Raw genomic sequence first — 57671 nt, forward strand, 5'->3', positions numbered from 1 at the left:
GGCTCGGTGACGCCATGGAAGGCCCGACGCCGGTGTCGGCGTTGATCCACGCGGCGACGATGGTGACCGCCGGGGTGTATCTGATCGTCCGATCCGGACCCGTCTTCGAAGCAGCCCCCGCCGCGCAGACCGCGGTGATCGTCGTCGGTGCCGTGACACTGCTGTTCGGGGCCGTCATCGGTTGCGCGAAGGACGACATCAAGAAAGCGCTGGCCGCGTCGACGATGAGCCAGATCGGCTACATGGTTCTCGCTGCCGGCCTCGGTCCGTCCGGCTACGCATTCGCGATCATGCTGCTTCTCGCCCACGGATTCTTCAAGGCCGGACTCTTTCTCGGTGCCGGTTCGGTGATGCACGGCATGAACGACGAAGTGAACATGCGCAAGTTCGGCGGCTTGAGAACCGTCATGCCCGTCACGTTCGTCACCTTCGGTCTGGGTTACCTCGCGATCATCGGTGTTCCCCCGTTCTCGGGTTTCTTCGCCAAGGACAAGATCATCGAAGTCGCGTTCGGTGCCGGTGGAGTACAGGGCGCCGTGCTCGGAATCGTCACGCTCCTCGGTGCAGGCCTGACCGCGTTCTACATGACCCGAGTCATGGTGATGACCTTCTTCGGCCAGAAGCGCTGGGAGCCCGGCGCGCACCCACACGAGTCGCCGTCGACCATGACCGTGCCGATGATCGTTCTGGCGGTGGGTTCGGTTGCGGCTGGGGCCCTGTTCACCGTCGGTGGCGCGCTGACGCACTGGCTGGAACCGGTCGTCGGCGAGGCCCAGGAAGCGCACGTCGTACCCGCGTGGCTGGTGACCGTGATGGCACTGACGGTCGTGGCCGTCGGCGTCGGGCTCGCGTATCGCCGCTACGCGAGAACTCCCGTACCGCCGATCGCGCCGACACCCGTCACCGCGCTGACGGCTGCCGCACGAGTCGACCTGTACGGAGACGCCGTCAACGAAGCGTTTCTGATGCGACCGGGTCTGAAGCTGGCCGAGGCCGCGCAGCGTTTCGACGACGTCGCCGTCGAGGGCGGAACCCGCACTCTTGCGGGCGGGCTGACGTCGCTGTCCGCTCGCATTCGTGGCACGCAGACCGGGTACGTGCGCTCGTACGCTCTGACGATGCTGGCCGGTACGGCGGTAGTCCTCGCGATGATGGTGGCGGTGATGGTGTGGTGACTACTCTTCCGTGGCTGACCGTGTTGTGGCTGCTTCCGGTGGCAGGTGCTGTCCTGACCCTGATTTTGCCTCGTACGAGGCCACAGCTCGCGAAGGTGTGCGCGCTCGCGACCTCGCTGCTGACTCTGGCGGTCGCAGTGGTGTTGTTCGTCGGCTTCGATCCGTCCGGTGACGAATTCCAGTTCGTCGAATCCCACTGGTGGATCGAGTCGTTCGGAGCTCGATACGAGCTGGGAATCGACGGCATCGCTCTGGTGCTCGTCCTGCTGACCACGGTCCTGCTTCCGATCCTGCTGGTAGCCGGATGGAACGACCCGCGCGTCGGGCAGTCCACGCACGTCTATGTCGCATCGATTCTGATCGTCGAGTCGATGGTCCTGATGTCCTTCTGCGCCCTCGACGTGTTGCTGTTCTACGTCTTCTTCGAGGCCATGTTGATCCCGATGTACTTCCTCATCGGAGGATTCGGCGGACCGGGACGCGCCGCCGCGGCCGTGAAATTCCTGTTGTACAACCTCGTCGGCGGTCTGGTGATGCTGGCTGCGGTCATCGGACTGTACGTCGTGGCGGGAACCTTCTCGTTCCGTGAGATCGCCGACACCGCTGCTCTCGGCGACCTCGGCGTCACCCCCGGAGTTCTGAACGCGTTGTTCCTCGGGTTCATGTTCGCTTTCGCCGTCAAGGCACCCCTGTGGCCGTTCCACTCGTGGCTACCCGATGCCGCCGTCGAATCCACCCCTGCCACAGCCGTTCTGATGATGGCCGTCGTGGACAAGGTGGGCACGTTCGCGATGCTTCGGTATTGTTTGCAACTCTTCCCCGAGTCGTCGTCGTACTTCGCGCCGGTCATCGTCACTCTCGCGGTCGTGGGCATCGTCTACGGCGCCGTACTGGCGATCGCGCAGACCGACGTGATGCGTTTGATCGCGTACACGTCGATCTCGCACTTCGGCTTCATCATTCTGGGAATCTTCGCCATGACCAGCCAAGGCCAGGCCGGTTCCGCGTTGTACATGGTCAATCACGGAATCTCCACGGCAGCACTGTTTCTCGTTGCCGGTTTCCTGGTTTCGCGTCGCGGCACCCGCGTCATCTCGCACTACGGTGGCGTCCAGAAGGTCGCACCGGTGCTGGCCGGCACCTTCCTCGTCGCCGGTCTGGCCACTCTGTCGCTTCCGGGGCTCGCACCGTTCGTCAGCGAATTCCTGGTACTGATCGGCACGTTCGCGAAGTATCACGTCGCTGCCGTCGTGGCATCGATCGCGCTCGTGCTGTCCGCGATCTACATCCTGTGGCTGTACCAACGGGTCATGACGGGACCACGCCGCGCTGAGAACGACGGAATGAAGGATCTCGTACCGCGTGAACTCGCCGTGATGGGCCCGCTCATCGTGCTGCTCGTCGTACTGGGCGTGTACCCGAAGCCCCTGCTGGACATCGTTTCTCCTGCTGTGCAGTCGACAGTGACCACCGTGCAAGGCATCGACAACGTGGCCGAAGTGCCGGAGGGACCCCGATGAACGACTCCGTCCTGACCGCGCCGAGCATCGAGTACAGCGTTCTGTCACCGATGCTGATCGTCTTCGCCGCAGCTGTTCTCGGCGTACTCGTCGAGGCGTTCGCACCGAGTGCCGCCCGTCGCCGCATCCAGACGACCCTCGCCCTGACTGCGACGACGGGGTCGCTGGTAGCGGTCGTCGTCCTGGCCGTGTCCGGCTCCAGCTCACCCGGCACCCGGGCCGTGATGGGCTCGGTCGTGGTCGACGGACCCTCACTGTTCCTCCAGGGCACCCTCCTGCTCGTAGCCGTGCCCTCGTTGCTCATGGTCGGGGAACGCTCACTCGAACGCACCCGGGTGGACTCCTTCGCCCCGCAGGCCTCCACCGTTCCCGGAAGTCTGTCCGAACGCCAGGCAGGCCAGGCAGGCGCGGCGCAGACGGAGGTGTTCCCGCTGACGATGTTCGCGATCGGCGGCCTTCTGCTGTTTCCCGCGTCGAACGATCTGCTCACGATGTTCGTTGCCCTCGAGGTGTTCTCGCTACCGCTGTACCTGATGTGCGGGTTGGCCCGTCGGCGCAGGCTCCTGTCGCAGGAAGCCGCGATGAAGTACTTCTTGCTCGGCGCGTTCTCTTCGGCGTTCTTCCTGTTCGGTACCGCGATGCTGTACGGGTACGCAGGCTCGCTCGAGCTCGGCCCCATCGGTGCTGCCATTGCTCTCGGCGACGGCAACGACGTGCTGGCCGTGCTCGGTACTGCACTCGTCGGTGTCGGCTTACTGTTCAAAGTCGGTGCGATTCCGTTTCATTCGTGGATTCCCGACGTGTATCAGGGTGCACCGACTCCGATCACCGCCTTCATGGCCGCCGCGACGAAGATCGCCGCGTTCGGTGCCATGCTCCGCCTGTTCTACATCGCACTGCCGGACCTGCGCGACGACTGGCGACCGGCGCTGTGGGCCGTCGCGATCGTCACGATGCTGGTGGGCGCTCTGCTCGCGGTCACTCAGACCGACATCAAACGGATGCTCGCGTACTCGTCGATCACCCACACCGGCTTCATTCTCACGGGCGTCGTCGCTCTGGACGCCGACGGGTTGTCCGCGACGATGTTCTATCTGTTCGTCTACGGGTTCAGCACTGTCTCGGCATTCGCCGTCGTCACCGTCGTGCGCGACGGCAACGGCGAGGTGACCGAACTGGCGCGATGGGCCGGCATCGGTCGTCGCTCCCCCGCGATCGCCGCCGTCTTCGCGTTGCTGCTGTTGTCGTTCGCGGGGATCCCGCTGACGGCTGGATTCGTCGGTAAGTTCGCAGTTTTCCAGGCTGCGGCCGGCAGCGGCGCGACCGCCCTCGTCGTCGTCGGGGTGCTCAGTAGTGCCATCGCCGCGATCTTCTACGTCCGCGTCATCGTTCTCATGTTCTTCGCCGAGCCCGTGGCCCCCACGAACGACAGTGACGACGGTGGGAGTCCCACCGTCGTCACTCCGGGTGTCGCAACAGCCGTGGCCATCGGCTTCGGCGTCGTCACGACTGTCGTTTTCGGTGTGTTTCCACAACCGCTGCTGGATCTCGCCGCAGGCGCGGCGGTCTGGTGAGTCCTACGGCGCCTTGACCGCCAGGACCGAGACCGGCGAGGTCAGCAGCAGACGCTGACTGACACTGCCGAGCAGGGCCTTTCCGACCCGGCTGCGCTTCCTTATTCCGATCACCAGACGCGTGACATCGGGAAACACTTCCAACTCGTCGAGAACGGCGGCGACAGGGTCGCGGTCCTCACGCCCCTCACGTTCGACGACGGTGACCTTGCAGTCTTCCGGAAGCACGGAGAGGTCGAGCTTTCCCAGCGTCAGGTTGACCGCGATCAGATCGGTGCCGAGAAGCGCCGCCTCGTCCGCCGCGGCGGACAGCGAATGGATGCCCTCGGGGCTGTCGGTCACTGCAACCAGAACTGACATGAAATTACCTCTCTCGGTGTAGCGAACCTCTAGGAGTATTCCTTGCGGAACCGGTCTTCCAGTTCTTCCAGCGACTGACCGCGTGTCTCGGGGACCTGCGTGTGGATGAACACCAGCGCCAGGAGGCCGAGTACCACGAAGATGAAGAACGTCGGTGCGATCCCGAGGGCATCGACGACAGGCGGGAACAGGAGCGCCACAGCGGCATTCGCGATCCATAGCGCGAAAACACAGACACCGATCGCGAAGCTGCGGATCTTCAGCGGGAAGATCTCCGCCAGCATGAGCCAGACCAGAGGTCCGATGGTGCCCTGCATGCAGAAGACGAACAGCACGACGAAGACCAGGATGAAGTACGCCTTGACCGTGCCGTCGGGAAGCAGCAGTGCAGAGAGTCCGACCAAGAGATGGAACGTGGTGGTCAGAGCGAAACCACCGAGCAGCATCTTGCGACGATCCACCTTGTTCATCAGGTACAGGCCGACGGAGATACCGAGAACGCTGAACAGTCCGTTCAGGATGTTCGCGACGATGGCCGCGTTGGCGGAGAATCCGGCGTCACCGAGCAGCTGGGTACCGTAGTACATCACCGAGTTGATGCCGGTGAACTGCTGGAAGACACCGAGCCCGACGCCGATGTAGATCAGACGACGAATCCAGCGGACGGAAAGGTCGGTTGCACCGCCGGTCTTGGACAGCTTCTCTTCCTCCGCGAGCCGGTGGACCTCAGCCATTTCGGCTTCGGCGCGTTCGGGAGAGCGCACCTGCTTCAGGACCTCGAGTGCCTCGTCGTCGCGACCCTGCAGCACGAGCCAGCGCGGACTCTCGGGCATACGGAGCATTCCGACGAAGAGAACGATCGCGGGTGCAACGGCGACGAGGAGCATGAAGCGCCATACCGAGTCGTGTTCGCCCCAGACGTTGAAGATGATCGCGTTGATGATGAAGGCTGCGAACTGTCCGCTGACGATCATGACTTCGTTGCGGGTCACGACGCTGCCGCGCCGTTCGGCGGGCGAGATCTCGGAGAGGTAGACCGGCACCGTGGCCGACGCACCACCCACGGCCAAGCCGAGGATGAAGCGGAACAGCGCGAGAACCTCCCACGTGGGGGCGAGCACACAGCCGAGCGTTCCCACCATGAACACGATCGCGAGGAGGAGGATGTTGTGGCGACGTCCGAACTTGTCCGAGAGTCGGCCTCCGACGAGAGCGCCGATGGAGGCACCGAAGATCAGAATGCTGACGACGAAGCCCTCGGTGAACGTGCTGAGACCGAGGTCCTCCTTCAGGGGCTCGAGCGCTCCGTTGATCACTCCGGTGTCGTATCCGAAGAGCAATCCGCCGAAGGTCGCGATCACCGCGATGATGCCTAGCCGATGACTGTGTGTTCCTGCTGTGTCCGGTGGGAGAACTGCACCGGTCGATCCGTCACTACGGGTCATCTCGATCCAATCTTGTGTGCGTCCGAAGGAGTGTTCCTGCGACCGCATCCGATTCCTTGTACGTATGTCTTTACATATTTCTAGTCTGCTGAGAACTGGATCACAAGTTCCTCCTTCGAGGCAACTACTCACTGAATCGATCCGACCTGGGCCGACAGTATCGACTTTTGCCTGCGGTTACGCTGCGAATGTGCAACACGAAACGGCGAATTCCGCGCCGCCCACGCGTCGTCCTCGAGGTCGGCGAGTGGCCGCGGCCATCGTTGCCGCCTGCTGCGTACTGATCGGTGCGACGGGCGTCGTCGCCTACTTCACCGACACGCAGAACAGGTACGTAGTGGGGCTGGCGTCGTTCGCGCCGATCCTCATGGCGTTCTCCTTGCTCGGTATCGCCGCTGCCGCGGTGTCCCGACGCTGGATCCTGGCAACGGCATCGACCGCCGTGGCGGTGACGGCGTCGGCGCTGCTCGCACCGGTGTACATCGCAAGCGACCGAGCGGAGGCCGACACATCCGGCCAGGGGCAGGACATCGACGTTCTGCAAGCCAACCTGATGCTCGGGCTGGCCGATGCGGGCAACGTGCTGGACCTCGTCCGGTCACACGACATCGACGTCTTCACCGCACAAGAACTGACGTTCGACGCAGAGAGCGCGCTCGACGCCGCCGGAATCGCCGAGCTGCTGCCGTACCGCTACACCAGGCCGACACCGGGCGGCGGCGGAGGTACCGGCATCTTCAGTCGATTCCCGACCTCCGGAGAGCGCGAGCTCCCGGTGTTCACTCTGTCCAACCTGGCGGTCGATCTGGACGTCGGTACCGACGACCCCGTCCGTGTCTACTCGGTCCATCCGGTACCGCCCTACCCGTCGCCGACCCCACTGTGGGCATCGGAGATGGACATGCTGCGATCCGAGGTGTCGACGGCAACGTCGATGTCCACCGTGATCGTCAGCGGCGACTTCAATTCCACCAGATCTCACAGCAAGTTCAGGCACATCCTCGACGCCGGGTACGAGGACGCAGCGGACACCACGGGTAGCGGCTTGATACCGACGTACCCCACCGACAAGTCGTATCCACCTGTCGTCGGGATCGACCACGTCCTGACCCGTGGCGCACACGCCACCACACTGGAACGAGTGGCGATCGTCGGGTCGGATCATCACGGATTGATCGCCCGGATCCACGCACGATGATCGTGTTCGATCGCCGTTTCCAACCGATCAGTATCGTCGCCTGATTAGATAAACTGTCAACTATCTGCGGGTCGGTCATGTACGGGATGTAGAGGTCCTTGGAATGAGTTCGCTGCACGAGTGGTGGTCGCAACGGACCGACTACGTGTGGAACGTCGCCTACTCGCAGAGCCACCCGATCCTCCGCCAGAGTCGCGTCGCAATCGGATTGTGCTGTTGGTTCTACGGGCTGATCTGTCTGCTCGCGATCGCCACGCCGATCGTCTCCGACCATGTGGACATCGCCGTGATCGGAACGTTCGGGGCCAGTTCGGCAGTCGTCGGCTGCCTGTGGATACGCGGACCCTGGCCGACCTACCGGCACTCCTTGCTCTTCGTGGCGTTCGCCGAGATCGGCGTCGCCAGCGTTTTGTTCAGCATCGACGACAGACCGGTCGCATTGCTGTGTGCAGCATTGTTCGGCGTCATGGGCCAGTACGTCTCCGCGTACCACGACACGACTGTTTTCGTCGCACACCAGGTGTGGGCATTGTGCACCTGCGCCGGTCTGTACGCCCTGGCGATCTCCTACTCCGACGCCGACTTCGCGCAGATGACGGCGTATCTCATCGTTCTCGTCATGGTTCTGGTGTCGTCCCCGATCCTCACTCAGGCGTACCTGACGTTCCTCAAGAGGGATGCCGCCGTCGCACACTTCGACCCGTTGACCGGCCTGCGGAACCGTCGCGGACTCGACTCGGCTGTCGGTGTGATGGCCGACGGAGCAGCGGGCGTCGCGGTCCTCGTCGCAGATCTGGACAACTTCAAGGCGGTCAACGACGGATTCGGTCACAGCTTCGGCGACGATGTTCTGCGCAAGACAGCCCAGGCCATCAACGCGAATTTTCCTCTACCGGCCGTGACCGCTCGCACCGGCGGTGAGGAATTCGTCGTGGTCTCCGCCGGACCGCTGTCGGAGATGTCCCGGGCGGCCGAAGCGCTGCGCAATGCGATTCCGGCCTGCAATTCCGCAGGCGTGACCACCACGAGCATCGGCATCCACTATCGGGAGATCGCGATCCAGGCCGTCCCCGAACTACTCGACGAGTTGCTCGACAGCGCCGACACCGCGATGTACCGAGCCAAGAGCCACGGCGGCAACTCGGTGGAGATCGACGTCTACGACGGAGACATCAGGACCGGTTCCTGATGGCATCATGAGCGAATGAGTTCCAACGATCTCTTCGGAGGCCCACGGAGATTGGCGGCTGTCGTGGCTGTCATCGTCGTCGTCGCACTTCTCGCTCTCGGAGCCACTCTTCTCGTTCGCCATCTCCTCGGACCACCGGAAGGTCCGTCGCCGTACGACACTCCTGCGTCCTCGGAGGTGTCGACTCCGTGACCGAACCGGACCGCGCGCATCGACAGTTCGCGTGGACGGTTCGGTTCGACTGGGGCACCTCGGGCGCATCGGCAATCGCTTCCGGCGCGGACGTTGCCGTCGTCGTCGACGTTCTGTCGTTCACCACCACGTTGACCGTCGCCGCCGATGCCGGTACCGCGGTGGTGCCCTGGGCCGTCGGGCAGGATTCGGCCGCCGAGCACGCCCGCCGCACCGGTGCCGTCATGGCGGTACGGCGGCGCGATGCGGGCCCGGGCGACATCAGCTTGTCCCCGGCCACGTTCCGATCGGGGACGCCGCCACACCGGCTCGTGCTGCCGTCGCCGAACGGGTCGACGATATCCGCGCAGCTGGCTTCGGAAGTACCGGTGTGTACCGGGGTCTCGCTTCGCAACGCACCGGCTGCGGCGCAGTGGATCGCCGCGACCACCGATACCGACGCCGTCGTTGCGGTGATCGCCGCCGGAGAACACTGGCCGAACGGTGCCCTGCGACCGAGCGTCGAGGACCTGTGGGGAGCCGGATTCCTCCTCGCGGAACTGGCCGACAGGCGCCCGGACTGCAGTCTGTCGCCGGAGGCAGAGATGGCCCGCGACGCGTGGAAGGCCGTGTCCGGTCGGCTCCCCCACGCTCTGGCCGAATCGGCGTCAGGACGCGAACTGATCGACTCGGGGTACGAGATCGACGTCACGATCGCTGCGGAAGTCGGCTCCTCGCGATCCGTGCCCGTACTGACGTCAGGAATGTTCGTCGACGCGGCATCGCACGACGACGCTGTGTGACCGGCGCAACATTTCACTGTCCCGCCCGAGCCCCGGAACTGCGAAAACGTCGACGACGTGCGGACACGAGGCTGTCCGTTATTTGGTCTTTGATACCCGATCACGGATCATACGAGCGTGAGCATTCCGAACGTCGCCCCGAAGACGACCGTTGTCGTACCCACGTACAACGAACGCGAGAACCTCCCGAAGCTCGTCGAGCTTCTCGCCGGTCTGGAACTCGAGAACCTTCATGTGCTCGTGGTCGACGACAACTCCCCCGACGGCACGGGCAAGCTCGCCGACGAACTCGCCGAGACAGGGCCTTTGCCGGTGACGGTTCTGCACCGCACCGAGAAGAACGGGCTCGGCCGGGCGTACGTGGCCGGCATGAGCCGCGCACTCGACGACGGTGCGGACATCGTCGTCCAGATGGACGCGGACCTGTCCCACCCCGCCGACGTCATCCCCACGATGGTGCGCACGCTCACGACGACGGACGCAGCCGTTGTACTGGGTTCGCGCTACGTCCCTGGCGGCGCCGTGGCCAGCGATTGGCCCTGGCATCGGAAGGCACTGTCTGCATGGGCCAACTTCTACGTCAACGCGATTCTTCGGTTGAAGGTCAAGGACGCGACCGCGGGCTTCAAAGCCTGGCACGCTGCGACGCTGCGGGCGATCGACGTGAAGTCGGTCGAGAGCAACGGCTATGCGTTCCAGGTGGAGATGAACCACCGCACCGTCCGACGCGGCTTGAAAATCGCCGAGGTCCCCATTCGCTTCGAGGAACGCAACGACGGCGAATCCAAGATGAGCCTCGCCGTGCAGCTCGAATCCGCAGCCGTACCGTGGAAGTTGCTCTTCGGAGTCAGGCGGCCTTGACCTTCACCGCGTAGGTGTCGACGTACTCCTGGCCCGAGAGCTCCATCAGCGAGTACATCACCTCGTCCGTCGCGGACCGCACGACGGCGTGGTTGCCCGCGTGCTCTCGGTATCGAGCGAAGTCGATGGGCGCGCCGAACTTCACGACGATCTTCGCCGGTCGCCACATCCGGCTGCCGACCGGATTGAATTTCTCGGTACCGAACATGACCACGGGAACGACGGGCGCCCCGGATTCCAGCGCAACTCTCGCCATTCCTGTCTTCCCCTTGTACAGCCTGCCGTCCGGAGACCTCGTCCCTTCGGGGTAGATGGCCCATATTCCGTTGTCGGCAAGTATTTTTCGTGCTGCAGCCAGGGCTGGATCGCCCGCCCCTGCACCGGAGCGGTCGACGGGGACCTGACCTGCACTCGTGTAGAACCAGCACAGCACCCGACCCTTGAGGCCCGATCCCGAGAAGTACTCGCTCTTGGCGATGAAACGGATTCTCCGCCTGACGACCAACACCAGGAAGAACGAGTCGACCACCGTCAGGTGGTTACCCGCAAGAATGACGGGGCCGGACTGCGGCAGATGCTCCATGCCCTCGATGCGTGGTCTCCCCAGCAATCGCAGAACAGGGCCGATCAGAACGTACTTGAACATCCAGTACCACATGGGCGGTGCACTCCCTCGAGTCTGCCGAAAACAACGAGTCGTGGACATCGTCTCCGTCCATAGTAGACACTGTCTACTATGGACGGGCACGAAACGCCCGCCGCGCGTTTGATCGACGCGGCGGAGACGCTGTTGGAGACCGAAGGAATTTCAGGGGTGACGGTCAGATCCGTCGCACGGGCCGCGGGACTGTCGCACGGTGCACCACGGCGCTACTTCCCGACCCTCGCAGCTCTGCACGCCGCCGTAGCGCAGCGGGGCCTGCACGACCTCCGCCGGAGAATCGAACTCGAAGTAGGCGCGAACACCGACCCCGCGCGGCGGTTGAAGGCCGCGGCCCTCGCCTATGTGCGCTACGCCGTCGAACGACCCGCCATGTTCGCACTCGTGTTCCGTCACGACGTTCTCGCGAACTCGGGAATGCATCTTCGCGGAACGTCGTTGCCGCTGTTCGCGTTCGTCACCGACCTCGTCGAACCGTTGGCAGGCACCGACGCTCACGTCCGAGCAGTACAGGTCTGGACGGCGGTCCACGGAATCGCTGCGCTGAGCTCGACGACCGCACTGTCGGTGGTCACCGAGGTCGACTCGACCGCTCTGGTGAATGCAGCGGTCGAGTCGATCGTCGACGCACGCCGAAGCGACGCCATCCGAGCCGACGAGAATCAGCCGGCTATGGATTTCACCGACGCGGGCAGCTGACGGACGCTCGTGTACGGGCCGACCACCGCAGCACCGAAAGGCCGGGACAACAGGACCCGAGCCACGTCGCGCACCTCGCTCACGGTCACCTGATCGATCCGGGCCAGGGTCTCCGAGATGTCCCGATGATTGCCGTAATTGAGCTCGCTGCGGCCTATCCGGTTCATCCGTGACCCCGAATCCTCCAGCCCGAGGACGAGTCCGCCGCGCAACGAGCCCTTCGCTCGCGCGCACTCCTCCTCGGTGATGCCGTCGGAGGCGACCTGTGCGAGAACCTCACGCACCACCGTCGTCACCTCGGCGAGGTTCTCGGGCTGACACCCGGCGTACACCGAGAAGGCCCCGGAATCGGAGAAGGTGTCCACCGACGAGTAGACCGAATAGGCCAGCCCGCGCTCTTCACGGATCTCCTGGAACAGGCGCGACGAGAGCCCGCCTCCCACATCCGCATTGAGTACGGACAGCGCCCACCGGTGTCCCTCGTGCCTACCGAACGCGCGCACACCGAGCGACAGATGAGCCTGTTCGCTGTCTCGTCGTTCGAAACGAAGTTCGGGACGATGACGAAGTCTCGCCAGACCGTCGCGCCGGGGAGCAGGCTTGACGCCCTTGTGCAGATGACCCGCGAATGCGCGTTTGACCAACGCCACCGCCTGGCGGTGATCGACGTTGCCCGCCACCGCCACGACCATCCGCTCCGGTGTGTACCGACGCGTGTGGAAGGAACGCAGCTGAGCGCGCGTCATGTCCTCGATGGATTCCACGGTCCCGATGACGGGCCGGCCCAGCGGATGATCACCGAACATCGCCTCGATGAACAGATCACCGAGGAGATCCTCCGGATCGTCGTCGCGCATCGAGATCTCCTCGAGAACGACCTGACGCTCGACGTCGACATCACTTGCACGACAACGCCCGCGGAGGACGACATCACTGACGAGGTCGATTGCCAAACCGAGATCGTCGTCGAGGACGTGAGCGTAGAAGCACGTGCTCTCTTTCGAGGTGAACGCGTTCAGTTCACCGCCGACCCCGTCCATGACCTGAGCGATCTGCAACGCGCTCCGCGTCGGCGTCGACTTGAACAGCAGATGCTCCAGGAAATGAGCGGCACCGGCCACCGACGGACCCTCGTCCCGCGAACCCACGCCCACCCATACACCGACCGACGCCGACCGAACTCCCGGCACGAACTCGGTGACCACACGAAGACCACCGGGCAGCGTGGTGCGTTCGACACCCAGGTTCTGCCCGGCGGGATCCGAAACGGCAGAACGGTACGTCCCGTAGGAACGTACCGTTCTGCCCTGTTGCTTCTTACTCAGCGTTTGCCTCGGCAGGTGCGTCGGCCGGAGCCGAATCGGACGAGCCTGCAGCAGCTGCTCCCTCTTCCTCGACGGGAACGAGGCTGATCTTGCCGCGGTTGTCGATATCGGCGATCTCCACACGAAGCTTCGATCCGACGCTCACGACGTCCTCGACCTTGTTGATGCGCTTGCCGCCGCCGAGCTTCGAGATGTGCACCAAGCCGTCGCGGCCGGGAAGCAGCGAAACGAATGCACCGAAAGCCGTTGTCTTGACGACGGTTCCGAGGAAGCGCTCGCCGACCTTCGGCAACTGCGGATTGGCGATGGCGTTGATCTTGTCGATCGCGGCCTGAGCGGACGGACCGTCCGCTGCACCGACGTAGACGGTGCCGTCATCTTCGATCGAGATGTTGGCGCCGGTCTCCTCGGTGATGGAGTTGATCATCTTGCCCTTGGGTCCGATGACCTCGCCGATCTTGTCGACGGGAACCTTGATGGCCGTGACACGAGGTGCGTACGGGCTCATCTCGTCCGGCGCGTCGATGGCCTCGGCCATGACCTCGAGGATCGTGGTGCGTGCGTCCTTCGCCTGCGACAGCGCGCCTGCCAGAACCTTCGACGGGATTCCGTCGAGCTTGGTGTCCAGCTGAAGTGCCGTGACGAAGTCCTTGGTACCAGCGACCTTGAAGTCCATGTCGCCGAAGGCATCTTCGGCGCCGAGGATGTCGGTCAATGCAACGTAACGGGTTTCGCCGTCGACCTCGTCGGACACCAGGCCCATGGCGATGCCCGCGACGGGAGCGCGCAGCGGCACACCGGCATTGAGCAAGGACAGCGTCGACGCGCAGACCGAACCCATCGAGGTCGAGCCGTTGGAGCTCAGCGCCTCGGAGACCTGGCGGATGGCGTACGGGAACTCGGCCTGGCTCGGCAGAACCGGCAACAGCGCGCGCTCGGCGAGCGCACCGTGGCCGATTTCGCGACGCTTCGGCGATCCGACGCGACCGGTCTCACCGGTCGAGTACGGCGGGAAGTTGTAATGGTGCATGTAGCGCTTGGACGTCTCGGGTCCGAGCGAGTCGACCTGCTGCGCCATCTTGACCATGTCGAGTGTCGTGACACCGAGGATCTGCGTCTCGCCGCGCTCGAACAGCGCCGAGCCGTGGGTACGCGGAATGATCGCGACCTCGGCGGACAGCGAACGAATGTCGGTGACGCCACGGCCGTCGATACGGAAGTGGTCGGTCAGGATGCGCTGACGCACCGACTTCTTGGTCAGCGCGCGGAACGCGGCACCGATTTCCTTCTCACGACCCTCGAACGAGTCGGAGACCTGCTCGAGTACCTGAGCCTTGACCTCGTCGAGCTTGTTCTCGCGCTCGGCCTTGCCTGCGATCGTCAGTGCCTCGCTCAACGGGATCTGAGCTGCATTGGCGACGGCGTCGTAGACGTCGGACTGGTACGGCGGGAACAGGGGGAAGTCACCGGTCGGCTTGGAGGCCTTGGCGGCGAGCTCCTGCTGTGCGGTACACAGCGCAGCAATGAACGGCTTCGAGGCTTCGAGCCCCTCGGCCACGATGGATTCGTTCGGTGCCTGTGCACCGCCCTCGATGAGCTCGATGACGTTCTCGGTGGCCTCGGCCTCGACCATCATGATCGCGACGTCGGCGTCGGCGCCGGAGCCCGAGACGATGCGTCCCGCGACGACCATGTTGAAGACGGCCTTCTCGAGCTGCTCGACCGTCGGGAACGCGACCCACTGCTTGTCGATGAGCGCGACACGCACACCACCGATGGGGCCGGAGAACGGCAGGCCTGCGATCTGCGTGGACGCGGACGCCGCGTTGATGGCCACGACGTCGTAGAGATCGGCCGGGTTGAGGCTCAGGACGGTGATGACTACCTGGATCTCGTTGCGGAGACCGTCGACGAACGTCGGGCGCAGCGGCCGGTCGATGAGGCGGCAGGTGAGGATGGCGTCGGTGGAGGGGCGACCCTCACGACGGAAGAACGATCCGGGGATGCGTCCGGCGGCGTACATCCGCTCTTCGACGTCGACCGTCAGCGGGAAGAAGTCGAACCCTTCGCGCGGGCTCTTGCCTGCCGACGTGGCGGACAGCAGCATGGTGTCCTCGTCGAGGTAGGCAGCGACGGCGCCGGATGCCTGCTGGGCGAGGCGACCGGTCTCGAACCGGATGCTGCGCTTGCCGTAGGTGCCGTTGTCGATGACGGCAGTTGCTTCGTAGACGCCTTCTTCGACGTCCAGGTTGGTGGTGTCTGTCATTCTCTTCTTCTCGTCCTCTCGTCTTTGCCGTGCGCGCACCGACGAACCACTGGCCCCGCTGCCATGTGCAGGCAGGGCTGCGGTCGCTGTTGCTCGGGGGCGGCCATCGATCGAAGCCCTGGGGACGAGAGCTTCGTCCGCCAAGGCCACTACCGAAGACCGACACCCTGGGTGCATCGGGCGATCACGGCGATGTGCGAACACCCATGTGTTCGCTTGTCTTGCTGGCGTGCCAAACACAGATAGCCAACGAGGAACAGTCTAAGCACTGCCTCGTTGGCTACTGCATATTTCGAAGACGGCCCACTTTCGCGGGCGCGTCGGCGCCGATGTTATCGACGCAGTCCCAGACGCTCGATGAGCGAACGGTACCGGGTGACATCCACCTTCGCGATGTACTTCAGCAGGCGACGACGACGTCCCACCAGCAGCAGCAGGCCGCGGCGGGAGTGGTGGTCGTGCTTGTGCTTCTTCAGGTGCTCGGTGAGGTCGGTGATGCGCTTGGTGAGCATCGCGACCTGCGCCTCGGGCGAACCGGTGTCGGTCGGGTGCAAGCCGTACTCGCCGAGAACGGCCTTCTTCTGTTCGGTGGTCAATGCCACTGGTACTACTCCTGATCACTGACGTCCGCGGGAAAGGAAAGCGGCGCAGCCACCACGGACCGCAGCATGCACCGAGAAGGCAGCCTACCAGGAGAGGCAGCCGGTCACGAAAGTCGGTCGGTCAGGGCGGCGCGGGCCTTCTCCGCGTCCCGACCCATCTCCTCGATCAAGTCGTCGATCGATTCGAACTTCTCCATTCCGCGAATCCGCTCGACGAAATCGACCGCGACGTGCTGTCCGTAGAGGTCACCGTCACTGTCCAACACGAACGCCTCGACCGTCCGGGTCCGACCCGAGAACGTCGGGTTGGTGCCGACGGACACGGCAGCACGGTGACGTTCACCCGGAGTCACGGTGCCGATGACCGGGCCGGGACCGAGCACGGTGAACCACGCCGCATAGACGCCGTCCGCCGGGATGGCCGAATACATCGGCGGCGCGACGTTCGCCGTCGGATATCCCAGTTGGCGTCCGCGACCGTCACCGTGCACGACGACGCCCTCGACGCGGTGAGGACGCCCCAACGCCGCAGCAGCCGCGGACACGTCACCCGCGTCGACACACGAACGGATGTACGTGGACGAAAAGGTGACCGCATGCTCGGCCAGAAGATTGACGCCGTCGACGGCGAAACCGGATCGGTCGCCGACCTTGCGCAGCAACTCGACGTTGCCGAGCGCCTTCTTGCCGTAGGTGAAGTTCTCCCCCACCACGACCTCGGCGACATGCAACCGCTCCACCAGAATCTCGTGGACGTAGCGCTCCGGCGTCAGCTTCATCAGTTCGGGAGTGAACGGCATCACACAGAACACGTCGATGCCCAATTCTTCCGCCAGCTCGGCCCGACGCGTGAGCGTCGTCAGCTGCGCCGGATGCGTTCCGGGCCGCACCACTTCCATCGGGTGCGGATCGAAAGTCATGAGCACACTGGGTATTCCACGCTCCTCGGCCGACGTCACCGCACGGCTGATCAACTGGGCGTGACCACGGTGGACGCCGTCGAATACGCCGATCGTGAGAACACAACGACCCCAGTCGGCAGGTACATCGTCGAGACCTCGCCATCTCTGCACGAGGAGAAGCCTACGGCCCGCGTCGGCGTGGGTCACTTCCGGATGGACATGTCGCGGCGAACAGCAGTGGACAAACCTGCAAACACTCTGCCAAGATTTCGGCGTGCCGAACTTATTTCTTCGACGCATCGCAGCCGTCCTGCTCGGCGTTGCGATTCTGGCGGGCTGCGCCCGCTCCGTAGGCGACGACGAACCGATCATCGCCGACGACGGGCGCCCGCTCGTCCTCACGACGTTCACGGTGCTTGCAGACATGGCACGCAATGTCGCCGGGGACCACCTGCGCGTCGAGTCGATCACCAAGGCCGGCGCCGAGATCCACGGATACGAGCCGACGCCGGGAGATCTGCGGACGGCAGAGGGAGCCGAGCTCATTCTCGACAACGGCCTGGGACTCGAATCGTGGTTCGAGAAGTTCGTCGAACGAGTTCCCGCACCGCACGCTGTCGTCAGCGCTGGTGTCGAGCCCGTGTTCATCCGTGACGACGCGTACGCCGGGAAGACCAACCCACACGCCTGGATGTCTCCCGTCGTCGCCGAGACCTACGTGGACAACATCGCCGCGGCGTTCGTGCGCCTCGATCCGGCCAACGAGTCGGACTACCGCGCCAATGCCGAGAGCTACAAGCTCGAATTGCGCGCTGTCGGCGACGAGCTGAAGCGCGATCTCGATCGGCTGCCCGCCGAGCAACGTGCCCTCGTGTCGTGCGAGGGTGCGTTCAGCTATCTCGCCCGGGACTTCGACCTGCAGGAGGCCTACCTCTGGCCGGTCAACGCCGAGCAGGAAGGCACGCCGAAGCAGGTGGTGTCCGCGATCCGGTTCGTCGAGGACAACGACGTACCCGCGGTGTTCTGCGAGTCGACCGTGTCCGACAAGGCACAGCTGCAGGTAGCCGAGGACACCGGAGCACGCTTCGGCGGCAAACTGTTCGTCGACTCGCTCAGTGATCAGGACGGTCCCGTACCCACCTACCTCGACCTTCTCGCATACGACGCTCGCACCATCACCGACGCACTACTCGGAAAGCCGGAATGACCACCATGACACCAGCACTGGACATCGTCGGAGTCTCCGTCGCCTACCGTGAGGTGACCGCACTGAGCGACGCCTCCCTCACCCTCGAATCCGGCCGCGTCTGCGGCCTCGTGGGCATGAACGGATCCGGCAAGTCGACCCTGTTCAAAGCGATTATGGGCGTCGTGCGACCGAACACCGGATCCATTCGAATCCATGGAGGGGCGCCCGCCGCCGCCCGCAAGAACGGGACGGTCAGTTATGTCCCGCAGAGTGAGTCGGTGGACTGGACGTTCCCCGTCAGCGTCCGAGACGTGGTGATGATGGGTCGCTACGGGAAGCAGAATTGGATGCGCTCACCACGTGCACGGGATCACGACGCCGTCGACGCCGCCCTGGACCGAGTGAACCTCACCGACCTCGCGGATCGCCAGATCGGCCGACTGTCGGGCGGCCAGCGCAAACGAGCGTTCGTGGCGCGAGCCATCGCCCAGGAGGCGTCACTCCTGCTGCTCGACGAACCGTTCGCAGGGGTGGACAAGCGCACCGAGGCCACCATCACTCGGTTGCTGAAGGAAATCGCGGCGGCCGGCTCGACGATCCTCGTCTCGACGCACGACCTGCACGCTCTCCCGGATCTGTGCGACGAGGCCGTCCTGCTTCAACAGCGGGTCCTGATGCACGGAGATCCCCGAGAGGTTCTGAAACCGGACAACCTGGCATTGGCCTTCGGCGTCTCGACCACATCGGAAGCGAGCTGACCATGGTTCTCGTCGACATCATCGTCGAACCTCTGCAGTACACCTTCATTCAGCGTGCGCTGCTCGTGACGGTCGTCGCATCGATCGTGTGCGCGGTGTTGAGCTGCTGGCTCGTGCTGATCGGATGGTCGCTCATGGGCGACGCCGTCTCGCACGCCGTCCTTCCCGGCGTGGCGCTGTCCTATCTACTCGGCGCACCGTTCGCGATCGGCGCACTGCTGTTCGCACTGATCGCCGTCGGAGCGATCGGCGTCGTCCGCAACACCACCTTGGTGAAGGAGGACGCCGCGATCGGGGTGGTGTTCACCACTCTGTTCGCGCTCGGTGTCGTGTTGATCTCGAAGTTTCCGAGCCAGATCGACCTCAATCACATTCTGTTCGGCAACCTCCTCGGAGTGTCACGCGGCGACATGTGGCAGGTGATCGTGCTCGGCGGTCTCGCGTTCGGCGTGATGGTCGCCAAGCGCCGGGACTTCACGCTGTTCGCGTTCGACCGCACGCAGGCTCAGGCCGTCGGCATCTCCCCGACCGTGCTCTCGGGTCTGATGTTGACGCTGCTCGCCCTCACCACCGTCGTCGCGCTTCAGGCCGTCGGAGTGATCCTCGTGGTCGCCATGCTCATCACGCCAGGCGCCACCGCGTACCTGCTGACCGATCGCTTCGGGCGGATGCTCGTGCTCGCGCCGACCATCGGCGTCGGCTGCGCCGTGGTGGGCATCTACGTCAGCTTCTACCTCGACGTGTCGTCAGGCGGCATGGTTGTGCTGGCACAGGGACTGGTGTTCCTGCTCGCGTACCTGTTCAGCCCGAGCCAGGGTCTGGTGACTCGCGCGGTGCGCAGGCGCACGGAGGTCGCGGCGTGAACGCGCCGGAGGCAACGTGTCATTTCCGAGTGGATTGCCTAAGCTCGCTTTCGTGGCGGAAAGAACCGGTGAACCTATCGCGGCCGAAAACGTGCAACTGTCGGCCGTTGCACAGGACTACCTGAAGGTCATCTGGACAGCCAGCGAGTGGAGCGAGGACTCGGTCAGCACCAAGATGTTGTCGGAGCGCATCGGAGTGTCCGCATCCACGGTGTCCGAGGCAATCCGCAAGCTGGCCGACCAGGGCATGGTCGACCACGCGCGCTACGGCGCGATCTCGCTGACCGAACGCGGACGCACCGCGGCGATCGCGATGGTGCGTCGTCACCGCCTGATCGAGACCTTCCTCGTTCGCGAACTCGGTTACGGATGGGACGAGGTGCACGACGAAGCCGAGATCCTCGAGCACGCGGTCTCGGATCTCATGATGGCGCGGATCGACGCCAAACTCGGCTTCCCCGAACGCGATCCGCACGGCGACCCGATCCCGTCCGTCGACGGCGACATCGCCTCACCGGAAGCAACGCGCCTGAGCGACTACGTGGACGGGCAGTGTGGCCGCGTTGCCCGCATCTCGGATTCCGATCCGGCGATGCTTCGCTACTTCGACTCCGTCGGTATCACCCTCGACCTGTCGATCACCGTCGTCGAGCGCCGTGACTTCGCCGGAACGGTCGCCATCGAACTCGGCAAGACCGAGAGCGCAGGCCCGATCGACCTCGGCCAACGGGCCGCCGAGGCGATCTGGATGATCCCCGCCTGACGACGGTGCCCTACAGGCCGCGCAGTGTCGCCGGCCTCACGACCATCACCGAACTTGCACGCTTGCCCTTCTCCTGCAACAGGGCGATGGTGTGACCGGTCGGATCGATCGCCGCATACACCCCCGACAGACCGATCGGATCGAGCCACCGCCCCTGGCTGATCGACTCTGCTTCCTCCGCACTGATCTCACGGTGCGGAAAGGCCGTCCTCGCGGCCTCGTCGATATCCAGGCTGACCGACGGTGATTCGGCAAGGTCCTCCAGCGTGCGCGCATGTTCGAGAGTGAAGGGACCGACTCTCGTGCGGCGCAGCACCGTCAGGTGGCCACCCACCCCCAGCGCGTCGCCGAGATCACGCGCCAGAGCACGCACGTAAGTTCCGGACGAACAGTCGACCTCCACGTCGAGATCGACGAAACCGCCGTCCGGCACGTCCTGTCGGCCCACGACATCGAACCTCGTCACCGTCACTCGCCGTGACGGAATCGTGAAGTCCTCGCCGGCCCGCACCAACTTGTGCGCGCGCTGACCGTCCACCTTGATGGCGCTGACACTGGACGGGACCTGATCGATCTCACCGGTCAACACGGCCACGTGCCGAGCGACCGCCTCGTCCGTCACTGCCGACGCGTCGACGTCGAGGACGGTGTCCCCTTCGGCGTCATCGGTGGTCGTGGTACGCCCGAGCCGGATGGTCGCGGTGTACGCCTTGGTCGTCAACGCCAGCAGACCGAGCATCTTCGTCGCCCGTTCGATTCCCAACACGAGCACCCCCGTGGCCATCGGGTCCAAGGTCCCCGCATGCCCGACCTTGCGGGTGTTCAGCAACTTTCGGCACGACGCGACCACGTCGTGGCTCGTCACCCCGGCTTCTTTGTCGACGATCAACAACCCGGCGCCGACGAGGCCGGACGACAACTTCCCACGTGCAGACACGGGAGTTCATTCTGCCAGGAGGCAGGTCAGGTCACTGCAATCGCCGTGACGATCAGTCCGTCGGAGACGAGCCATCTACCGTCGAACGAGCTCAGCGGGGGTCCACTGATCGTGGTGCCCGGCACCAGAAGGGTCGAGTGGAACGTTCCGGACAGATCGGTTCCCGTACCCGTTCGCTCGAACGTGATGTGGGCGTCCTCGAATCCGAGCCATCTGCCCGTCAGCGGCTCCCACGCCTTGTAGGTGGCTTCCTTGGCGCAGAACAGAAGCCGATCCCAGTGAAGACTGGAATCCGCCCCCGACAGCCACTCACGTTCCTTGTCCAGGCTCACGGCATCGAGAACCCCGTCGGGTAGAGGGCCGTGAGGTTCGGCGTCGATACCCACCGAGCGGATCTGCAGGGCGTGCGCCAGGACGGCACCTCGATACCCGTCGCAATGCGTCAGCGAGCCGACGACACCCTTGGGCCATTGCGGCGCACCGGACTTGCCGCGCAGGATCGGAGCCGGCTCGACACCGAGCTTGTCCATCGCAACGCGGGCGCAGTGACGGGCCGACGTGAATTCACGCTTGCGTTTGTCCACCGCCTTCGCCACGAGCGGCGCCTCGAGCGGATGCGGTTGCAGCCCGGGCGGATCTTCGAAGAGTTCTGCAGCGACGACACCGTTCGGCAGGATCGACTCGATCACTTGTTCGCCCTCATCTTCTCTACTTCCGCCTCCATTTCGGGAGTCACCGTGAAGTGACCGCCCCATTTGTTCAGCGTGCCCTCGGGGTACTCGGGAACCGGGAGAATCTGACGCAGCACGTTCGACGGCAGACCACGTCGCTGCCACTCTCGCGGGTAGCCGACGGACACCTCCTCGAACCGCACCCCGTCGTAATATGTCGTCCGCGGAATGTGCAGATGCCCGTAGACCGAGCAGATCGCGTTGTAACGGGTGTGCCAATCCGCGGTCAGCGTCGAGCCGCACCACAAAGCGAACTCCGGATAGAACAGAACGTCGGTCGGCTGCCGAACCATCGGGAAGTGATTGATCAAAACCGTGGGAACGGAAGTGTCGAGCGCGTCGAGTCGTGCACGAGTGCTGTCGATTCGAGCCCGGCACCAAGCGTCCCTGGTGGCGTACGGCTGGGGCGAGAGAAGGAATTCGTCCGTTGCGACGACGTTCTTGTCCCGCGCGATCTTCAGTCCGTGCTCCTTGTCGATCGCACCTCGCGGCAGAAACGAGTAGTCGTAGAGGAGGAACATCGGTACCAACGTCGCCGGTCCCCCTTCGCCCTCCCAGACTGGGTACGGATCCTCCGGTGTCACGACGCCGATCTCGCGACACAGGTTCACCAGGTACTCGTAGCGTGCAACGCCGTGGATCTGAACCGGATCCTTCGCCGTGGTCCACAACTCGTGATTTCCCGGCACCCAGATCACCTCGGCGAACCTGCTGCGCAGCAGTTCCAGCGCCCATCTGATGTCGTCCGTCTTCTCGGAGACGTCACCGGCGACGATGAGCCAATCCTCGGGAGACTCGGGATGAATGTCCTCGGTGACCGGCCGATTACCGCGGTGGCCGACGTGGATGTCGCTGACTGCCCAGAGCTTGGCTGTCACAGGCCAGAAGTCCTTCCGATCACGGTGTGGTTGCGTCCTCGATGCAGAACCAACGCGTGGTTGACCCCTGCCATTCCTGATTGTCCCCTGCCACTACCGGCGACGCGCGCTCGACCCACGGCGTCGGCCGGATGCGAGAATCGGACACATGGGAAACAAGAGCGCGCTCCGGGCGGGTCTGATTCTGTCGGTCATGGCCGCGTTCCTCGCCGGAATCGCCTCCGACAACTTCGTGACCGGGTTCGCGATCACCGCGGTCGTCTGCATCGTCGCGTTGCTCGCGGCTCACTTCGCCGCGCAGAGGGTGATCTCCCGACGAAACCGATGATCGACGCAGTGGATCCGCATCTGCTGGTCTAAAGTCTCACTCATGCCGCAATCACGGATTCGGGTACGCGACGCCGCCGCCCTGCTCGGCGTGAGCGACGACACGGTGCGCCGATGGATCGACAGCGGAGCCCTACCCGCAGGCAAGGACGAGGCGGGCCGCAAGGTCGTCGACGGCGCCGTGCTCGCCACGTTCGCCCGAGACCACGCGTCGCCGCCGCCGGACCCGACGGGCACCGAGAGTTCGGCGCGGAACCGGTTGGTCGGACTCGTCACCAAGGTCACCTCGGACACCGTGATGAGCGAAGTCGAAATGCAGTGCGGACCGTTCACCGTCGTCTCGCTGATGAGCACGGAATCGGTACGCACACTGGGGCTCGAACCGGGGAAGATCTCCGTCGCCGTCGTGAAAGCAACCACCGTCATCGTCGAAGCGCCCTGAACAGGCCATTTCTCGTGGAGGAAGACCATTGAAGCGATCACTCGTCACTACTCTCGTCGCAGTCGGCTCGTGCGCCGCACTTCTGTCCGCATGCTCGAACGCCGACGATTCGGACGCGCTGATGGACTCGACCGAGCCCACCAGCGCGTCCGAATCTTCGTCGGGATCCGACGTCACCGGTGACATCACCGTGTTCGCAGCCGCGTCACTGAAGGCCACGTTCACCGAGCTCGGCGAGACGTTCGAGGCCGAGCACCCCGGCGCCACCGTCGAATTCAATTTCGCCGGATCGTCCGACCTGGTGAACCAAATCGCTCAGGGCGCTCCCGCCGACGTCTTCGCCTCGGCCGACACCAACAACATGACCAAGGCGGTGGAAGGGAATCTCGTCGACGGGGACCCGGTGGACTTCGCCACGAACACACTCACCATCGTCACTGCTCCGGGCAACCCCGAGAACGTGACGTCGTTCGCGGACCTCGCGAACCCGGACGTACTGACGGTCGTCTGCGCACCCCAGGTTCCATGCGGAAGTGCCACCCAGAAGGTCGAGGACGCTACCGGAACCACGATCCCCGCGGTCAGTGAGGAGTCCGCCGTCACCGACGTACTCGGTAAGGTCACCTCGGGCCAGGCCGACGCGGGCCTGGTCTACGTCACGGACGCCGCGGGCGCCGGCGATCAGGTCACCGCGGTCGAGTTCCCGGAGGCGTCGGGTGCCGTCAACACCTACCCGATCGTGGTGCTGAAGAACAGCGACAACGCCGCCACCGCAGCCGCATTCGAAGCCCTCGTCACCGGAGAGCAGGGCCGGAAAGTTCTGGCCGAGGCAGGATTCGCCGCACCGTGATCTTTACGCGCCGCGGGAACGACGTCCGACTCGGCCTACCGGGCTGGATCTTCGTCCCCGCGGCAGTCGGCGCAGTGTTCGTGGTCCTTCCACTCGTCGCGATTCTCCTTCGAATCGAGTGGACCGACTTCGTTCCGCTCGTCACGTCGGAGTCGTCGCGGACGGCCCTGCTGCTCAGCATGAAGACCGCCGCGATCAGCACGTTGCTGTGCGTCGTGTTCGGAGTTCCGATGGCGCTCGTCCTCGCACGGACGGAATTCACCGGTCTGTCCGTCCTTCGTGCGCTGGTCTTGCTCCCCCTCGTGTTGCCTCCCGTCGTCGGCGGGATCGCCCTGCTCTACACGTTCGGTCGTCTCGGATTGATCGGTGAACATCTCGAAGCATGGGGTATCTCGATTGCCTTCTCGACGACGGCAGTGGTCCTGGCGCAGACGTTCGTGTCTCTGCCTTTCCTCGTGGTGAGCCTCGAAGGCGCACTGCGGACTTCGGGCCGCGACTACGAAACAGTGGCCGCCACTCTCGGTGCCAAGCCCACCACGGTGCTGCGCCGGGTCACCGTTCCGTTGGTGTTGCCCGGCCTCGTGTCCGGCGCGGTTCTCGCATTCGCCCGTGCCCTCGGTGAATTCGGTGCCACGCTGACGTTCGCGGGATCGCTGGAAGGAAGAACGAGGACTCTGCCACTGGAGATCTACCTCCAGCGTGAAACCGATGCCGACGCTGCCGTCGCACTGTCCCTGCTGCTGATCGTGGTCGCCGCCGTCATCGTCGTCGCAGCACGCGGTCGCCGGGTCGCCGGCGCATTGTGAGGGGGCCTGTGCTGTGAGTTCGATACACCTGAGCGCCGACGTCGCCGCCCGCGGCGTGGACATACAGTTCGACGCCGACGACGGCGAGACGGTCGCTGTCCTCGGGCCGAACGGAGCAGGCAAGTCCACCTTGCTCTCGCTGATAGCAGGCCTGATCAGACCGGATACAGGACGTGTCGTGCTGGGGCCGGACGTCGTGACCAACACCAGCACTGGGACATTCGTCCCCGCTCATGCACGTGGCGTGGCGAGCCTTACGCAGAAGCCACTGCTGTTTCCGCATCTGTCGGTCGAGGCCAACGTCGCGTTCGCGCCGCGCAGCCGAGGAGCCGGGCGACGTCAGGCGCATACGACGGCCCGTACGTGGCTCGGCGCGGTCGACGCGTTGGAGCTCGCCGACCGCCGACCGAGAGGGCTCTCGGGCGGACAAGCCCAGCGAGTAGCCATCGCACGAGCGCTCGCGGCCGACCCGCGGGTTCTTCTTCTCGACGAGCCGATGGCCGCCCTCGACATCGACACTGCGCCTGCGGTGCGCCGCTTGCTCCGCACCGTCCTGCGCGAGCAGAGACGCACCGCCGTCGTGGTGACCCACGACCTGCTCGACGCACTGGCACTCGCGGACACCGTCGTCGTCGTCGAGAAGGGAAGGATCGTCGAGCGGGGCCCGACGACCGAGGTACTCACCGCGCCTCGCAGCGCATTCGCCGCCAGGATAGCCGGGGTGAACCTGGTCGCCGGGACCGCGGACAGCGCAGGCTCGCTGACGACCGCCTGGGGTTCGACGGTTCACGGTCACGGGGAGTCCGTGGCCGGCGGTGCCGTCGCCGTGTTCGCGCCGTCGTCGGTCGCCGCCCACATCGAAGCCCCACATGCAAGTCCGCGCAACGTCTTTCCGGTGACGATCGCCGAGATGGACGTCCACGGCGCCACCGTTCGACTACGTGCGGCCAAGCATTCGGACGGCAGCCCCGGCATCGCCGCGGATGTGACGCCTGCTGCCGTCGCGGAATTGCACCTCGAACCTGGGATGGACGTGTTCTTCGTCGTCAAGAGCCAGGAAGTGACGATTCATCCGGCCTCACGCTGAATGTCGGCGCCGACCAGTGCCCACTTGCCGGACAGTGTCCTCACCACGACCGCGATCATGCGCAGGGTGACGAACACGCCGAGCCCGAACCAGATTCCGCGCAGTCCCCAGTCGAAGGCCAGGGCCATCCAGATCGCGGGTAGGAATCCGATCAGAGCGCACGCCAGTGTGGCCGTGCGGAGGAATGCTGCGTCGCCTGCGCCGAGGAGCACCCCGTCGAGGGCGAACACCACACCGGCGATCGGAACGATGACGACGAAGATCCACCAGATCGAGTGCATCTCGGCCACGACGCCGCCGTCCGTAGTGAATAGAGCCGGTATTACCGGACGTCCTACCGCGAACACGCCCGCAAGGACCGCGGCGAAGATCGTGGACCACACCGTCAGTCGCCATCCGAGGCGGGTGGCACCGCGCACATCCCCTCTACCCAGCGCCGCGCCCACCAAGGTCTGCGCGGCTATGGCAAGAGAGTCGAGCGTGAGGGACACCAGGTTCCACATGTGCAGGACCACCTGATTGGCGGCGACCGACGCGGCACCGAATCTCGACGCCACGGCCGCGGCCGACAGGAAGCACGCTTGGAATGCCAGGCTGCGGAGGACGAGGTCGCGACCCAGTACCGACTGTGCGCGCATGATCGACCACGACGGTCGCAGCGGCACGCCGGAACGCACCACCGCGGCCACGAAGAACGCGCCCGACACAGCCTGGCCGACGACGTTTGCCACTGCGGATCCGACGAGGCCGAGATCGGGGAACCCCGCGAGTCCGTGCACCAACAGTGGGCACAACACAGCGGACAGGCCGAGCCCGACCAGGACGAATCGAAGAGGCCTCACCGTGTTCTGGACACCACGCATCCACCCGTTCCCGGCAAGTGAGACGAGAATGAACGGCACGCCGAGCACCGCGACGCGGAACCACTGCACTGCCTGGGCCGTGATGTCGCCGCCGCCGCCGATGACGGTGAGGATCGGTACGCACAGCATCTGCATGACGCCCACGATGACTGTTCCGAGTATCAGTGCGAGCCAGGTCGCCTGCGCGCCCTCGCCCACGGCGTCACGTTCACGACCCGCTCCGTGCATGCGGGCAGCGCGGGCAGTCGTGCCGTAGGACAGGAACGTCAATTGGGTACTGACCTGGGCCAGTACCAGGCCGCCGACCGCCAGCCCGGCAAGGGCCGCTGCTCCGAGCCTACCTACGACAGCCGCATCGAACAGCAGGTACAACGGTTCCGCAGCGAGAACACCGAGCGCGGGAAGCGCAAGCCCGAGTATCCGACGAGGTGACGCATCCTGGGAGGCGTCGACGTCACCCGAGGGCATCTGTCAGAGTCTCGATCACGTCCGATTTCGAGCCGAAAGCAGTGAAGCCGGCAGCGTTGCGATGGCCGCCGCCGCCCAGAGTTGCTGCCACCGCGGACACGTCGACCGATGCCTTCGACCGAAGCGACACCGTCCATTCGTCGCCCGCCTGCTGCTTCAGTACCGCCGCTACTTCTGCCTCCGTGGTGGTTCGGACGATGTCGATGACACTTTCGATCTCCTCGGACCGAAGCCCTTCGGAGTTCTCACGAAGGATCGCCGCGTACACCAGGCCACGACCGCCGACTGCGTCGGGCACCAGCGTTGCCGAACCGAGGACGGAACCGAGCATGGGCAGCCAACCGAAGGGATGACTGTCGAGAAGTTTGCGTGCGATGGCACCACCGTCGATACCCGTCGCGAGCAAGCGCTCGGCCAGCAGATGCGAGCCGGGACGGACCCACCGGAACGAGCCTGTGTCGGTCACCAGGCCCGCGAACAGGCAGTGCGCCAACTCGGCATCGATGTCGACGTTCCAAAGATCGAGAAGGCGGGTGATGACGGCTGTCGTGGACTCGGCGTCGGCATCGACCACGTTCAGCGATCCGAATCGAGTGTTGGAACGGTGATGGTCGATCACCAGGGACGCGCGCGCCGAGTCGATCCGACTCGCCAAGCTACCGAGACGCTCGCGGCTGCCCGCGTCGACCGTCACCACCAAGTCCACCTGAGACCGGACTTGGTCCGACGGGACGAGCAGCTCGCACCCAGGCAGCTCGTTCATGGACTCGGGAAGCGTGTCGGGGACGGCGAACGACACCTGTACCGGGACGCCTCGGCGATGCAGGACCAGAGCAAGGGCCAAGCCGCTCCCGATCGTGTCGGCATCCGGGTGCACGTGGCAGAGCACGGTCACGCTCTGCGCGGTGTCCAGCAAGGACACAGCCGAGGTGAGCTCGGTCTCCACCGACTCGATGCCGGGTGTCGTCGTCACGTCGATCAGTCCAGGTCGGCGTTCGGGTCCGACGATGCTTCGCGCGGAGCCTTGTACGGATCCGGGTCACCGGCCGGCTTGGCGGAGGCCGCGACCCTGGCGACTTCGCTGTCCGCTTCGCGCGCGCGGGCGAGCAGTTCCTCCATGTGCCGCGCCGTGTCCGGAACGGTGTCCGTCACGAACGTCAACGTGGGGGTGAACCGCACTCCTGTACCTGCGCCGACCTTCGACCGGAGAACGCCCTTCGCCTTCTCCAGACCGGCGGCTGCACCCTCGAGATCAGGTGCGGTGTCCAGGTCCTCACCCATGACGGTGTAATAGATCGTCGCATCGTGCAGGTCAGCCGTGACCTTGCAGTCGGTGATGGTCACGAACGCCAACCGCGGGTCCTTGACCTCGTGGTCGATGGCCGTCGCAACGATGGCGGCAATTCGCTTGGAGAGCCGCCGAGCTCTCGCCTGATCCACCATGAACTCCACGCTCCTCACACACGGTGCCCGAGTCAGTCCTCGGGACCGAAAATTCTTCTTCTTACTGCCAACAATTCCAGATCGTGACGTTCGGCGACGTGCCGCTCGCATTCGTCCAGCTTGTCGTGCAGACCGTCGACATCCGATCCGACCGCGGCTATACCGAACAGCGAGCGCCGAAATCGGTCACGTTCACCCGTCTCCGCCGCGGACACACCGAACCGCTGCAGTTCCGACAGGACCGGTTCCACGGTCGACCGCTTGTCGGCGAGCGAACGTATGTCCCCCAGCAGTACGTCCAGCTCCAGAGCACCCAGGTACACGAGGCCTTCCTTCGATCGGTTCGCGTGAGACGCTCCGGCGGCGGTACGTGTGCCGTACCGCCGCCGAAGCAGAACTCAATGCAGTGCCACTCCCCTACTCACCACTGCCACCAGTGACCACGTCACTAGTCGCGAGGCTTCTCACGAAGCTCGTACGCCTCGATGACATCTCCCACCTTGATGTCCGAGTACGTCACCGTGAGACCACATTCGTATCCCTCGCGCACCTCGACCGCGTCGTCCTTCTCGCGGCGAAGCGAGGAGATGGTGACGGTCTCCGCGACCACTGCGTTGTCACGCAGCAACCGAGCCTTGGCATTGCGACGGATCGTACCGGAGGTGACGAGGCAACCTGCGATGTTTCCGACCTTGGAGGAACGGAACAGCGCGCGGATTTCGGCCTGACCCAGTGCCACCTCTTCGTAGATCGGCTTGAGCATGCCCTTGAGGGCCTTCTCGATTTCGTCGATCGCCTGGTAGATGACGGAGTAGTACCGGATGTCGACGCCCTCGCGGTTGGCCAGCTCGGTGGCCTTGCCCTCCGCGCGCACGTTGAAGCCGATGATGATCGCGTTGGATGCCGACGCCAGGTTGACGTTGGTCTCCGTGACGCCACCGACACCGCGGTCGATGACGCGCAGTTCGACTTCGTCGTCGATCTCGATACCGAGGAGAGCCTCTTCGAGGGCCTCCACCGTTCCGGAGTTGTCACCCTTGAGGATCAGGTTGAGCTGCGAAGTCTCCTTCAGAGCTGCATCGAGATCGTCGAGGCTGATGCGCTTGCGACTCTTCGCGGCGAGCGCGTTGCGCTTGCGTGCGTTGCGTCGATCGGCAATCTGACGGGCGATGCGATCCTCGTCGACGACGAGGAGGTTGTCGCCTGCTCCGGGCACCGAGGTGAAGCCGACGACCTGAACCGGCCGCGACGGCAGTGCCTCGGTGACATCGGCACCGTGCTCGTCGACCATGCGACGAACACGTCCGTAGGCGTCACCCGCCACGATCGAGTCGCCGACGCGGAGCGTTCCGCGCTGGATGAGCACGGTCGCCACCGGTCCACGACCGCGGTCGAGGTGTGCCTCGATGGCAACACCCTGAGCGTCCATGTCCGGGTTGGCCCGCAGGTCGAGAGCAGCATCCGCCGTCAGCAGCACCGCTTCGAGGAGGGCATCGATGTTGGTGCCCTGCTTGGCGGAGATGTCGACGAACATTGTGTCGCCGCCGTACTCTTCGGCAACCAGTCCGTACTCGGTCAGCTGCTGCCGGATCTTGTCCGGGTTCGCGCCTTCCTTGTCGATCTTGTTGACCGCGACCACGATCGGTACATCCGCAGCCTGCGCGTGGTTGATGGCCTCGACCGTCTGCGGCATGACGCCGTCGTCGGCCGCGACGACCAGGATTGCGAGGTCGGTGGCCTTGGCACCGCGAGCACGCATGGCCGTGAAGGCCTCGTGACCGGGGGTGTCGATGAAGGTCACGAGACGCTCGTTGCCTTCGAGCTCGGTCAACACCTGGTAGGCACCGATGTGCTGCGTGATTCCGCCGGCTTCGCCCTCACGAACGGCCGTGTTGCGGATCGAGTCGAGCAAGCGGGTCTTACCGTGGTCGACGTGGCCCATGACGGTGACCACAGGAGGACGCTGTTCGAGGTCTTCCTCGCCACCCTCGTCCTCGCCGTAGGTCAGGTCGAAGCTGTCGAGCAGCTCGCGGTCCTCGTCCTCCGGGCTGACGACCTGGACGACGTAGTTCATCTCGCCGCCGAGCAGTTCCAGCGTCTCGTCGTTGACCGACTGAGTGGCCGTCACCATCTCGCCGAGGTTGAACAGGGCCTGCACGAGTGCCGCCGGGTTCGCGTCGATCTTCTCCGCGAAATCGGACAGCGACGCACCGCGGGCAAGGCGAATCGTTTCGCCGTTGCCGCGTGGCAGCCTGACGCCGCCGACGGCGGGCGCCTGCATGGAGTCGTATTCCTGCCTCTTCTGACGCTTCGACTTACGTCCACGCCGAGGAGCACCACCTGGACGCCCGAAGGCACCGGCTGCTGCACCGCGCTGGCCTGGACGACCGCCACCACCTGGGCGACCGCGGAATCCGCCTGCGGGAGCTCCACCTGCAGGAGCACCACCGGGCGCGCCGGGTGCGCCGCCGCCGCGGTAGCCACCGCCACCACCCGGACGACCGCCTGGAGCGCCGCCTGGGCGGCCCGGGCGACCTGCTGCAGGTCCCGGACGTGCCGAACGAGTAGGCATTGCACCCGGGTTCGGGCGCGGAGGCATGGAACCGGGGCTCGGACGTGGGCCACCCTGGCCCGGAGCCGGACGGGGACCGCCCTGGCCGGGTGCCGGACGGCTACCCGCCTGGGGCGCAGCCGGGCGAGGTCCACCCTGACCGGGTGCCGGACGACCGCCGCCGGGGCGAGGTCCGCCCGGTGCGGGGCGCGGTGCCGGACGCTCGGCCGGAGCCGACGAGTACGGGTTGTTGCCGACACGGGGCGCCTTGGGACCGGGCTTCGGGCCGGGTGCGCCCGGCTTGGGTCCTGCGGGAGCCGCCGGCGCAGCAGACGCGGCTGGAGCCGCCGGTGCTGCGTTCTCGGTCGCCGGAGCCTGCGACGCGGGGCGAGCAGGAGCCGGAGTGGGACGCGACGGCGCCGGAGCAGCCGGGCGTGCCGGAGCGGACGGCTGGGGTGCCGACTGCTGGGGTGCCGACTGCTGCGGGGTGCTCTCCGGAGCCGGAGCGGACGGGGCCGGAGCTGCCGGGCGTGCCGCGGGCTTCGGGCCCGGTCGGGGTCCCGCACCAGGCTTGGCGGACGGTGCCGGCTTGGGCGAGCCGTTCGACGCGCCTGCGGCGGGAGCCGAGTCCGATGCTCCGGACGGGAAGGATTCACGAAGTCGACGCGCCACCGGCGCCTCGACGGTGGATGATGCGGACTTCACGAACTCGCCCTGCTCCTTGAGCCGTGCGAGTAGTTCTTTACTGGTGACACCGAGTTCTTTGGCCAACTCGTGCACGCGGGCCTTGCCTGCCACTGCTCTCCTCACTGAGAGGCCGAGCGAGGCATGGTGCCCGCACGACCTCGGGTTATCTCCGATGGACGTTCATCGTTGGTGCTTCACGGTGTGCTCATCAGTGCTGTTGCCTGTTCTTCTCGACGGGTGTAGCTCTGCATTCACTGCTCTGTATTCGGAGCCACCGGTCCCTCGGTGTCTGCCTCCACACCGTTTCCGATGAAGGCTTTCACCGCGGTCACGTCGACCACTCCTTGTACTCGTAGTGCTCTGCCGAATGCTCGGCGTCGTTCCGCATTGACCAGACATTCCGAGACGGGATGCAGCCACGCGCCCCGACCTGGAAGCCTGCGGTGGACGTCCGGGACGATCACGAATTCCGAGGAATCCGAATCACCCGTCCGACCGACCACGACTCGCAGCAGATCGACTGCCGGAACCCGCTCCTTGCATCCGACACAGGTGCGCACCGGCAGACGTGTAGGCGTCGAACCGGTGCTCCCATGACGGAAGGGCGTGGAGTTCAATTCCGAACCACCGACTACTCTACCGCTGTATTGCCCCGAACCCCGCATTCTGTCTTTACCCGCTGGTCGCCTCGGGTGCCACGGCAGCGTCGCTGCGGATATCGATTCTCCATCCGGTCAGACGGGCAGCCAATCGAGCGTTCTGCCCTTCCTTGCCGATCGCCAGAGACAGCTGGTAATCGGGGACGATGACGCGTGCGGCACGAGCGGCCGCGTCGACCACCGTCACCGATACAACCTTCGACGGCGACAGAGCATTCCCGACGAAGCGGGCGGGGTCCTCGTCGAAGTCGATGATGTCGATCTTCTCCCCCGCCAGCTCGCTCATCACGTTGCGCACACGCTGACCCATCGGACCGATGCACGCGCCCTTGGCGTTGAGGCCGGACACCGTGGAGGTCACCGCGATCTTCGACCGGTGACCGGACTCGCGAGCGACGGCGATGATCTCGACGGAACCGTCCGCGATCTCGGGCACCTCGAGGGCGAACAACTTGCGCACGAGATTCGGGTGGGTTCTCGACAGAGTGATCTGAGGTCCACGGTTTCCGCGCGCGACGCCCACGACGTAGCACTTGATGCGTTCACCGTGCTCGTACGACTCGCCCGGAACCTGCTCGGCGGGAGGCAACAGTCCGTCGGCGCCGTTGGCGTCGCTTCCGATCCGGACGATCACGGTGCCTTTCGCGTTGGCACGCGTGTCTCGCTGGATGACGCCGCCGACGATCTCGCCTTCGTGCGTCGAGAATTCTCCGAAGGAGCGCTCGTGCTCGGCGTCACGCAGACGCTGGAGAATGACCTGGCGAGCAGTGGTCGCTGCGATGCGGCCGAATCCCTCGGGAGTGTCGTCCCACTCCGAGATCGTGTTCCCGTCCTCGTCGATCTCCTTGGCCATCACCTTCACCGAGCCGCTCTTGCGGTCGACGTCGATCCAGGCGTGCTGCTGATGACCTTCCGTGTGGCGGTATGCGGTCAACAGAGCGGTCTGGATGGTCGAGATGACCGTCTCGATCGAGATACCCTTGTCCGCCTCGATGGCGCGCAGCGCGGCAATGTCGATATTCACTTGTCGGACCCTTCTTCCGGTTCTTCCACGTTCACGGTGTTCTCGGCGTCGGCCGGCGCCGGCCGGCCGTCCACGACGCCGCCCGCCAATTCCATCTCCTCGGGCTTGGGCCGCGAGAATTCCACCTGCACAACTGCTTTCACGACGTCCGTCAGCGCCACCCGGCGCGTCGACAGAACACCCTTCGTCTTCGTCACGACCGTCACGACGCCCGTGTCGAGTGCGCCGATCCTGGCGTCGAACTTCTCGTCCGGCAACTCGATCCGTACCGCTCGACCCCGTGCCCGACGCCAATGCCGTTCCAGCGTCAGAGGTCGGTCGATTCCGGGAGTGGTGACTTCGAGTGTGTACGGCGCCTCGCCGAAGTCCGACACCCCGTCGAACACGTCGGAGATCTCACGGCTGAGCGACGGCAGAGTGTCGAGATCGATTCCCTGTTCACGGTCGACCATGATCCGAACGGCACTGTGCTTGCCGGCTGCGACGACGGTGACGTCCTCGAGGTCGAAACCGTGTGCGTCGATCAGGTCGGACAGGAGCTCGACGACCCTCTCCTTGGACGGAACAGGCATCGTGGTGTGCACTCCTCGTGAAGTTGTGGGCGGATCGGTTCCTCAGACGGTGAACGTACAGCCTAGCGCCCATCGCGGCGGCCCGTGACCAGGTGCGGGTGCGCACCGGCAAAGTGAGACCTGGCAGCATGGACGCGTGCTGACGCCCGCGCTATCTCGCCCACTCACACGTCGCGCGTCGTTTCGACTGGTAGCGGGGGCGGCCCTCGCGGCGGCCGGGCTCACCTCGGTCACGGCCTGCACGCCGGGCGAGGACACCGCCGAGACGGTGGACACACTCACCACCCACCTGCGGCAGGCTCGTCAGGACGCGCGATCGGCCGCGGCACTCGCCGCCTCGATCCCGGATCGTGCTGCTGCACTGTCGGTCGTGGAACTCGAGCGCACCGCGCATGCCGACGCATTGGCGACGGAGATCGACCGCGTCGCAGGCGGGTCGACGACCACGCCTGCGACCTCCACCACGACCGATGGCCCGACTCCGACGTGGGACGAACTGGTGGCGGCCCTCACCGATTCGGCACGCAGCGCCGCTGATTCGGCACGCAACGAATCCGGCTTCCGCGCCGGCCTGCTGGGATCGATCAGCGCCGCGTGCACGACCTCGGTGAAGGTGGTGTTGGCGTGAACGAACTCGGTGAAGAGCAGCAGGCGCTCGTCGATGCGCTGGAGGCCGAGTATGCCGCGGTGTTCGCCTACGGGATCGTCGGGGCATTTTCCAATCCTGCGCGGGCGGAACTGGTGGCGACCTACACGGCGGCTCATCGGGCGCGACGTGACGCCACCATCGACGCGTTGACTGCGGCGAGCGTCACCCCGCCGCAGCCCGCGACCGCGTACGCGACGCCGTTTCCGGTGACCGACCCCGTCACCGCGGCCCAATTGGCGGCTCAGGCCGAGGCGGACACGTCCGTCGCGTGGCGCTCGGTGATCGAGCGCAGCCGGTCCGGCCCCACGCGCGAGATCGGAATCACTGCACTCACCGAAGCTGCGCTGCGACTTGCGAACTGGCGGACGATCCTGGGAGTGGTTCCGTCGACGGTGGCGTTTCCGGGTCAGCCGTAGGCGTCGTCGCGCCGATGCCCGAGGGCATGAACAGTGCGGCCAGAATCCCGACCGCGACTGCTGCGGCGCCGACCAACAGCGCGGGCGCCAGCGCATCGGTGTATCCGGTGGGAGTCAACGATCCCCCGCTGCCCAGGAAGACCGCTGTGAGAACAGCGATTCCGAGCGCGATACCGATCTCGCGAATGGTCGAGTTGGTGCTGCTGGCCGTGGCGTGATCGACGTCGGCCATGTCGGTGAGCACCGCCGTCGCCGACGGCGCGAACGTGAGGCCCATTCCGATTCCGGCCATGGCCAGGGCGGGAACCATGCTGATGTACGTCGTTCCCGGTTCCAGTATCGCCGCCATCCACACCAAGGCTCCGGACTGCAACGTCAGACCTGCGACGAGCAGCGTCCGTAGACCCAGCCGGGGTGCCAACACACCTGCGAGGGGTGCCACGATCATCGGGGCAGCCGTCCACGGCAACGTCCGCAGTCCTGCTTGGAACGGTGTGTATCCCATGACGATCTGCAGATACTGAGACAGAAGGAAGACCGCGCCGAACATCCCCAGAGTGAACGACACACCGATGATGTTGGCGACGGAGAAACTGCGAGAGCGGAACAACCGAAGTGGAACGACCGGATGTTCCGTCGACCTCTGACGTAACACGAACGCCACCATGGACACCGCCGATCCGACGAACGAGAGAAGCACCGTCGTCGAGGCCCAGCCGTCCTCGTTTCCGTGCACCACCGCCCACACCAGCAGGAAGACACCCGCGCCCGCGAGCAGGATTCCGACGAGGTCCAGCGGCTGACGATGTCCGTAGGACTCCTTCAGCGCCACGAGGGCGAGTGGCACCGCGACGAGTGCCACGGGGACATTGATCCAGAAGATGGCCTCCCACGAGATGCCGTCCACGACCGCGCCGCCGACGACCGGACCGAGCGCGACACCGAGACCGGACACTCCGCCCCAGATCCCGATGGCCAGTGCACGTTTCGCGGCGGGTACGACTCCGGCGAGGAGCGTCAGCGACAGCGGCATGATCGCGGCGGCTCCCACGCCCTGAATCGCTCGGGCGGCGATGAGCATCGCCGGTGTCGTCGCAAGTGCGGAACCGATCGAGGCGATCGTGAACACGGCGATGCCCCCGAGGAAGACGTTGCGGCGGCCCCACCGGTCGCCGAGCGTCGCGGCTGCGAGCATCAGCGTCGCGAAGCTGAGCGTGTACGCGTTCATGAACCACTGCAGTTCTCCGACCGAGGCCGACAGGTCTGCCTGGATCACCGGGAGCGCACTGGTCATCACCAGGTTGTCGAGGGTCGCCATGAACATCGGTAGCGACGCGGCGAGAATCCCGACCCAGATCGGAATTCGCCGTTCGGTATCGATCCTTGGCGGAGCTGTCTTCGTGGACATGAGAAAGCCTCCGAGTTATGTAAGCATCGAATGATTACTTGAATCGGAACGCTAGTTATCAACTGATAACCTGTCAACATGCCAGCGCCGAAGACCACCCGCATGGACGCAGCCGATCGCCGTGAATTGGTGCTCGACGCTGCCACTCGAGCATTTGCCCGGGGCGGCTACGCCGGAACCAGCACCGACGCCGTCGCCAAGGAAGCGGGCGTGTCTCAGCCCTACGTCGTCCGGATGTTCGGCACCAAGAGCGAATTGTTTCGCCTCGTGTTCCAGCGCGCGATCGACGGGATCATGCGCGCGTTCGATCGCGTTCTCGACGAGTCACCGTCGGAGTCCGACGTCTGGCCCGCACTGGGTCGGGCGTACGCGGCCCTCGTCACCGACCGAGACCTTCTGCTGGTCATGATGCACGGTTTCACCGCGAGCACCACACCGGAGATCGGGACCCAAGCGCGTGACGGCATGTCCGCGATCTACACCCAGATACGCGGACGCACCGGGTGCACGCCCGACGAGGCCCGCGACTTCATCGCGCACGGCATGTTGCTCAACTGCCTGCTGGCCATCCAGGCAGTCGAACACTCGACCGAGGAGTCTCCCCTCGCCGAACTCGCCGATTGCGCGTTCGGGCCGAAGCTGGCCCAGTTCGTCAAGACCTCGGGCTAGGGCCGCATCTCGTAGACCCCGTCGTACGCCAGAACCTCACCCCACACCGCGTCGAATCTCGCGGCGTTCACGACGGGTTTGCGCAGCGCGCCGACAGCCCATGCCTGTTGCGCCTCCGTCGAGGACGGCTTGCTGTACAACGCAACGGCATACGCAGAGAAATCGCGTACCTGAAAGTCGAAGATCTGATCGAGAACTTCGGTCGACACCGCGTCCGCGCTCTCGAGAATCAAGTGACCGTAGACCACGAGCGAGAACAGATGCCCGACGTTCAGTAGGAAATCGAGATCACGCTGCTGCTCCTCGTTGGGCGCCGACTCGGTCAGAAACTGCCTGAACGCCAACACCTGCTCGTAGAAGCGCCCGACGTTGGGCACGGCCGAGTATTTCTCGTACACGGGCACCCAGTCCTGGAACCGGACCTTGCTCGCGCCGCGCGCCGGTCCCTGAGCGAAGAAGAAGGCGTCGTCCGACGCGTCGTCGCGAACCTCGACCGCCGGAAACTCCGTGGGCGCGAACATGTACGCCGGCATGAACTTGAGCATCAACGCCACGTTGACGTGGACCGTGCCTTCGAGTTTGGGCAACGTACCGATCAGTTGCGCCGCCTCCCTGAAGTACGTGTTCTTCTCGTACCCCTTCGCCGCGATGACGTCGTGCAGTGTACGAACCACGGTTTCGCCCTCCGACGTGACCTTGGCCTTGGTCATCGGATTGAACAGGAGATACCGACGGTCCTCCGCCGACGCGGATCGGAAGTAATCGAGGGCACGAGCGCTGAACAGTTTCATGGCGATCAGCCGCGCGTACGCATCGACGAAACTTGCTCTCACGTGCGGAAATTCGGTGACCCGGTTGCCGTAGAGGATGCGATTGTGCGCGTGGGTGATTGCCTCGTGAAAGGCGTGCTCGCAGATGCCGATCGACCCCGTGCACAGGTTGAACTTGCCCACGTTGACGGTGTTCAGCGCCGCGGAGAACGCGTCGGCGCCGGTGTGCAGAATGTCCTCGGCACGGACCGGGTAGTTCTCGAGCGCGAACGTGCTGACGAACATCTGACCGTGAACCACGTTGTCTCGCAACACGTATCCGTCATGGCCGCTGTCCGCAACGAAGAAGACGTACGCTTCGGGACCCTCGACATCGGTGCGACGACCGAACACGGACACAGTCCCTGCCACATTGCCGTTGCCTATGTAGTACTTCTCGCCCGACGCCGTGAACTCGACGCCGTCTCCTCCGCCCGGAGCCAGAAGCATGTCGGTCGAATAGACGTCGGCACCGTGTGCCCGCTCGGACAGACCGAACGCGGCGACGCCGCCCTCGTCCAGCAACGCAGCGGCCCGACGCTTGGCTGCGTCGTTGTCGCTCATCCAGACAGGACCCAGCCCGAGGACGGTGACCTGCCACGCATACCAGTAGGACAGGCCGTAGAAGCCGAGGATCTCGCTGAGCACCGCGTTGCGCGACGCATCCCATCGCTTGTTCGGATCACCGTCCGCATGCGCAGCAGGCGTGCAGAACGTGGCGAACAGCTTCTCCTTCGCGACGAACGCGAGAAAGTCCGCCGTCCAGACCGCGTCGAGGTCGTCGGAGAGCAACCTCGCCTTACCTCGATCCTCGAACCAGTCGATCAAAGACCGAAGTTGCCGCGCTGACTCGTCGTCGAGTGTCGACGTGTCCAGCTTCGTGGGATCGAACAAAGAAACCTGCGACGCCATTGTTATCTCTCCCTGGTCGGTTAGCTAGAAGCTACCAGCGAGTAACCGACCAGGGTGGCGAATCAGTCTCTACGGCGAACAGCCTTCACGATCTCGGCAGCGGCCGTCGCCTTGTCCAACTCGACGCTCTCGCCGGTGAAGCGGTCGCGCATCTCGACCTTGCCGTCGGCCCATCCTCGGCCGACGACGACCACCAGAGGCATGCCGAGCAGCTCGGAGTCCTTGAACTTGACGCCAGGCGACGCCTTCCTGTCGTCGAACAGGACGTCGAGTCCCTGCACGTTCAACTCCGACGCGATCGCCTCGGCACCGTCGCGCGCAGCCTCGTCCTTGTTCGCGATGACCAAGTGAACGTCGTACGGCGCGATCTCCGCAGGCCAACGCAGGCCCTTGTCGTCGTGCATCTGCTCGGCCACCACGGCTACGGCACGCGTGATACCGACACCGTAGGAACCCTGTACGAGGCGCACCGGCTTGCCGTTCTCACCGAGAACGTCCACTGTGAACGCGTCGGTGTACTTGTAGCCGAGCTGGAAGATGTGGCCGATCTCGATTCCGCGCGCGCTGACGAGCGGTCCGCGTCCGTCCGGCGACATGTCACCGTCGCGCACCTCGGCCGCCTCGATGGTCCCGTCCGGAGTGAAGTCGCGGCCGGCCACGAGGTTCGCCACGTGCTTGCCCTTGACGTCCGCGCCGGTGATCCACGACGTTCCGTCGACGATCCTGGGGTCGACGAGATACCGAACACCGTTGGCCTGCAGGCCACGAGGCCCGATGTACCCCTTGACCAGGAAGGGGTTGGCCTCGAAGTCCGCGTCGGTGAGCAACTGGTACTCGGCGGGCTCGAGCGACGCCTCGAGACGCTTCTCGTCCACCTCGCGGTCTCCGGGGACGCCGACGGCGAGCAGTTCCCACTCACCGTCGGGCTGGCGCACCTTGAGCAGAATGTTCTTCAGCGTGTCCGCGGCGGTGACGGTCCGGCCGAGATCTGCGCTGTTGGCCCAGTCGACCAGTGTCGCGATGGTCGGGGTCTCGCCGGTCTCGTAGTCGACCGCCTCGGGCTGACCCTCGATGGGCAGCGAGTCCGGGCGGGCGGTGGTGACGGCTTCGACGTTGGCTGCATAGCCGGACTCGACGCAACGAACGTAGGTGTCCTCACCGACCTCGCTCTCGGCGAGGAACTCCTCGGAGGCACTGCCGCCCATCGCGCCGGACGTGGCCGCGACGATGACGTACTTGATACCGAGCCGCGCGAAGATGCGCTGGTAGGCCTCGCGGTGGGCGTGATAGGACGCCTTCAACCCGTCCTCGTCGAGGTCGAAGGAGTACGAGTCCTTCATGATGAACTCACGACCACGCAGAACGCCTGCGCGGGGACGCTCCTCGTCGCGGTACTTGTTCTGAATCTGGTACAGGGTGACCGGCAGGTCCTTGTAGGAGTTGTACTCACCCTTGACCGTGAGCGCGAACAGTTCCTCGTGCGTCGGACCGAGCAGCATGTCGTTGCCCTTGCGGTCCTTCAGCCGAAACAGCGCGTCGCCGTACTCGGTCCATCGATTGGTGGACTCGTACGGTTCACGAGGCAGCAGGGCAGGCAACGAGATCTCTTGTGCGCCGATCGCATTCATCTCTTCACGGACGACGTTCTCGATCTTCCGGAGCACCTTCAGACCCAGCGGCAGCCACGAGTAGACACCCGGCGCGATACGACGGACGTAGCCGGCACGAACCAGAAGCTTGTGGCTGTCGACCTCGGCGTCGGCGGGGTCGTCGCGGAGGGTACGAAGGAACAACTGCGAAAGACGGGTGATCACGGGGTACGAGCGTAGTCGGTGCCCAGCGAAACGGTAACGTTGCTCCCCGTGCTCATCCTGCTCCCACCTTCCGAAACCAAGTCCGACGGCGGTGTGGGATCACCTCTCGACCTCGACCAGCTGTCGTTGCCGGACCTCACCCCGTTGCGGCAGAAACTCGCGGATGCCCTGGTCGAGTTGGCTGCGGACGTCGAGGCCTCGAGCGCAGCCCTCGGACTCGGTCCGACCCAGGCCGACGAGATCCAGCGCAACGCGGCGCTGTGGACGTCGCCGACCGCTCCTGCTCTCAGCCGCTACACCGGCGTGCTGTACGACGCACTCGACGCCCGTTCGTTCACGCGTGCAGGCCGCGCCCGGGCCGCGGCACGCCTGTGGATCGGCTCCGCCCTGTTCGGAGCGGTGCGCGCGACCGATCCCATCCCGTCGTACCGCTTGTCCGGCGGGTCGAAGATTCCCGGATTCGGCACGCTGCGCTCACTGTGGAAGCCGGACCTGACCGAGGCACTTCTGGCCGAGGCCGACGATCTGGTGGTCGACCTTCGATCCGGGACGTATCAGCAGCTGGGTCCGGTCCCAGGGGCGGTCACGGCGACCGTTCTCACCGAGAAGCTCGACGGCACCCGGTCCGTCGTCAGCCACTTCAACAAGCACCACAAAGGCCTGCTGGCGCGCGCACTGACGCTGACGACCGCCGAACCGAAGGACGTCAAGGGAGTGGCACGGGTCGCAGCGAAGTCCGGGCTTCGCGTAGAGGTCGCCTCGCCGACCGAGTTGATCGTGCTCACCGAATGAACCCGGTTCCTTCGCTGCTGCGGCAGGGCGCCGACGCTTCATACGGCCGCAGCAAGGACCTGCGACTCGTCGACGACATCGCCGACCGGTTGATCGCGCTCGACGAGTTCGACCCGCAGGCACTCGGGTCGCTGGCGCTCACCAACATGATCCAGACGATGTACGAAGCAGGATGGCAACCGTTCGACCTGCTGCACATCGTGCGACGCCAACAAACCGTCGCTGTGTCTTCGCTTGCGGCAGCGGCAATTCTGCACCAATCGGATCTGACCGACGCCGACGACCGTGCGCCGCAGAGCTGGGTCGATCAGCTCTCGGAGATCTGTGCCGCGTATCCCAAAGCTGCGGCCCGAGTCGAAGCGTCTCCGAGCTTCCTGGCGGCACAGTTGTCGGCGAGCGGAAAATCGGACTACATCGCTGCCAGTGATCAATGGATCGCGGTGCTCGCGCTTCTGGGGCAGTGGCAACAATTGCCGAGATGGCCGCAGATCGGGCCGCTGCCCTCACAGTGGCCACGCAAGCGTGCTCCTCGCATGGACCGCGGCGTGACGACCGGTGAATCACCGAACGGCAAGGTGCTCGGCAGGATCCGCGGACTGCTCGCGAAGGCGGACGCCACCGACTTCGAAGAAGAAGCCGAGACCCTGACCGCCAAGGCGCAGGAACTGATGACGCGGTACTCGATCGACTCGCTGCTGTTGACCGAAGGCAACGTCGACGTGATCAGCCGTCGACTCCACGTCGACAACCCTCATGCACCTGCGAAAGCACAGCTGCTGCACGCCGTCGGCGACGTCAATCGGGTCAAGTCCATCTGGGATCCCGAGTTCGCCGTCGCTACTCTCGTCGGCTCCCCCGTCGACGTCGAGCAGACCGAACTGCTGTTCACCTCGTTGCTCGTCCAGGCGACGCGGGCACTGTCGCACTCGCCGAAAGCCAAGCGACGCAAAGGGGCTGCATCCGCAGCGTTCGGCAAGGCGTTTCTGTTCGCCTATGCCGTCAGGATCGGCGAGCGTCTCGCCGACGTCGGCGCACTCGCCCTCGAGGAGGCGACAGAACAGTCGGGAAGCCTGCTCCCGATGCTCGCCGCACAGACTGCGGCCGTCGAAGAGGAATTCGATCGGTTGTTCCCCAACGTCAGAGCGATGCGGGGGCCACGACTCGACGCCGAGGGATGGCATTCGGGGCAAACCGCTGCCGACGAGGCAGAGCTGACCTGAGTCGACCGTCATCGTCGTCGTTCGGCCCGCCGCCGCGCCCGATCGAACTTTTCACGCACCTGCCCGAAAGCCCACAGGTCCTTCCACCCCCACCTGACGACTTCCAACGCGTGATCGCGAAGTTCGTCCTCGCGCTGCTTCTCCTTGACCGTGGTCTCACCGTCGTTGTATTTGCCGAGACCATCGAATTCGCCGACGATTCGCCACCGCTTCCAGAAGAAGTCCACTCGTGCGAGGAACCTTACCCCGACCCGAAGCACCTGCTGCAGTGCGGGTTCCGGGAATCCGAACTCCACCATCCGCAGCCTGCTCGACGACTCCCCCGGGCTTTCACTGAGGCCGTTCATCGCTGCCACAGCCCGCCGAGCAGCACCGACTCCAGCCGAACGAGCCGAGCATTCGACCGCAGCACGTAACTGGCCCGCGGACACCTTCTTCGATCGGAGGCCTGAATCACCGATCACCACAGCATGATCGAGGTCGATGATTCGGGCGCAGTCGCTCACAGTCCGGTTTAATGTAGTGACCGGCACTCCGTCCACTATCGTAACGGATCCGGTGGGCACGGCACCCGTGTGCACGTGCAGGCGCCGGGTGGTTCGGCCGTGCCCACCGGGAACCGTGAGATGTACACGACCCAGGTCGGTATTCCACAGATCGAGTCCGTGCACGACAGCAGCCGAAATATGGCTCGCGATCGCATCTTCGGAGTTCGCTCGCAGGGTCGCGACCGTGAGAAGCCGGTGCTTCTGCCCGCATCGAGCGAATCGTAGAATCCGCGACTCGTGTAGTGGCCGGGCACCAGTCGCTGCAGTTCGCCTCGCGAACAAAGCCTTTGCAGATCCGTGTTGGAGTATCCCGCAGCAATCGCGGCGGTTCGGGAGATCAACCCGAAAGAGTCTGGTTGCATGCGTACATACTCTTCACCGAAACGCGCACCGCATTCGAACCATCTCGTTTTTTGTGAATGAACCGGGGTCCTGTGGATGAATTCCTGGACGCCCGTGCAACTTCGTATCCGACGAAGCATTCACCCGCCGACCTGTACAGCTGCGCACCTGAATATCCCGTCGGCAGACGCACCGTCACAGCAGACTCGACTCCCAGGCACAATGAAACGAGTGCACCACACTCTCGACGACGTCATCACCCGCTCGACGGAACTGCTTCGCGCGAAAGATCTCGCCGGCATGTCCCAACTCGTCGCGGACCTGCCGCCTGCCGACGCAGCGCGGATTCTCGAACGTACGGACTCGGCCGAACGCGCGGTGCTGTACCGATTGCTGCCGAAGGATCGCGCACTCGATGTGTTCGAGCAGTTCGACGCATCGGTCCGCAGCGAACTCGTCACCGCGCTGCGAGACGACGACGTCGTCACCCTCTTCGCCGAACTGGATCCCGACGATCGCGTCGAACTCGTCGACGAACTTCCCTCCAATGTGGCGCACCGGTTGATGCAAGGACTTTCACGGACGGAGCGTGAGCTCACCGCGCCGATGCTCGGCTACGCGAAAGGGTCCGTCGGACGACGGATGAGCCCCGAGTACGTCCGTGTCCGCCCCACCACGACGGCGGACGAGGCCCTGGCTCAGGTGCGGGCGATCGGAGCCGGTGCCGAGTCCGTCTATCTGCTTCCGATCACCGACGACAGCCGACGGCTCGTCGGCGTCGCGACGCTCGCCGACGTTGCCACCGCCGACCCCGCGACGGTCGTCGAGAACCTCTCGACGAGCCGGCCCGTCGTCACGGCCGACGTCTCCGCCGAGGAAGCCGCCCGTTCGTGCCTCGACCATCGAAGCCCAGCCGTCGTGGTCGTCGATTCGGAGAATCGCTTGATCGGCATCCTCACCATCGACCAGGCATCACGCATTCTCGAAGATGCCGAGGACGAAGATGCGGCTCGTGCCGGCGGCACCGAGCCTCTGCGCCGGCCGTACCTGGCCACTCCGGTGCTGAGCATCGTGCGATCGCGTGTGGTGTGGCTGCTTGTCCTCGCGCTGTCCGCCATTCTCACCGTGCAAGTACTCGAAATCTTCGAGCATGCGCTGGCTGCGGTGGTGACGCTCGCACTGTTCATTCCGCTGCTCACCGGAACCGGTGGCAACACCGGATCCCAAGCCGCCACCACGGTGACTCGTGCACTTGCCGTCGGCGACGTACGCCCACGCGATATCGGCGCGGTACTGTTCCGCGAAATTCGCGTGGGCGCAACCATGGGCGCGATGCTCGGAACGCTCGGATTCGTGATCGCAGGCCTTGTCTACGACTGGCATCTCGGCCTGGTCATCGGATCCACCCTCCTCGCGATCTGCACTCTGGCAGCTACTGTCGGGGGCGCGATGCCACTGTTGGCCAAGAAGATCGGCGTCGACCCTGCCGTGTTCTCGACGCCGTTCATCTCGACGTTCTGCGACGCAACGGGATTGATCGTCTACTTCGCGATCGCGAAGCTCGTGCTGGGCGTCTAGGCCGCTGGGGTGTCTAGGCCGCTGGGGTGTCTAGGCCGATTGGGAGTCTTCCTGCGCGGCCTGGGCCTGGGCGACCTGTTGGGGGGTGAAGCGAATGAAGAATGCCGCGAGACCTGCCACGACGGCGAGGATGGAGCAGCAGAAGAGCGCGAACATGTAGCCCGAGCTGAGGGCGCCGAGCTGAACGTCGTTCATCAAGGTCGCCGGGCCCGTGGTGCCCCCCAGTGACAGCGTGCGGGACGTGACCAGCGCGCCGACGATCGCGAGTGCCACCGGGCCGCCGAGTGTCTGCGCGACGAGGGCGATGGCGGTCAAGGGGCCGATTTCGGTGGCCTGCACCCCGGCGATCGCGCACAGTGGAAGAGGGATCGACGCCATGCCGACGCCGAATCCGATGCCGATGACCGGGAAGAAGATGCCGGGGAAGTACGACGAATCGGCGTCCATGGTGGCCACCGAGAACAGAAGCCACCCGATCATGATCAACGCACCGGTCATGACCAACCATCGCGGTTGAATACGTACGACGAGTTGAGAGGTGATGAACGCGGCAGCGCCCAGTCCGAAGGCGAACGGAACGAACGCGAGGCCCGCCGCCAACGGGCTGTAGCCCAGGATGTCCTGAACGAACAGGGCGACGAACGCGGCCAGGCAGAACATGACGCCGCCGGCGAAGAAGATCGCCACGAAGGTGGCGACTCGGTCTTTGCTCGCGAACAGAGAAAACGGGAGCAGCGGGTTGTCCGCTCGGCGCTCGACGACGAGGAACAGACCCAGCAGGATCAGACCCGCGACGAGCGAACCGACCACCAGTGGACTGAGCCACCCCAGTTCGGTGCCTTCGCTGAGCGCGAGGACCACGCCGGTACAGCCGAGGGTGCCGAGTATCGCTCCGGGGAAATCGAGGGCCAAGCGGACGCCTGCGGTTTCCTTCAGTGACACCACCGCGAGGATCACGATCAGGATGCCGATCGGCACGTTGATCAGAAAGATCCAGCGCCAGGACACCTGAGTGAGCGCACCGCCGATGATGAGTCCGGCGATGGAACCGACACCGGTCATCGCGGCGTAGATGGCGATGGCCTGATTTCGCACCGGGCCCGGTGCGAAGGTCGTCGCCACGAGCGCAAAGGCCGTCGGCGACGCCACTGCCGCACCCACGCCCTGCAGTGCGCGCGCGGCCACCAACGTCGCTTCGTTGACGGCGAGCCCGCACAACAGCGACGCGATGGTGAACAGCACGACGCCACCGAGGAACATCTTCTTGCGACCGAACGCATCGCCGAGGCGCCCCCCCAGAAGCATGAGGCCGCCGAACGCCAGTGCGTACGACGTCAACACCCAGTTGCGACCCGCGTCGCTCAATCCCAGATCCGCCTGCAGCGGCGCCAAAGCCAGATTGGCGACCGTCCCGTCGAGAACCACCATGAGCTGCAGTCCGCTCAGAACGATGATCGCCAGACCGAATGCCCTGGTGGTGACCGGGTAGACGATCTGCGTCGTGGGCGCTGCGGGCTGCGTGTGATCAGGCACGGGGGTTCACGTTACCGAGAGTTCACAGAAAAACCAGCAACGGTTCCGATTACGACGATCGCAGGTGGACGTATGCCCTCGTCCTTGACCTTCTGGGCCACTGTGGAGAGGTCCGCCCGTACCTCACGTTGGGTACGCATCGTCCCCTCCTGGACCACGAGGACCGGCGTCGACGCGGCTCGTCCGCCGTTCATCAGCACCGCCGCGAATTTGTCGATCCGCTCGACGGCCATCAGGAGCACGATCGTGCCCTTGAGTCGCGCCAGTGCGTCCCAGTCGACGAGAGAGTCGGGGTGGTCCGGCGCGACGTGTCCGCTGACGACGACGAATTCGTGAGTCACACCTCGATGCGTCACCGGCACGCCCGCAGCGGACGGCACGGAGATCGCACTGGTGATTCCCGGCACGACGGTGACCGGGATTCCCGCGTCGGTGAGAGCTTCGAGTTCCTCGTAACCACGGCCGAAGACGTACGGGTCCCCGCCCTTGAGCCGGACGACGAACTTCCCTGCCTTCGCTCCGTCGATCAGCGCCTGGTTGATCGCCTCCTGGGCCATCGCGCGTCCGTACGGAATCTTCGATGCGTCGATGACCTCGACGTGTGGGCCGAGCTCGGCCAGCAACTCCGGCGGCGCGAGCCTGTCGGTGACCACGACGTCGGCATAGGTCAACAGACGACGCCCGCGAACGGTGATGAGGTCGGGATCACCCGGGCCACCGCCGACGAGTGCGACGCCGGTGTGCGGGGCGTGTGCGGCGTCGGTGACGACACCGGACTGCAGAGCTTCGAGCACCGCGGTCCTCACCGCAGCCGACCTACGGTGCTCTCCCCCGGCCAGCACACCGAGCGTGAGTCCGTCGTAATCCGCCGACGCCGGGGTGACCGCGGTGCCGTCGCGCGCGACGTCCGCGCGAACGCAGAAGATTCTGGCCCGTTCGGCCTCGGCGACGATGGCCGCGTTGGTCTCGGCCTCGTCGGTGCACGCGATCGCGTACCACGCGTCCGCGATGTCTCCGTCGCGATAGTCCCGCAGGTCCAGCGTCACCTGACCAGCCGTCGCCCAGCCCTCCACCGCGGGTGTCGCCTCACGAGTGATGACATGAACCACCGCACCCGAGGAGATCAACAACGGCAGCCGACGCTGCGCGACAGTGCCACCGCCGACGACGACAACACGCCGTCCGGACAGATTCAGGCCGACCAGATAGGGAGAATCGGTCGCGTCGGACTCACTCGATGTGGAGACATTCACGGTACGAAACGCTACCGCGTTGCCTTGGGTGCTCGCTCCCGCAGGCCTCGCGGGCGCTCGACCCGTGTTTCGTCCCAGACGGGCTCACTCGATTCGCGGACCTGCCCGTCGGATCCGAAGACGAGGAACCGGTCGAAGCTGCGCGCGAACCATCGGTCGTGGGTGACGGCGACGACCGTTCCCTCGAATGCTGTGATGGCGTCCTGCAGCGAGTCCGCGGACACCAGGTCGAGGTTGTCCGTCGGTTCGTCGAGGAGCAGCAGGGTGGCGCCGGACAGTTCCAGCAGCAGGATCTGAATCCGTGCCTGTTGCCCACCGGACAGGTTGTCGTACAACTGCTCTGCGGCGAGTGACAGGCCGTAACGATCGAGTGCACGGCTCGCGGCTTCGCGACCCATTCCGTCACGGTGCTCGTTGCCGAGATGCAGGATGTCCAGCAACGTCTTGCCGTGGAGATCCGGCCTGCTGTGAGTCTGCGCGAACAATCCTGGCCGCACCCGCGCACCCAACACGGCGGTGCCGCTGTGCGGTACGGGCGCGATCTCGAGTTCCTGGACCGGGAGGTGCTCCCGCTCGGGGTCGGTACCGCCCGCCGCCAGCAGCCGAAGAAAGTGCGATTTGCCGGATCCGTTGGAACCGAGCACGGCCACCCGATCACCGAACCAGATCTCCGTGTCGAACGGCTTCATCAACCCGGTCAGCTCCAGTCCGGTACACACCAGCGCGCGTTTCGCGGTGCGCCCACCGTGCAGCCGTACCGTCACCTTCTGCTTCAGGGGAACCGCCTCGGGAGGGCCCGCGTCCTCGAACCGCGTGAGCCTCGTCTGCGCTGCCTGATAGCGAGCGGCGATGCCGTCGTTGAACTTCGCTTTCTCCCGCAAACGGAGAACGAGCGCCCGCAGTTTCACTCGTTCCTCGTCCCAGCGGCGGCGAAGTTCGTCGAGCCGGGCGTTCCGGTCCTCGCGCGCGTCGTAGTAAGTGGCGAAGCCTCCGCCGTGGACCCAGGAGGTGGCCCCGTTGAATCCCGGTTCGAGAGTGACGATGCGGGTGGCGGCATTCGCGATGAGCTCGCGGTCGTGGCTGATGAAGAGCACGGACTTGTCCGACTCACGAATCGTCTTCTCCAGCCACCTCTTACCGGGAACGTCCAGGTAGTTGTCCGGTTCGTCGAGCAGAAGCAACTCGTCGGAACCGGCGAACAACGCCTCGAGCACGACACGCTTCTGCTCGCCACCGCTCAGAGTCGACACATCACGCCACTTCGCGACGTCGAACGGTGCACCGAGCGCCGCCATCGTCACCTTGTCCCAGAACGGTTCCAGATCGTATCCTCCGACATCGCCCCAATCGGACAGCGCAGCAGCGTAGTTCATCTGCGTCTTCTCGTCGTCCGCCTCCATCATCGCGTTCTCGGCCTCGTCCAGAGCCTCGGCGGCTCGGCGCACCGCGAGCGAGGACACCGACAGCAACAGATCCAGAACCGTCGTTCCGCCGGCTCCACTCCCGACCCCACGGGTCGTTCCGCCGGCTCCACTCCCGACCCCACGGGTCGTTCCGCCGGCTCCACTCCCGACCCCACGGGTCGCTCCGCCGGCTCCACTCCCGACGAACTGACGCATGACTCCGAGCGCACCCGATCGGGTCACGGCGCCGTCCTCGGGCTCGATATCGCCGGAGACGATGCGAGTCAACGTGGTCTTGCCTGTGCCGTTCGGTCCGATCAACGCCATCTTGGCGCCGTCACCGACACGGAATCCGACGCCGCTGAGAAGCTGCCTGCCGTCGGGCAGGAAGTAGTCGATGTCGGTCAGTTCGAGGTGAGCCACGCCGACAAATCTATGTCAGGGAGTCAACGTCATTTTTCGAGTGGTGGTCAGGGTCTGTCGGCCGACGGGATCGACGTGCGCATGCTCGACGCTCACCCGCGCCGTCTCCCCCTCGGTCGTGAGAAGCATGACGCCGTTGTCGAACCACGGCCCGGCCTCGGCTTCCCAACTCACGTCGGGCGGCGGCACCTTGGCTCCCCGTGCGAGCGAAGCCAGTACCCGCGCGGCCGGACGTTTGATCGCCAGCCGGTTCACGGCACGAATCGGTAGGTTCAGCGGGTTGCGGAACGGCGACATCGTCAACTGGTACGTCGCCGGAACGTCGCCGCCCACCCCGAACTCGGCTCGCGCGACGTACGAGCAGTGCACGTCGCCGGAAAGCCACATGATGCTGGCGGGTGCGTCGTCGCTTCTGGAGATCTCGCGCACCAGCGTCGCCATGTCCAGGAACGACTTTCCGAACGCGGCCCAGTGCTCGAGATCCAGGTCGATTCGGAGCTTCTCCCCTACTCGCGCCGCGAGCTTGCCCCAGCTCCCCTGTGCCACAGCCTCGTTCCACTGTTCGAGATGATGCAGTGCGGGCAGCATCAGATACGGCAGTGACGAGCCGAAGAGCAGGTGCCGCGGAGACTTCTCGAGCGCTCGTTCCCTGACCCACGCCCACTCGACGTCGTCGACCATCGCGCGCCGGCTCGGATCGAGGTCACGCGAGCACCGGGAGTCGATCATGATCAACCGAGTGTCACCGAAATCCCGGTAGAAACTCCACCGGCCGGTCTCGGGCACCTCGTCGACTCGCAGCGAGAACTCGGAGAGCAGGCGTTCACGATCGAAGTCGGTCGCAGCGACCTTCACCTGTGCGTACAGCTCGTCCCGACCGAGCTCGTCGGGCGAGAGATTACCGAGGTGCTGATACACCCAGTACGACGAGAACGCACCCACGACACGGTCCTTCCACCAGGGCCTGGTCTCGATGTCGGCGCGCCACGACGCCGACGAGTTCCAATCGTCACACAGGTCGTGATCGTCGAGAATCATGCACGACGGCACGCTCGCGAGCAGCGTCCTGACCGGCTCGACTCCCCACGACTCGTGGTAGAGCCACGAGTACTCCTCGAAGTCGCAGATCTCGTCGGCCGCGTCGGTGTCGCGGGCACTCGCCGGACCGTCGCCCGCGGCTCGTCGAGCGCGCAACCTCTCGATGATCTCCGGCGACGGGTCGTCGGCGTAGACCTGGTCGCCGAGCAGGAGCAGCGCCTGCGGCCACTCCTCCGGTCCCTGCCCGGCCATGCGGGTGCCGAGGCCCGCGAGCGCATCCGCGCCGATTCGCTGTAGGGATTCGTCGCTGTAATTGTCTCCGCGCCTGCAGGATCCGAACGCGAAGGTCACCGGACCGTGCCGGTCGATGGTATGAATCGCCGCGGTTGCACCCGGTTCGGGCCAGACGACGCGGCCGTCGAACGTCGAGTCGTAGGTGATGGCGGTGTCGGCAGGCAGATCGGTGAGCGCGACGAGCGCGTAATGGTGACCGTGAACGCCCCACGTCGAAGCCTCACCGTGCACACCGGTGTCGGTGGTCACTCGGACGGTCCCCGGCCGGTCGAACTCGAACCAGAACGTTGCATCGTGCGCACCGACATAGCGGACGAGAGGACCGAGTACGAGCGGTGAAGACGTCATCGTCACCACGATGCCCTGAGTCCGCTCGACGCGCCACTGTGGCCGGTCACAGCAGCGCTGCAGCGACCGTCACACCGCGGGCACTCGTCTTCGCGAGTACGAGGCGTCCTTCGGTTGCGCGCAGCGCCGCCGCCTCCGCGACACTGGGCGTTCCGGTGGCGGCCCGCGTCCGAGCGGACGGTTCGGTGACCGTCACCGCCGCAAGTTCCTCCGCGGACCACAGGTGCAGCGTCACACCGAGGGACTCGGCGACGGGAAGCATCTGAGCGTCCTTCGACTCCAGCGTGGACAACGCCACGATCGTGAACGTCGTCGGTACGACGTCACGCAGGACGGCGAGGCAATCCGCCACCGACGCCGTCGACGTCGCTCCGATACCCACGACCACGTGCGTGGCCGCCGGCGTCACGCGCCCGCTCTGGTCTCGTGGGAACGCGCGGAGGCGAACGTCGCGCAGGCACCGACGAAACGACGGACCGACTCCGGGCTGCCCGCCGGGTGCGTGTGCAGGTACGACGCGTGTACACCGCCGCGCACGAATCCTTCCTGCACGAACGCCCGCTCCGCTGCCACGCTGGGGTTCCGCCACCCCCACGCGGAGTGCAGGTCGGTCGAGGGCGCCTGATCCACGAGCCGGGTCCGATGGAACTCGTGCCCGCTCACTCGTTGCCCGGCGTCGAACAAAACGGACGTCTCCAGCGCCACCGCATCGCGATAACCGAGAGTGAGCGACGTGCCGAAGCGTGCTTCGATGTCGAGCACTCCGGCCATCGAGTGCCCGTCGAGTTCGCGCGCCAGGTACAGGAGCCCGGCGCATTCCGCGTGGATCGGAATGCCGCGGTCTGCTGCGGCGCGGACGTCGGCGAGCAACGCGGTGTTCGACGCCAGCTGTTCGGCGTGCTCCTCCGGAAAGCCTCCGGGGACGACGACTCCGGATGTGCCGTCGGGCAGCCCGTCCGTCAGTGGGTCGAACACCGCGACATCGGCTCCCGACGCTCGGAGAAGTTCGATGTGTTCGGCGTACCCGAAGGTGAAGGCGGGCCCTCCCGCCATCGACACCACGGGACGGGTCTCGTAATGCCTGCCCACCTCGCCCGCGGGGTCCCACGGTCGATCCTGCACCGCCGAGCGGGCCAGTGCGACGATCGCGGCGATGTCCACGTGTGCGGTGACGAGGTCGGACATCGCATCCACGGCCGCCCGTGCCCGGCCTCCGTGCTCCAGCGCGGTGATCAGTCCGAGGTGCCGGGACGGCACGGCCAGTTCCGCCATCCGGGGCAGCGACCCGAGAACCGGCACGCCGACACGTTCGCACGCTTGACGGAGCACCTCCTCGTGACGAGGACTTCCCACTCGGTTCAGGATCACGCCGCCGATGCGAACGGACGTGTCGAACGTCGAGAACCCGTGCAGCACAGCGGCCAGACTCTGACTGTGGCCTCGTGCGTCGACGACCAGTACGACCGGCGCACCGAGCATGGCTGCGACGGCGGCCGTGGAGCCCTCGGCTGTGGCGGCGCCACCACCGGACATGTCGATCTTGCCGTCGAACAGGCCCATGACGCCTTCGACGACGGCGATGTCGCAGCCCGCGCTTCCGTGTCGATACAGCGGACCTATCCGCTGGGCGCTGACCATGACCGCGTCGAGATTGCGGCCCGGGAGCCCGGTCGCGAGTGCATGATAGCCGGGGTCGATGTAATCGGGGCCGACCTTGAACGGGGCGACACGACGCCCGGCACCACGCAGCGCACCCATCAAACCCGTTGCCACCGTAGTCTTTCCGCTCCCGGATGCCGGGGCGGCGATGACGACGGCGGGAACGGAGGTGGTCACCATTCGATTCCGCGTTGGCCCTTGCGGCCCGCGTCCATCGGATGTTTGATCTTCGCCATTTCGGTGACCAGATCGGCCGCGTCGATCAGCGCTGCAGGTGCATCGCGGCCGGTGATGACGACATGCTGATTACCCGGCCGACTCCGAAGCACGTCGACGACCTCGTGGACGTCGACCCATCCCCACTTCAACGGATACGTGAATTCGTCCAGGACGTAGAACCGGTGCGTCTGCTCCGAGAGTCGCCGCGCGATCTCCGCCCACCCGTCGGCAGCGGCTGCAGCGTGGTCCACCTCGGACCCCTTCTTTCGGGTCCAGGACCAACCTTCGCCCATCTTGTGCCATTCGACAGCGCCTCCGACACCCGAAGATTCGTGGAGTTCGCCGAGCATCGTGAAGGTCGCTTCCTCACCGACCTTCCATTTGGCGCTCTTGACGAACTGGAACACACCCACGTCGAAACCCTGATTCCACGCGCGTAACGCCATCCCGAACGCAGCGGTCGACTTCCCCTTGCCCGGCCCGGTGTGCACGGCCAGTACCGGTTGATTGCGACGCTGCCGGGTGGTCAATCCGTCCTGCGGTACCGATCCCGGAAGCGGAACTCCCTGAGGCATGCTTCTCGCCTTCCTACGCGGCCGCGCGTACGACGGCGGCGACGCGCTCGGCCGACAGATCGGCCAGACGGACGTACCCGCCCTGCAGGTGGCGGGCGAACTCGGCGGCCAATCCGAGCCGAACCATCCCCGACTCGCAATCGACGACGACGGAACCGATGTGATCACCCGCGATGCGGGATGCCGCTGTGCGCGCGCGACCCACCGGATCCGGTCCGCCCGTCGCGCGCCCATCGGTCATCGCCACCACGAGGGCACGGCGCAGCGGGTCGCGAACCTTCTCACGCAGAACGACGTCGCGCGCCGTGACGAATCCCTGAGCAAGCGGTGACCTGCCGCCGGTCTTCATTCTTCGCAGTCGTGTGGCGGCGACGTCGACGCTCGACGTCGGAGGCAGCACCAACTCGGCGTCCCGACCGCGAACAGTGATGACCGCGACCTTGTCTCGTCGCTGGTACGCGTCACGCAGCAACGACAGAACTGCACCGGTGACCGCGGAGAGACGATCCCGTGCCGCCATGGAACCGGATGCATCGACGACGAAGACGATGAGGTTGCCTTCGCGGCCCTCACGCACCGCACCCCGAAGGTCGGACGGCTGCAACACGAATCGGCCGGACTGTCGACCTCGCGCGACCTGAGACTCCGCGGCAGCGAACAATGTCCCCACCAGGTGTAGTCCCTTGCCCGGCTCCGTCGTCGACCGCACGACGCGTCCCTGCGGGGAGCGCGCCCTGGACCTGCGACCCGGGGCTCCCTCCCCGACGCCGGGAACCTCGATCGATCGCGCACGAAACTTCTCGCCGGGTGTTGCGGCGTCTCGCTCACTCGCCTGTTTCTCGGGGGCGTCGGGCTCGTCCGTCGACGACGTGCCGGTCTGTGGCCCGGGATCGGGCTGCGGTTCGCCGCCACCGTCGTCTCCGCCCCCGTCGTCTCCGCCACCGTCTCCACCTCCGTCGTCGTCGGGTCCTGGATCCGACTCGGCGGAGGACTCCGCCTGCTCGGCGGCATCCCGCATCGCGTCGTCGAGGGCCGACTCGTCGATACCCGGTTCGTCGAAGGGATCTCGCCGACGCCGGTGCGGCAGCGCGAGTTCCGCGGCGACCCGGACATCGGATTCGGCGACGGCGTCGGCGCCGCGCCAGGCGGCGTGCGCCGTGGCCGTGCGAGCCACGACCAGGTCGGCTCGCATACCGTCGACGTCGAAAGCGGCACAGAGAGCGGCGATTCGGCGCAGCTCGGTGTCGTCGAGCACCACATCGGCCAGCGCCTCGCGTGCATGCACGATCTTCCGTGCAATCTCCGCGTCGGAGTCGGCGAACTCGGCCGCGAACTCCTCGGGATTCCGTTCGTAGTTCAGGCGGCGCCTCACCACGTTCATCCGGGTGTCGACATCGCGGGACGCGGTGACCTCGACCGCCAGTCCGAATCGGTCCAGCAGCTGAGGCCGAAGCTCTCCCTCTTCCGGGTTCATGGTCCCGACGAGCACGAACTGCGCTAAGTGCGAATGAGATACACCGTCACGCTCGATGTGCACGCGGCCCATCGCGGCCGCGTCGAGCAGGACGTCGACGAGGTGGTCGTGCAGCAGATTGACCTCGTCGACGTAGAGCACTCCACGGTGCGCCGCCGCCAGCAGACCCGGCTGAAACGCGCGTTCACCGTCGCGTAGCACTTTCTCGAGATCGAGCGAGCCCACCACTCGATCCTCGGTTGCACCGACGGGCAGCTCGACGAGCCGTGCAGGCCTGGTGACGCCCTCGTCGTCGACGGCAGGCAGCAGCGCTGCCAATGCCCGGACGACGGTGGATTTGGCGGTCCCCTTCTCGCCGCGCACCAACACACCACCGATGCCGGGGTGGACTGCGCAGAGGATCAGGGACAACCGCAGCTGCTCCTGACCGACGATCGCACTGAACGGATAGCCGGGCTGCTGCACGAGAGAACTCCTTCGTCCCGGCGGACTCCGCGCCGGAGAGGTGACGAGCCCGCCGATCCGGCGGGCGTACTGCGAAGTTGTGCGGTGATCTGACTTCGGTGCTTCGGCCCCTCGGGACCGAAGCACCTACACAGTGGCGGGACCGTGCCTGATTCACACAGGACTTCCCCGCATCAACTTCCTGGTCGTCGAACGACCGGTCCGATTACGCCTCGCTCCATGGAGTTCCGCCCCCACGACGCATGGGGGTGTGCGGAATTCCGTCCTCGAGCACTTCCTCCCCGTCGGGCAGGAATCCGTGCTTGGCGTACATGTCGACGAGGTAGCTCTGTGCATTGATGCGGCACGGTGCCGAACCCACCTCGGCGAGCGCTGCGCGCAGGATGCGAGTGGTGTGGCCCTGCCCGCGCGCAGACCGCTGTGTGCAGAGCCGACCGATGCGGAACGCTTTCTCGCCGTCGTCGTGCTCTTCCAGCAGGCGCAACGTGCAGACGACCTCGCCGTCTCGTTCCAGCCAGAAGTGCCGGGTCTCGGAGAGTAGGTCTCGACCGTCGAGCTCAGGGTAAGCGCACGCCTGCTCGACGACGAACACCTCGACACGCAACTTCAACAGGTCGTACAACGTCTTGTTGGACAGGTCCAGAGCCCAGGAACGCTTCAGGGCAGCAGCTTGCGTAGTCATCAGCTCTTGCTATCACACGCCGCTGGGCTGTGCGACCTGGGTGGTCTGCCCGAGTTCGAGGCGAGCCGACGTCCAATCGAAGACCTCGCGGAACAACGTCCGGTCCTCGGCGAGCTTCTTGCCGAGCGAGGGCACCATCTCCTTCAGCTTCGGCTGCCAACCGTCGTAGCGGTCGCCGAAGCAGCGCTGCAGCACGTCGAGCATCGCCGGCACCGCGGTGGACGCACCCGGCGACGCGCCGAGCAGACCCGCGATGGAGCCGTCGGCCGCGTTGATGACAGCCGTTCCGAACTCGAGCACTCCGCCGCGGCCCTTCTTGCGAATCACCTGCACACGCTGACCGGCCGTGACGAGCTCCCAGTCCTTACCGACGACTTGGGGCGCGAACTCACGCAGGGTCTCGACGCGATCGGCTGCCGACTGCGCGAGCTCGCCGACGAGGTACTTCACCAAACCGAGCTCGGTCACACCGACGCCGAGCATGGACATCAGGTTGCCC

The 57671-nt window shown here is 65.3% G+C and carries 56 protein-coding genes and 1 riboswitch (2 of these 57 cut by a window edge); of the genes, 24 read left to right on the forward strand and 32 right to left on the reverse strand.

Annotated features, from left to right (window positions below; translation table 11 throughout):
• The 3 genes in view from nuoL to nuoN are tightly spaced (each overlapping or abutting the next) and all read left to right on the forward strand, a layout consistent with a single transcriptional unit that may run on beyond the window.
• Positions 1-1175 carry the 3' portion of an NADH-quinone oxidoreductase subunit L gene (gene nuoL / locus CH292_RS24140; protein ID WP_037181424.1) on the forward strand. It extends 706 nt beyond the left edge of the window, so the window shows 1175 of its 1881 coding nt (coding positions 707-1881); its start codon lies off the left edge, out of view; the stop codon is at positions 1173-1175.
• A complete protein-coding gene (locus CH292_RS24145) occupies positions 1169-2695 on the forward strand; it encodes an NADH-quinone oxidoreductase subunit M (RefSeq protein ID WP_019664162.1) in 1527 nt (508 codons plus the stop codon). The genes nuoL and CH292_RS24145 overlap by 7 nt, the downstream gene beginning before the upstream one ends.
• Positions 2692-4269 carry an NADH-quinone oxidoreductase subunit NuoN gene (gene nuoN, locus CH292_RS24150; RefSeq protein WP_037181427.1) on the forward strand — a complete coding sequence of 526 codons (1578 nt, stop codon included), beginning with the start codon at positions 2692-2694 and terminating at the stop codon, positions 4267-4269. The genes CH292_RS24145 and nuoN overlap by 4 nt, the downstream gene beginning before the upstream one ends.
• 3 nt (positions 4270-4272) lie before the next feature.
• Here nuoN and CH292_RS24155 read toward each other — a convergent pair whose 3' ends face one another.
• Entirely contained in the window at positions 4273-4629 is a 357-nt protein-coding gene (locus CH292_RS24155; RefSeq protein WP_019664164.1) for a universal stress protein, read from the reverse strand.
• Between the two features lie 29 nt (positions 4630-4658).
• Positions 4659-6122, reverse strand: coding sequence for a sugar porter family MFS transporter (locus tag CH292_RS24160; RefSeq protein ID WP_094655902.1), 1464 nt, complete (start codon positions 6120-6122; stop codon positions 4659-4661).
• Positions 6123-6321: 199 nt separating this feature from the next.
• Between CH292_RS24160 and CH292_RS24165 the strand changes: the two genes are divergently transcribed.
• The 5 genes from CH292_RS24165 (at position 6322) to CH292_RS24180 (ending at position 10296) form a co-directional block, all read left to right on the forward strand.
• Positions 6322-7272: an endonuclease/exonuclease/phosphatase family protein gene (locus tag CH292_RS24165; RefSeq protein ID WP_094655903.1), complete on the forward strand. Its 951-nt coding sequence runs from the start codon at positions 6322-6324 to the stop codon at positions 7270-7272.
• Positions 7273-7375: 103 nt separating this feature from the next.
• Positions 7376-8461 (forward strand): GGDEF domain-containing protein, encoded by a 1086-nt coding sequence (locus CH292_RS24170; RefSeq protein ID WP_019664167.1) that lies wholly within the window; start codon positions 7376-7378, stop codon positions 8459-8461.
• Between the two features lie 15 nt (positions 8462-8476).
• Positions 8477-8653, forward strand: coding sequence for a hypothetical protein (locus CH292_RS29005; protein WP_019664168.1), 177 nt, complete (start codon positions 8477-8479; stop codon positions 8651-8653).
• Entirely contained in the window at positions 8650-9435 is a 786-nt protein-coding gene (locus CH292_RS24175) for a 2-phosphosulfolactate phosphatase (protein WP_094655904.1), read from the forward strand. The genes CH292_RS29005 and CH292_RS24175 overlap by 4 nt, the downstream gene beginning before the upstream one ends.
• A 123-nt stretch (positions 9436-9558) precedes the next feature.
• Positions 9559-10296: a polyprenol monophosphomannose synthase gene (locus CH292_RS24180; protein ID WP_026347621.1), complete on the forward strand. Its 738-nt coding sequence runs from the start codon at positions 9559-9561 to the stop codon at positions 10294-10296.
• Here CH292_RS24180 and CH292_RS24185 read toward each other — a convergent pair.
• Positions 10283-10954, reverse strand: a complete 672-nt coding sequence (locus tag CH292_RS24185) for a 1-acyl-sn-glycerol-3-phosphate acyltransferase (protein ID WP_037162921.1) — start codon at positions 10952-10954, stop codon at positions 10283-10285. The two genes, CH292_RS24180 and CH292_RS24185, sit on opposite strands and share 14 nt — an antisense overlap.
• A 78-nt stretch (positions 10955-11032) precedes the next feature.
• Between CH292_RS24185 and CH292_RS24190 the strand changes: the two genes are divergently transcribed.
• On the forward strand, positions 11033-11656 hold the full coding sequence (locus CH292_RS24190; RefSeq protein WP_020110251.1) for a TetR/AcrR family transcriptional regulator: 624 nt from the start codon (positions 11033-11035) through the stop codon (positions 11654-11656).
• On the opposite strand, the gene CH292_RS24195 is transcribed toward CH292_RS24190, so the two are convergent.
• The 4 genes from CH292_RS24195 to CH292_RS24210 form a co-directional block, all read right to left on the reverse strand.
• On the reverse strand, positions 11620-12900 hold the full coding sequence (locus tag CH292_RS24195) for a pitrilysin family protein (protein WP_256978559.1): 1281 nt from the start codon (positions 12898-12900) through the stop codon (positions 11620-11622). The two genes, CH292_RS24190 and CH292_RS24195, sit on opposite strands and share 37 nt — an antisense overlap.
• Positions 12901-12973: 73 nt before the next feature.
• Positions 12974-15247 (reverse strand): polyribonucleotide nucleotidyltransferase, encoded by a 2274-nt coding sequence (locus CH292_RS24200; RefSeq protein WP_020110252.1) that lies wholly within the window; start codon positions 15245-15247, stop codon positions 12974-12976.
• 332 nt (positions 15248-15579) lie between these two features.
• Complete coding sequence (rpsO, locus tag CH292_RS24205) at positions 15580-15849, reverse strand: 30S ribosomal protein S15 (protein ID WP_020110253.1); 270 nt, start codon at positions 15847-15849, stop codon at positions 15580-15582.
• Between the two features lie 104 nt (positions 15850-15953).
• Positions 15954-16922, reverse strand: a complete 969-nt coding sequence (locus CH292_RS24210) for a bifunctional riboflavin kinase/FAD synthetase (RefSeq protein WP_026347622.1) — start codon at positions 16920-16922, stop codon at positions 15954-15956.
• A 103-nt stretch (positions 16923-17025) separates the two neighbouring features.
• Here CH292_RS24210 and CH292_RS24215 point away from each other — a divergent pair, with 103 nt between their 5' ends.
• The 4 genes from CH292_RS24215 to CH292_RS24230 are packed head-to-tail and all read left to right on the forward strand — an operon-like array spanning position 17026 to position 20324.
• Positions 17026-17958, forward strand: a complete 933-nt coding sequence (locus CH292_RS24215; protein ID WP_019664177.1) for a metal ABC transporter substrate-binding protein — start codon at positions 17026-17028, stop codon at positions 17956-17958.
• Complete coding sequence (locus CH292_RS24220; RefSeq protein WP_019664178.1) at positions 17955-18698, forward strand: metal ABC transporter ATP-binding protein; 744 nt, start codon at positions 17955-17957, stop codon at positions 18696-18698. The genes CH292_RS24215 and CH292_RS24220 overlap by 4 nt, the downstream gene beginning before the upstream one ends.
• Positions 18699-18700: 2 nt before the next feature.
• Positions 18701-19561, forward strand: a complete 861-nt coding sequence (locus CH292_RS24225; protein WP_019664179.1) for a metal ABC transporter permease — start codon at positions 18701-18703, stop codon at positions 19559-19561.
• A gap of 52 nt (positions 19562-19613) precedes the next feature.
• A complete protein-coding gene (locus CH292_RS24230) occupies positions 19614-20324 on the forward strand; it encodes a metal-dependent transcriptional regulator (RefSeq protein WP_019664180.1) in 711 nt (236 codons plus the stop codon).
• Between the two features lie 10 nt (positions 20325-20334).
• On the opposite strand, the gene truB is transcribed toward CH292_RS24230, so the two are convergent.
• Genes truB through CH292_RS24245 form a run of 3 tightly spaced genes read right to left on the reverse strand, consistent with a single transcriptional unit; the run spans position 20335 to position 22870 of the window.
• Entirely contained in the window at positions 20335-21261 is a 927-nt protein-coding gene (gene truB / locus CH292_RS24235) for a tRNA pseudouridine(55) synthase TruB (protein ID WP_033189606.1), read from the reverse strand.
• Between the two features lie 26 nt (positions 21262-21287).
• On the reverse strand, positions 21288-21950 hold the full coding sequence (npt, locus tag CH292_RS24240) for a 4'-phosphopantetheinyl transferase Npt (RefSeq protein WP_019664182.1): 663 nt from the start codon (positions 21948-21950) through the stop codon (positions 21288-21290).
• A complete protein-coding gene (locus CH292_RS24245) occupies positions 21947-22870 on the reverse strand; it encodes a metallophosphoesterase (RefSeq protein WP_019664183.1) in 924 nt (307 codons plus the stop codon). The genes npt and CH292_RS24245 overlap by 4 nt, the downstream gene beginning before the upstream one ends.
• 148 nt (positions 22871-23018) lie before the next feature.
• On the opposite strand from CH292_RS24245, the gene CH292_RS24250 reads away from it, so the two are divergent.
• Genes CH292_RS24250 through CH292_RS24270 form a run of 5 tightly spaced genes read left to right on the forward strand, consistent with a single transcriptional unit; the run spans position 23019 to position 26382 of the window.
• Entirely contained in the window at positions 23019-23198 is a 180-nt protein-coding gene (locus tag CH292_RS24250) for a hypothetical protein (protein ID WP_020110256.1), read from the forward strand.
• Between the two features lie 42 nt (positions 23199-23240).
• Positions 23241-23639 (forward strand): molybdopterin-binding protein, encoded by a 399-nt coding sequence (locus tag CH292_RS24255; protein WP_020110257.1) that lies wholly within the window; start codon positions 23241-23243, stop codon positions 23637-23639.
• Positions 23640-23667: 28 nt separating this feature from the next.
• Positions 23668-24489, forward strand: a complete 822-nt coding sequence (modA, locus tag CH292_RS24260; RefSeq protein ID WP_094655906.1) for a molybdate ABC transporter substrate-binding protein — start codon at positions 23668-23670, stop codon at positions 24487-24489.
• Positions 24486-25295 carry an ABC transporter permease gene (locus CH292_RS24265; protein ID WP_019664187.1) on the forward strand — a complete coding sequence of 270 codons (810 nt, stop codon included), beginning with the start codon at positions 24486-24488 and terminating at the stop codon, positions 25293-25295. Before modA ends, CH292_RS24265 begins: the two co-directional genes overlap by 4 nt.
• 13 nt (positions 25296-25308) lie before the next feature.
• Positions 25309-26382 (forward strand): ATP-binding cassette domain-containing protein, encoded by a 1074-nt coding sequence (locus tag CH292_RS24270; protein ID WP_179278065.1) that lies wholly within the window; start codon positions 25309-25311, stop codon positions 26380-26382.
• Here CH292_RS24270 and CH292_RS24275 read toward each other — a convergent pair.
• From CH292_RS24275 to rimP, 8 genes are all read right to left on the reverse strand, one after another.
• Positions 26364-27713, reverse strand: a complete 1350-nt coding sequence (locus tag CH292_RS24275; RefSeq protein WP_094655908.1) for an MATE family efflux transporter — start codon at positions 27711-27713, stop codon at positions 26364-26366. The two genes, CH292_RS24270 and CH292_RS24275, sit on opposite strands and share 19 nt — an antisense overlap.
• Positions 27700-28686 carry a bifunctional oligoribonuclease/PAP phosphatase NrnA gene (locus CH292_RS24280; protein WP_019664190.1) on the reverse strand — a complete coding sequence of 329 codons (987 nt, stop codon included), beginning with the start codon at positions 28684-28686 and terminating at the stop codon, positions 27700-27702. Before CH292_RS24280 ends, CH292_RS24275 begins: the two co-directional genes overlap by 14 nt.
• Positions 28687-28691: 5 nt before the next feature.
• Positions 28692-29156, reverse strand: a complete 465-nt coding sequence (rbfA, locus tag CH292_RS24285) for a 30S ribosome-binding factor RbfA (RefSeq protein WP_026347625.1) — start codon at positions 29154-29156, stop codon at positions 28692-28694.
• A 32-nt stretch (positions 29157-29188) separates the two neighbouring features.
• The gene (locus CH292_RS24290) at positions 29189-29479 is read right to left on the reverse strand and encodes a DUF503 domain-containing protein (protein ID WP_019664192.1); all 291 of its coding nucleotides are present in this window, start codon (positions 29477-29479) and stop codon (positions 29189-29191) included.
• A 125-nt stretch (positions 29480-29604) separates the two neighbouring features.
• Positions 29605-32505, reverse strand: coding sequence for a translation initiation factor IF-2 (gene infB, locus CH292_RS24295; protein WP_094655909.1), 2901 nt, complete (start codon positions 32503-32505; stop codon positions 29605-29607).
• A 140-nt stretch (positions 32506-32645) separates the two neighbouring features.
• On the reverse strand, positions 32646-32954 hold the full coding sequence (locus tag CH292_RS24300) for a YlxR family protein (protein WP_020110262.1): 309 nt from the start codon (positions 32952-32954) through the stop codon (positions 32646-32648).
• Positions 32955-33066: 112 nt separating this feature from the next.
• A complete protein-coding gene (nusA, locus tag CH292_RS24305) occupies positions 33067-34077 on the reverse strand; it encodes a transcription termination factor NusA (protein WP_019664195.1) in 1011 nt (336 codons plus the stop codon).
• Positions 34074-34649, reverse strand: coding sequence for a ribosome maturation factor RimP (gene rimP, locus CH292_RS24310; RefSeq protein WP_027498559.1), 576 nt, complete (start codon positions 34647-34649; stop codon positions 34074-34076). The genes nusA and rimP overlap by 4 nt, the downstream gene beginning before the upstream one ends.
• A 136-nt stretch (positions 34650-34785) precedes the next feature.
• On the opposite strand from rimP, the gene CH292_RS24315 reads away from it, so the two are divergent.
• Positions 34786-35277 carry a hypothetical protein gene (locus CH292_RS24315; RefSeq protein WP_019664197.1) on the forward strand — a complete coding sequence of 164 codons (492 nt, stop codon included), beginning with the start codon at positions 34786-34788 and terminating at the stop codon, positions 35275-35277.
• On the forward strand, positions 35274-35714 hold the full coding sequence (locus CH292_RS24320) for a ferritin-like domain-containing protein (protein ID WP_094655910.1): 441 nt from the start codon (positions 35274-35276) through the stop codon (positions 35712-35714). The genes CH292_RS24315 and CH292_RS24320 overlap by 4 nt, the downstream gene beginning before the upstream one ends.
• On the opposite strand, the gene CH292_RS24325 is transcribed toward CH292_RS24320, so the two are convergent.
• Positions 35629-37122, reverse strand: a complete 1494-nt coding sequence (locus CH292_RS24325; protein WP_019664199.1) for a DHA2 family efflux MFS transporter permease subunit — start codon at positions 37120-37122, stop codon at positions 35629-35631. The two genes, CH292_RS24320 and CH292_RS24325, sit on opposite strands and share 86 nt — an antisense overlap.
• A 78-nt stretch (positions 37123-37200) precedes the next feature.
• On the opposite strand from CH292_RS24325, the gene CH292_RS24330 reads away from it, so the two are divergent.
• A complete protein-coding gene (locus CH292_RS24330) occupies positions 37201-37791 on the forward strand; it encodes a TetR/AcrR family transcriptional regulator (RefSeq protein ID WP_020110266.1) in 591 nt (196 codons plus the stop codon).
• On the opposite strand, the gene CH292_RS24335 is transcribed toward CH292_RS24330, so the two are convergent.
• Positions 37788-39512 (reverse strand): acyl-CoA dehydrogenase family protein, encoded by a 1725-nt coding sequence (locus CH292_RS24335; protein ID WP_094627143.1) that lies wholly within the window; start codon positions 39510-39512, stop codon positions 37788-37790. The genes CH292_RS24330 and CH292_RS24335 overlap by 4 nt on opposite strands.
• A gap of 62 nt (positions 39513-39574) precedes the next feature.
• On the reverse strand, positions 39575-41326 hold the full coding sequence (locus tag CH292_RS24340) for a proline--tRNA ligase (RefSeq protein ID WP_094627141.1): 1752 nt from the start codon (positions 41324-41326) through the stop codon (positions 39575-39577).
• 48 nt (positions 41327-41374) lie between these two features.
• On the opposite strand from CH292_RS24340, the gene yaaA reads away from it, so the two are divergent.
• A complete protein-coding gene (gene yaaA / locus CH292_RS24345) occupies positions 41375-42118 on the forward strand; it encodes a peroxide stress protein YaaA (protein WP_094655911.1) in 744 nt (247 codons plus the stop codon).
• Positions 42115-43338 carry a DUF2786 domain-containing protein gene (locus CH292_RS24350; protein WP_094655912.1) on the forward strand — a complete coding sequence of 408 codons (1224 nt, stop codon included), beginning with the start codon at positions 42115-42117 and terminating at the stop codon, positions 43336-43338. Before yaaA ends, CH292_RS24350 begins: the two co-directional genes overlap by 4 nt.
• Positions 43339-43346: 8 nt before the next feature.
• Here CH292_RS24350 and CH292_RS29455 read toward each other — a convergent pair whose 3' ends face one another.
• Positions 43347-43844 carry a hypothetical protein gene (locus CH292_RS29455; RefSeq protein WP_256978512.1) on the reverse strand — a complete coding sequence of 166 codons (498 nt, stop codon included), beginning with the start codon at positions 43842-43844 and terminating at the stop codon, positions 43347-43349.
• 615 nt (positions 43845-44459) lie between these two features.
• On the opposite strand from CH292_RS29455, the gene mgtE reads away from it, so the two are divergent.
• On the forward strand, positions 44460-45806 hold the full coding sequence (mgtE, locus tag CH292_RS24360) for a magnesium transporter (protein WP_020110270.1): 1347 nt from the start codon (positions 44460-44462) through the stop codon (positions 45804-45806).
• Positions 45807-45836: 30 nt separating this feature from the next.
• Here the strand turns inward: mgtE and CH292_RS24365 are convergent, their stop codons facing one another.
• The 10 genes from CH292_RS24365 to mqo form a co-directional block, all read right to left on the reverse strand.
• Positions 45837-47339, reverse strand: coding sequence for an MFS transporter (locus tag CH292_RS24365; protein ID WP_094655913.1), 1503 nt, complete (start codon positions 47337-47339; stop codon positions 45837-45839).
• 11 nt (positions 47340-47350) lie between these two features.
• Entirely contained in the window at positions 47351-48592 is a 1242-nt protein-coding gene (gene cobA / locus CH292_RS24370) for a uroporphyrinogen-III C-methyltransferase (protein WP_019664208.1), read from the reverse strand.
• Positions 48593-48603: 11 nt separating this feature from the next.
• Complete coding sequence (locus CH292_RS24375; protein WP_094655914.1) at positions 48604-50418, reverse strand: ATP-binding cassette domain-containing protein; 1815 nt, start codon at positions 50416-50418, stop codon at positions 48604-48606.
• 15 nt (positions 50419-50433) lie between these two features.
• A complete protein-coding gene (locus CH292_RS24380) occupies positions 50434-52098 on the reverse strand; it encodes an alkaline phosphatase D family protein (protein ID WP_256978517.1) in 1665 nt (554 codons plus the stop codon).
• Between the two features lie 46 nt (positions 52099-52144).
• Positions 52145-52507 carry a cobalamin biosynthesis protein gene (locus CH292_RS24385; protein ID WP_019664211.1) on the reverse strand — a complete coding sequence of 121 codons (363 nt, stop codon included), beginning with the start codon at positions 52505-52507 and terminating at the stop codon, positions 52145-52147.
• A complete protein-coding gene (locus tag CH292_RS24390) occupies positions 52504-53937 on the reverse strand; it encodes a cobyrinate a,c-diamide synthase (protein WP_179275199.1) in 1434 nt (477 codons plus the stop codon). Before CH292_RS24390 ends, CH292_RS24385 begins: the two co-directional genes overlap by 4 nt.
• Positions 53931-54551 carry a cob(I)yrinic acid a,c-diamide adenosyltransferase gene (cobO, locus tag CH292_RS24395; protein WP_094627125.1) on the reverse strand — a complete coding sequence of 207 codons (621 nt, stop codon included), beginning with the start codon at positions 54549-54551 and terminating at the stop codon, positions 53931-53933. The genes CH292_RS24390 and cobO overlap by 7 nt, the downstream gene beginning before the upstream one ends.
• A gap of 13 nt (positions 54552-54564) precedes the next feature.
• Positions 54565-56490 carry a magnesium chelatase subunit D family protein gene (locus CH292_RS24400; protein WP_094655916.1) on the reverse strand — a complete coding sequence of 642 codons (1926 nt, stop codon included), beginning with the start codon at positions 56488-56490 and terminating at the stop codon, positions 54565-54567.
• A gap of 44 nt (positions 56491-56534) precedes the next feature.
• Positions 56535-56684, reverse strand: a riboswitch (adenosylcobalamin (AdoCbl) riboswitch).
• Between the two features lie 11 nt (positions 56685-56695).
• The gene (locus CH292_RS24405; RefSeq protein ID WP_019664215.1) at positions 56696-57172 is read right to left on the reverse strand and encodes a GNAT family N-acetyltransferase; all 477 of its coding nucleotides are present in this window, start codon (positions 57170-57172) and stop codon (positions 56696-56698) included.
• A 12-nt stretch (positions 57173-57184) separates the two neighbouring features.
• Positions 57185-57671: the 3' end of a malate dehydrogenase (quinone) gene (mqo, locus tag CH292_RS24410; RefSeq protein WP_037162880.1), read on the reverse strand. The gene runs 1025 nt beyond the window's last position; the window shows 487 of its 1512 coding nt (coding positions 1026-1512); its start codon lies off the right edge, out of view; the stop codon is at positions 57185-57187.

It is taken from the genome of Rhodococcus sp. 14-2470-1a (assembly GCF_002259425.1).
In the GTDB taxonomy this organism is placed as follows: Bacteria; Actinomycetota; Actinomycetes; order Mycobacteriales; family Mycobacteriaceae; genus Rhodococcoides; species Rhodococcoides fascians_E.

Bases quoted from the DNA above. Each gene is read 5' to 3' on its own strand.
- CH292_RS24350 (WP_094655912.1), top strand. From the start codon at position 42,115: ATGAACCCGGTTCCTTCGCTGCTGCGGCAGGGCGCCGACGCTTCATAC.
- rimP (WP_027498559.1), bottom strand. From the start codon at position 34,649: ATGCCTGTTCCGTCCAAGGAGAGGGTCGTCGAGCTCCTGTCCGACCTG.
- CH292_RS24160 (WP_094655902.1), bottom strand. From the start codon at position 6,122: ATGCGGTCGCAGGAACACTCCTTCGGACGCACACAAGATTGGATCGAG.
- CH292_RS24335 (WP_094627143.1), bottom strand. From the start codon at position 39,512: ATGGCGTCGCAGGTTTCTTTGTTCGATCCCACGAAGCTGGACACGTCG.
- CH292_RS24255 (WP_020110257.1), top strand. From the start codon at position 23,241: ATGCCGCAATCACGGATTCGGGTACGCGACGCCGCCGCCCTGCTCGGC.
- CH292_RS24330 (WP_020110266.1), top strand. From the start codon at position 37,201: ATGCCAGCGCCGAAGACCACCCGCATGGACGCAGCCGATCGCCGTGAA.
- CH292_RS24250 (WP_020110256.1), top strand. From the start codon at position 23,019: ATGGGAAACAAGAGCGCGCTCCGGGCGGGTCTGATTCTGTCGGTCATG.
- CH292_RS24185 (WP_037162921.1), bottom strand. From the start codon at position 10,954: ATGTGGTACTGGATGTTCAAGTACGTTCTGATCGGCCCTGTTCTGCGA.
- CH292_RS24170 (WP_019664167.1), top strand. From the start codon at position 7,376: ATGAGTTCGCTGCACGAGTGGTGGTCGCAACGGACCGACTACGTGTGG.
- CH292_RS29005 (WP_019664168.1), top strand. From the start codon at position 8,477: ATGAGTTCCAACGATCTCTTCGGAGGCCCACGGAGATTGGCGGCTGTC.
- CH292_RS24155 (WP_019664164.1), bottom strand. From the start codon at position 4,629: ATGTCAGTTCTGGTTGCAGTGACCGACAGCCCCGAGGGCATCCATTCG.
- CH292_RS24200 (WP_020110252.1), bottom strand. From the start codon at position 15,247: ATGACAGACACCACCAACCTGGACGTCGAAGAAGGCGTCTACGAAGCA.
- rbfA (WP_026347625.1), bottom strand. From the start codon at position 29,156: ATGGTGGATCAGGCGAGAGCTCGGCGGCTCTCCAAGCGAATTGCCGCC.
- CH292_RS24405 (WP_019664215.1), bottom strand. From the start codon at position 57,172: ATGACTACGCAAGCTGCTGCCCTGAAGCGTTCCTGGGCTCTGGACCTG.
- CH292_RS24220 (WP_019664178.1), top strand. From the start codon at position 17,955: ATGACCACCATGACACCAGCACTGGACATCGTCGGAGTCTCCGTCGCC.
- cobO (WP_094627125.1), bottom strand. From the start codon at position 54,551: ATGCCTCAGGGAGTTCCGCTTCCGGGATCGGTACCGCAGGACGGATTG.
- CH292_RS24380 (WP_256978517.1), bottom strand. From the start codon at position 52,098: ATGACGTCTTCACCGCTCGTACTCGGTCCTCTCGTCCGCTATGTCGGT.
- CH292_RS24390 (WP_179275199.1), bottom strand. From the start codon at position 53,937: ATGGTGACCACCTCCGTTCCCGCCGTCGTCATCGCCGCCCCGGCATCC.
- CH292_RS24275 (WP_094655908.1), bottom strand. From the start codon at position 27,713: ATGCCCTCGGGTGACGTCGACGCCTCCCAGGATGCGTCACCTCGTCGG.
- nuoN (WP_037181427.1), top strand. From the start codon at position 2,692: ATGAACGACTCCGTCCTGACCGCGCCGAGCATCGAGTACAGCGTTCTG.
- CH292_RS24225 (WP_019664179.1), top strand. From the start codon at position 18,701: ATGGTTCTCGTCGACATCATCGTCGAACCTCTGCAGTACACCTTCATT.
- CH292_RS24190 (WP_020110251.1), top strand. From the start codon at position 11,033: ATGGACGGGCACGAAACGCCCGCCGCGCGTTTGATCGACGCGGCGGAG.
- CH292_RS24325 (WP_019664199.1), bottom strand. From the start codon at position 37,122: ATGTCCACGAAGACAGCTCCGCCAAGGATCGATACCGAACGGCGAATT.